The sequence below is a fragment of the Silanimonas sp. genome (assembly GCF_027530345.1).
Classification (GTDB): Bacteria; Pseudomonadota; Gammaproteobacteria; order Xanthomonadales; family Xanthomonadaceae; genus Silanimonas.
Genome location: NZ_JAPZQK010000013.1, coordinates 57,672 through 115,342 on the forward strand (window position 1 = coordinate 57,672; position 57,671 = coordinate 115,342).

The 57,671-nt window shown below is 69.2% G+C and carries 47 protein-coding genes (2 of these 47 cut by a window edge); 16 read left to right on the forward strand and 31 right to left on the reverse strand.

Going from position 1 to position 57,671, the window contains the following annotated elements; all coding sequences use genetic code 11:
- The 12 genes from O9255_RS07730 to O9255_RS07785 all read right to left on the reverse strand — a co-directional run.
- Positions 1–6, reverse strand: partial view of a nucleoside-diphosphate sugar epimerase/dehydratase gene (locus tag O9255_RS07730; RefSeq protein ID WP_297866278.1) — the 5' end (the start) only. 1,899 nt of this gene lie to the left of the window's left edge; 6 of the gene's 1,905 nt are visible here — the first part of the coding sequence; its start codon is at positions 4–6; its stop codon lies off the left edge, out of view.
- Complete coding sequence (locus O9255_RS07735) at positions 3–1,028, reverse strand: lipopolysaccharide biosynthesis protein (protein WP_297866279.1); 1,026 nt, start codon at positions 1,026–1,028, stop codon at positions 3–5. The genes O9255_RS07730 and O9255_RS07735 overlap by 4 nt, the downstream gene beginning before the upstream one ends.
- 7 nt (positions 1,029–1,035) lie before the next feature.
- Positions 1,036–2,208, reverse strand: a complete 1,173-nt coding sequence (gene lapB, locus O9255_RS07740; protein WP_297866280.1) for a lipopolysaccharide assembly protein LapB — start codon at positions 2,206–2,208, stop codon at positions 1,036–1,038.
- Positions 2,205–2,450: a lipopolysaccharide assembly protein LapA domain-containing protein gene (locus O9255_RS07745; RefSeq protein ID WP_297866281.1), complete on the reverse strand. Its 246-nt coding sequence runs from the start codon at positions 2,448–2,450 to the stop codon at positions 2,205–2,207. Before O9255_RS07745 ends, lapB begins: the two co-directional genes overlap by 4 nt.
- Positions 2,451–2,491: 41 nt before the next feature.
- Positions 2,492–2,788 carry an integration host factor subunit beta gene (locus O9255_RS07750; protein ID WP_297866282.1) on the reverse strand — a complete coding sequence of 99 codons (297 nt, stop codon included), beginning with the start codon at positions 2,786–2,788 and terminating at the stop codon, positions 2,492–2,494.
- A 68-nt stretch (positions 2,789–2,856) separates the two neighbouring features.
- The gene (rpsA, locus tag O9255_RS07755; protein WP_297866283.1) at positions 2,857–4,542 is read right to left on the reverse strand and encodes a 30S ribosomal protein S1; all 1,686 of its coding nucleotides are present in this window, start codon (positions 4,540–4,542) and stop codon (positions 2,857–2,859) included.
- Between the two features lie 163 nt (positions 4,543–4,705).
- Positions 4,706–5,434: a (d)CMP kinase gene (gene cmk / locus O9255_RS07760; RefSeq protein ID WP_297866284.1), complete on the reverse strand. Its 729-nt coding sequence runs from the start codon at positions 5,432–5,434 to the stop codon at positions 4,706–4,708.
- 13 nt (positions 5,435–5,447) lie between these two features.
- Positions 5,448–6,806, reverse strand: coding sequence for a 3-phosphoshikimate 1-carboxyvinyltransferase (gene aroA, locus O9255_RS07765; RefSeq protein ID WP_297866285.1), 1,359 nt, complete (start codon positions 6,804–6,806; stop codon positions 5,448–5,450).
- Entirely contained in the window at positions 6,803–8,005 is a 1,203-nt protein-coding gene (gene hisC / locus O9255_RS07770) for a histidinol-phosphate transaminase (protein WP_297866286.1), read from the reverse strand. The genes aroA and hisC overlap by 4 nt, the downstream gene beginning before the upstream one ends.
- Entirely contained in the window at positions 8,005–9,123 is a 1,119-nt protein-coding gene (gene pheA / locus O9255_RS07775; RefSeq protein ID WP_297866287.1) for a prephenate dehydratase, read from the reverse strand. The genes hisC and pheA overlap by 1 nt, the downstream gene beginning before the upstream one ends.
- A 3-nt stretch (positions 9,124–9,126) precedes the next feature.
- Entirely contained in the window at positions 9,127–10,212 is a 1,086-nt protein-coding gene (serC, locus tag O9255_RS07780; protein ID WP_297866288.1) for a 3-phosphoserine/phosphohydroxythreonine transaminase, read from the reverse strand.
- Between the two features lie 120 nt (positions 10,213–10,332).
- Positions 10,333–11,187, reverse strand: a complete 855-nt coding sequence (locus O9255_RS07785) for an FHA domain-containing protein (protein ID WP_297866289.1) — start codon at positions 11,185–11,187, stop codon at positions 10,333–10,335.
- Between the two features lie 91 nt (positions 11,188–11,278).
- On the opposite strand from O9255_RS07785, the gene O9255_RS07790 reads away from it, so the two are divergent.
- Positions 11,279–11,554, forward strand: coding sequence for a polyhydroxyalkanoic acid system family protein (locus O9255_RS07790; RefSeq protein WP_297866290.1), 276 nt, complete (start codon positions 11,279–11,281; stop codon positions 11,552–11,554).
- Between the two features lie 22 nt (positions 11,555–11,576).
- Here O9255_RS07790 and O9255_RS07795 read toward each other — a convergent pair whose 3' ends face one another.
- Positions 11,577–12,296 carry a hypothetical protein gene (locus O9255_RS07795; RefSeq protein ID WP_297866291.1) on the reverse strand — a complete coding sequence of 240 codons (720 nt, stop codon included), beginning with the start codon at positions 12,294–12,296 and terminating at the stop codon, positions 11,577–11,579.
- Positions 12,297–12,409: 113 nt separating this feature from the next.
- On the opposite strand from O9255_RS07795, the gene O9255_RS07800 reads away from it, so the two are divergent.
- The 3 genes from O9255_RS07800 (at position 12,410) to O9255_RS07810 (ending at position 15,528) form a co-directional block, all read left to right on the forward strand.
- Positions 12,410–13,687, forward strand: a complete 1,278-nt coding sequence (locus tag O9255_RS07800) for a patatin-like phospholipase family protein (RefSeq protein WP_297866292.1) — start codon at positions 12,410–12,412, stop codon at positions 13,685–13,687.
- An 81-nt stretch (positions 13,688–13,768) separates the two neighbouring features.
- Positions 13,769–14,380, forward strand: a complete 612-nt coding sequence (locus tag O9255_RS07805; RefSeq protein WP_297866293.1) for a phasin family protein — start codon at positions 13,769–13,771, stop codon at positions 14,378–14,380.
- A gap of 155 nt (positions 14,381–14,535) precedes the next feature.
- Complete coding sequence (locus O9255_RS07810) at positions 14,536–15,528, forward strand: hypothetical protein (RefSeq protein ID WP_297866294.1); 993 nt, start codon at positions 14,536–14,538, stop codon at positions 15,526–15,528.
- A gap of 76 nt (positions 15,529–15,604) precedes the next feature.
- Here O9255_RS07810 and O9255_RS07815 read toward each other — a convergent pair whose 3' ends face one another.
- Positions 15,605–17,593, reverse strand: a complete 1,989-nt coding sequence (locus tag O9255_RS07815) for an SDR family oxidoreductase (protein WP_297866295.1) — start codon at positions 17,591–17,593, stop codon at positions 15,605–15,607.
- 162 nt (positions 17,594–17,755) lie between these two features.
- Here O9255_RS07815 and O9255_RS07820 point away from each other — a divergent pair, with 162 nt between their 5' ends.
- Positions 17,756–18,013, forward strand: a complete 258-nt coding sequence (locus O9255_RS07820) for an acyl-CoA-binding protein (RefSeq protein ID WP_297866296.1) — start codon at positions 17,756–17,758, stop codon at positions 18,011–18,013.
- A 22-nt stretch (positions 18,014–18,035) separates the two neighbouring features.
- Complete coding sequence (locus O9255_RS07825) at positions 18,036–18,662, forward strand: TetR/AcrR family transcriptional regulator (RefSeq protein WP_297866297.1); 627 nt, start codon at positions 18,036–18,038, stop codon at positions 18,660–18,662.
- A 4-nt stretch (positions 18,663–18,666) separates the two neighbouring features.
- Here O9255_RS07825 and O9255_RS07830 read toward each other — a convergent pair whose 3' ends face one another.
- Positions 18,667–19,128: a hypothetical protein gene (locus O9255_RS07830; RefSeq protein WP_297866298.1), complete on the reverse strand. Its 462-nt coding sequence runs from the start codon at positions 19,126–19,128 to the stop codon at positions 18,667–18,669.
- Between the two features lie 127 nt (positions 19,129–19,255).
- Here O9255_RS07830 and O9255_RS07835 point away from each other — a divergent pair, with 127 nt between their 5' ends.
- Positions 19,256–20,116 (forward strand): hypothetical protein, encoded by an 861-nt coding sequence (locus tag O9255_RS07835; RefSeq protein ID WP_297866299.1) that lies wholly within the window; start codon positions 19,256–19,258, stop codon positions 20,114–20,116.
- A 3-nt stretch (positions 20,117–20,119) separates the two neighbouring features.
- Here the strand turns inward: O9255_RS07835 and O9255_RS07840 are convergent, their stop codons facing one another.
- The 14 genes from O9255_RS07840 to O9255_RS07905 all read right to left on the reverse strand — a co-directional run bounded on the left by O9255_RS07840 (position 20,120) and on the right by O9255_RS07905 (position 37,737).
- The gene (locus tag O9255_RS07840; protein WP_297866300.1) at positions 20,120–21,436 is read right to left on the reverse strand and encodes a hypothetical protein; all 1,317 of its coding nucleotides are present in this window, start codon (positions 21,434–21,436) and stop codon (positions 20,120–20,122) included.
- A gap of 31 nt (positions 21,437–21,467) precedes the next feature.
- On the reverse strand, positions 21,468–23,027 hold the full coding sequence (locus tag O9255_RS07845; RefSeq protein ID WP_297866301.1) for a lipid II flippase MurJ: 1,560 nt from the start codon (positions 23,025–23,027) through the stop codon (positions 21,468–21,470).
- The gene (locus O9255_RS07850; RefSeq protein ID WP_297866302.1) at positions 23,024–24,292 is read right to left on the reverse strand and encodes an O-antigen ligase family protein; all 1,269 of its coding nucleotides are present in this window, start codon (positions 24,290–24,292) and stop codon (positions 23,024–23,026) included. Before O9255_RS07850 ends, O9255_RS07845 begins: the two co-directional genes overlap by 4 nt.
- Position 24,293: 1 nt before the next feature.
- The gene (gene asnB, locus O9255_RS07855) at positions 24,294–26,147 is read right to left on the reverse strand and encodes an asparagine synthase (glutamine-hydrolyzing) (protein ID WP_297866303.1); all 1,854 of its coding nucleotides are present in this window, start codon (positions 26,145–26,147) and stop codon (positions 24,294–24,296) included.
- Positions 26,147–27,271: a glycosyltransferase gene (locus tag O9255_RS07860; protein ID WP_297866304.1), complete on the reverse strand. Its 1,125-nt coding sequence runs from the start codon at positions 27,269–27,271 to the stop codon at positions 26,147–26,149. Before O9255_RS07860 ends, asnB begins: the two co-directional genes overlap by 1 nt.
- Positions 27,268–29,118 carry an asparagine synthase-related protein gene (locus O9255_RS07865; protein ID WP_297866305.1) on the reverse strand — a complete coding sequence of 617 codons (1,851 nt, stop codon included), beginning with the start codon at positions 29,116–29,118 and terminating at the stop codon, positions 27,268–27,270. Before O9255_RS07865 ends, O9255_RS07860 begins: the two co-directional genes overlap by 4 nt.
- Positions 29,115–30,239 carry a glycosyltransferase gene (locus O9255_RS07870; RefSeq protein ID WP_297866306.1) on the reverse strand — a complete coding sequence of 375 codons (1,125 nt, stop codon included), beginning with the start codon at positions 30,237–30,239 and terminating at the stop codon, positions 29,115–29,117. The genes O9255_RS07865 and O9255_RS07870 overlap by 4 nt, the downstream gene beginning before the upstream one ends.
- On the reverse strand, positions 30,229–31,491 hold the full coding sequence (locus O9255_RS07875; protein WP_297866307.1) for a glycosyltransferase: 1,263 nt from the start codon (positions 31,489–31,491) through the stop codon (positions 30,229–30,231). Before O9255_RS07875 ends, O9255_RS07870 begins: the two co-directional genes overlap by 11 nt.
- Positions 31,488–32,651 carry a glycosyltransferase gene (locus O9255_RS07880; RefSeq protein ID WP_297866308.1) on the reverse strand — a complete coding sequence of 388 codons (1,164 nt, stop codon included), beginning with the start codon at positions 32,649–32,651 and terminating at the stop codon, positions 31,488–31,490. Before O9255_RS07880 ends, O9255_RS07875 begins: the two co-directional genes overlap by 4 nt.
- Positions 32,648–33,403, reverse strand: a complete 756-nt coding sequence (locus O9255_RS07885; protein ID WP_297866309.1) for a polysaccharide deacetylase family protein — start codon at positions 33,401–33,403, stop codon at positions 32,648–32,650. The genes O9255_RS07880 and O9255_RS07885 overlap by 4 nt, the downstream gene beginning before the upstream one ends.
- Positions 33,404–33,493: 90 nt before the next feature.
- Entirely contained in the window at positions 33,494–34,816 is a 1,323-nt protein-coding gene (locus O9255_RS07890) for a hypothetical protein (protein ID WP_297866310.1), read from the reverse strand.
- A 1-nt stretch (position 34,817) separates the two neighbouring features.
- Positions 34,818–35,537, reverse strand: coding sequence for a CpsD/CapB family tyrosine-protein kinase (locus tag O9255_RS07895; protein ID WP_297866311.1), 720 nt, complete (start codon positions 35,535–35,537; stop codon positions 34,818–34,820).
- A complete protein-coding gene (locus O9255_RS07900; protein WP_297866312.1) occupies positions 35,537–37,078 on the reverse strand; it encodes an XrtA system polysaccharide chain length determinant in 1,542 nt (513 codons plus the stop codon). Before O9255_RS07900 ends, O9255_RS07895 begins: the two co-directional genes overlap by 1 nt.
- A gap of 8 nt (positions 37,079–37,086) precedes the next feature.
- Positions 37,087–37,737, reverse strand: a complete 651-nt coding sequence (locus O9255_RS07905; RefSeq protein WP_297866313.1) for an XrtA/PEP-CTERM system exopolysaccharide export protein — start codon at positions 37,735–37,737, stop codon at positions 37,087–37,089.
- 137 nt (positions 37,738–37,874) lie between these two features.
- On the opposite strand from O9255_RS07905, the gene O9255_RS07910 reads away from it, so the two are divergent.
- Positions 37,875–38,504, forward strand: a complete 630-nt coding sequence (locus O9255_RS07910) for a J domain-containing protein (protein WP_297866314.1) — start codon at positions 37,875–37,877, stop codon at positions 38,502–38,504.
- A gap of 12 nt (positions 38,505–38,516) precedes the next feature.
- On the opposite strand, the gene O9255_RS07915 is transcribed toward O9255_RS07910, so the two are convergent.
- Complete coding sequence (locus tag O9255_RS07915) at positions 38,517–39,926, reverse strand: TIGR03013 family XrtA/PEP-CTERM system glycosyltransferase (protein ID WP_297866315.1); 1,410 nt, start codon at positions 39,924–39,926, stop codon at positions 38,517–38,519.
- 198 nt (positions 39,927–40,124) lie between these two features.
- Between O9255_RS07915 and O9255_RS07920 the strand changes: the two genes are divergently transcribed.
- The 8 genes from O9255_RS07920 (at position 40,125) to O9255_RS07955 (ending at position 56,704) form a co-directional block, all read left to right on the forward strand.
- On the forward strand, positions 40,125–41,405 hold the full coding sequence (locus tag O9255_RS07920; protein ID WP_297866316.1) for a nucleotide sugar dehydrogenase: 1,281 nt from the start codon (positions 40,125–40,127) through the stop codon (positions 41,403–41,405).
- 140 nt (positions 41,406–41,545) lie between these two features.
- On the forward strand, positions 41,546–42,553 hold the full coding sequence (locus tag O9255_RS07925) for an NAD-dependent epimerase (RefSeq protein ID WP_297866317.1): 1,008 nt from the start codon (positions 41,546–41,548) through the stop codon (positions 42,551–42,553).
- Positions 42,554–42,557: 4 nt separating this feature from the next.
- The gene (locus O9255_RS07930) at positions 42,558–52,232 is read left to right on the forward strand and encodes a non-ribosomal peptide synthetase/type I polyketide synthase (RefSeq protein ID WP_297866318.1); all 9,675 of its coding nucleotides are present in this window, start codon (positions 42,558–42,560) and stop codon (positions 52,230–52,232) included.
- A gap of 11 nt (positions 52,233–52,243) precedes the next feature.
- Positions 52,244–52,987 (forward strand): alpha/beta fold hydrolase, encoded by a 744-nt coding sequence (locus O9255_RS07935; protein ID WP_297866319.1) that lies wholly within the window; start codon positions 52,244–52,246, stop codon positions 52,985–52,987.
- On the forward strand, positions 52,984–53,787 hold the full coding sequence (locus O9255_RS07940) for an alpha/beta fold hydrolase (RefSeq protein WP_297866320.1): 804 nt from the start codon (positions 52,984–52,986) through the stop codon (positions 53,785–53,787). The genes O9255_RS07935 and O9255_RS07940 overlap by 4 nt, the downstream gene beginning before the upstream one ends.
- Positions 53,784–54,656 (forward strand): cupin-like domain-containing protein, encoded by an 873-nt coding sequence (locus O9255_RS07945; protein ID WP_297866321.1) that lies wholly within the window; start codon positions 53,784–53,786, stop codon positions 54,654–54,656. Before O9255_RS07940 ends, O9255_RS07945 begins: the two co-directional genes overlap by 4 nt.
- Positions 54,657–54,716: 60 nt before the next feature.
- Positions 54,717–56,321: a hypothetical protein gene (locus tag O9255_RS07950; RefSeq protein ID WP_297866322.1), complete on the forward strand. Its 1,605-nt coding sequence runs from the start codon at positions 54,717–54,719 to the stop codon at positions 56,319–56,321.
- On the forward strand, positions 56,318–56,704 hold the full coding sequence (locus O9255_RS07955) for a VanZ family protein (RefSeq protein WP_297866323.1): 387 nt from the start codon (positions 56,318–56,320) through the stop codon (positions 56,702–56,704). Before O9255_RS07950 ends, O9255_RS07955 begins: the two co-directional genes overlap by 4 nt.
- Positions 56,705–56,779: 75 nt before the next feature.
- Here O9255_RS07955 and O9255_RS07960 read toward each other — a convergent pair whose 3' ends face one another.
- Positions 56,780–57,671 carry the 3' end of a choice-of-anchor X domain-containing protein gene (locus tag O9255_RS07960; protein WP_297866324.1) on the reverse strand. The gene runs 1,460 nt beyond the window's last position, so 892 of the gene's 2,352 nt are visible here — the last part of the coding sequence; its start codon lies off the right edge, out of view; its stop codon occupies positions 56,780–56,782.

Below are 57,671 nucleotides of genomic sequence, written 5' to 3' on the forward strand. Positions count from 1 at the left end.
ACTCACCACTGGCCACGCTCCTTGAGATGCGATGTGAAGTGTCGTTGCAGCCACCACCACGCGGAAACCGTGGCGAAGAAAACCAGCGCTGCGGCGATGGCTTCGAGTCCTGCCTGCTGTGCCATGACCATCCCTACCCCGCTCGCCAGCATCCATGCCGCGTACGCCACCGTCACGCGGGCGTGACTGTAACCGCTGCGCGTGACGAGCTGATAGAGGTGCCGGCGGTGGGCGGACGCCAATCGTTCACCATCGCGGGCGCGCAGCACGAGGGTACCTAGCACATCCACGAGGAAGGCCGCACTCGCCACCAGCGCCACCCCAGCGATTTCCAAGCGGGGCGAGGCCAGCACCAGCACCGCCAGACCGAAGCCGAGAGCATGGCTGCCACAGTCCCCCATGAAGGCCCGAGCCTTCGGGAAATTCAGCGGCAGGAAGCCGAGGCAGGCGGCGAGCAGGCCCATCGCGACGGTGGCGACGAGCGCCGCACCGGTGCCAGTCGCGACCGCGAGGACGCTGGTGCAAACCGCCACGGCGGCCCATGCGGCAATGCCGTCGATGCCGTCCATGAAGTTCCAGGCGTTGACGAACAGCAGCACGACGGCCACGCCCGCGGCCGTCGCGACGACGGACGGCAGGATGACGGGCAGCCCGTCCGGAGCCAGTGGCAGCGCCATCGCGACGGGAAGCGCCGCGAGGGTCTGGCCGGCGAACTTCCACGACGCTCGCAGCGGGCGAAGGTCGTCGACCAGCCCCACCGCCGCCGCCATCAAGCCGCCGAGCAACACCGCATCGCGCGCCGCCCCGAGGGGCGCCCAGAGCACCACGGCCAAGGCGAAGGCGGTCGCGATACCGATGCCCGCGCCCCGCGGCGTGGCGACGGCATGGCTGCTGCGATGCCCGGGAACATCGAGCACGCCCCGCCGAAGGGCCAGCCGACGCCAAGCCTCGGCCACCACGAAGGCGACGGCGGCCACCAGCAACAGCCGCGGCCATGCCGTCAGCAAGGCCTCGAACGGCGGACTCACTGCCCCCTCACTCGATGGCCACGTGCGGCAGCGGCTTGATCGACGCCCACTGCTTGCAGCTCGGGCATTGCCAATGGTGTGCGCGCGCGCCAAAGCCGCAGCTCTGGCAGCGATAGCCCGGCGAGCGGACGATCAGTTGCTCGTTGATCTGTTGCAGGGCCACCAGCAACCCGCGCGCGTCGTCGCTCTCGCTGCGCAGCGCGAGCTCGATCAGCGCCGCCTCGCCGCGGATCGACGGCCGTTGCCGCAGGTGCTTGCGCAGGAACTCGAGGGCCACGCCAGCCCCTTCCTCGGTTTCGAGCCGGCGCGCCAAGGCCAGTGCCGGCGAGACGCCGCGGTAGCGTTCGACCATCTCCAGCAGGAAGCTCCGCGCCCGCGCCGGATCGTCGCCCCGGTCGTAAGCCGCCAACAGCGGCGGCAACACTTCGGGGAGGAATTCGATGTCCTGTCGCGCGGCACGCTCATAGGCACGGATCGCCGCACCGTCGTTGCCTTCGGCCAATTCGATCTGTCCTTCCAGCAGGGCGGCGCGCACGCTGTTGGCGTCGGCGGCATGCGCCCGCTCGAGGTGCTGCCGGGCCAGCGCCCCATCGCCCTTCAGCCGCGCTTTCTCGGCGAGCTCGCATTCGAACTGGGCGATCAGCTTGCCCATCGGCTCGTGCGTGGCCTGCTCGTAGCGGCGCGCATGGTCGATGGCCTGCTGCCAGTCGCGCTCGGCCTGGTAGATCGACATCAGGTGGCGCAGGGCCTGCGGTGCGGCCGAGCCCAGCTTCACCAGGTCGGCGAACAGGGTTTCCGCGCGGTCCAGCAAGCCAGCGCGCATGTAGTCCTCGCCCAGCGCGAGGATCGCGCGTGTCTTCTGCTCGTCCGAGAGGCCCGGCCGCGAGATCACGCTCTGGTGCAGGCGGATGGCCCGGTCCACCTCGCCGCGACGGCGGAACAGCGTGCCGAGCGTGAACTGGGTTTCCAGCGTTTCCTTGTCGCGCTCGGCGATCTGCAGGAAGACCTCGATGGCCTTGTCCTGCTGCTCGTTGAGCAGGTAGTTCAGGCCGCGGAAATAGGTGGCCGAGAGCTTGGAGATGCGGGCGCCACCGCGACGCTCGCTGCCACGCTGCCCGAGGTACCACCCGGCCATGCCGATCGCGGGCACCAGCAGCAGGACCCACCAGACGCTGATCATCCGGCCGACGCCTCGTCGTCTTCGGCCGGAGCGGCCGGGGTGGACGCCTCGCCACGCGACAGCAAGGCGGCCATGCCGCCCAGCAGGGCGCCGAGCAGCAGGATGGAAAGCAGCAGCAGGCCCAGGGGCAGGGAGAACTCGATCCACAGCAGGTCGAGGTGCACGGCCTCGGCGTTCAGCGCGACGACACCGATGCCGAACGCGATGCAGAGGAAGGCCAGCAGGATGCGGATCAGACGCATGCGACCACGCCGTTGCGGAGGATCGCGGGATTATCGACGGATCAGGGCGATTCGGGAACCACGGGGTTCACGCGCTCGCGAAGTTCCTTGCCCGGCTTGAAGTGCGGGACGTACTTGCCCGGCAGCTCGACGCTCTCGCCGGTCTTCGGGTTGCGGCCCAGCCGCGGCGGGCGGAAATGCAGGGAGAAACTGCCGAACCCGCGCACTTCGATGCGCTGCCCGGTCGTGAGCGAGTCGCTCATCATCTCGAGCAGGGACTTGACCGCCAGCTCGACGTCTTCGGGCTTCAGATGGGGCTGGCGGAGCGCCAACGCCTCGATCAGTTCGGACTTGGTCATCGATCCCTTCGACGGCCGCATTCAGGGGCAGCGGCCCGGGCGAACCCGGGCCGCCGTTGTCGCTTCGATTACTCGCGGTTGCCCAGCTGCTCGCGCAGCAGCGCGCCCAGCTTGGTGGTGCCGCTGGAGGCTTCCGCCGCCGACTTGTTGTACTCGGCGAGCGTCTCCTGCACCTCGGCCTCGTCCTTGGCGCGGATCGAGAGCTGCAGCACGCGGCTCTTGCGGTCCGTACCGACGATCTTGGCTTCGATGCTGTCGCCGACCTTCAGGTGCTGGCTGGCGTCTTCCACGCGCTCCTTGGCGATGTCCGAGGCGCGGATGTAGCCCTCGACGCCATCACCCAGATCGACCGTGGCGCCACGGGCGTCCACTTCCTTGACGGTGCCGTTCACGATCGCACCCTTCTGGCGCTGGGCCACGAAGGAACCGAACGGGTCCTGCTCCATCTGCTTGATGCCCAGCGAGATGCGCTCGCGCTCCGGGTCCACGGCGAGGACGACGGCCTCGACGGTGTCGCCCTTCTTGAAGTTGCGGACGATGTCTTCGCCGGTGGTGTTCCAGCTGATGTCCGACAGGTGGACGAGGCCGTCGATGCCGCCTTCCAGGCCGATGAAGATGCCGAAGTCGGTGATCGACTTGACCTGGCCCGAGACCTTGTCGTTCTTCTTGTTCATCGCCGCGAACGCTTCCCACGGGTTCGGCGTGCACTGCTTCATGCCGAGCGAGATGCGGCGACGCTCCGCGTCGACGTCCAGGATCATGACCTGGGTCTCGTCGCCCAGCTGGACGACCTTCGACGGGTTGACGTTCTTGTTGGTCCAGTCCATCTCCGACACGTGGACGAGGCCTTCGACGCCCGGCTCGATCTCGACGAACGCGCCGTAATCAGTGACGTTCGAGACCTTGCCGAACACGCGGGCGCCGTTCGGGTAGCGGCGGGCGATGTTGTCCCACGGATCTTCGCCGAGCTGCTTGAGGCCGAGCGAGACGCGGTTGCGCTCGCGGTCGAACTTCAGCACGCGGACCTGGAGCTCGTCGCCGACGTTGACGACTTCCGACGGGTGGCGGACGCGCTTCCACGCCATGTCCGTGATGTGCAGCAGGCCGTCGATGCCGCCGAGGTCCACGAACGCGCCGTAGTCGGTGAGGTTCTTGACGACGCCGGTGACGATCGCGCCTTCCTGCAGGCGCTCGAGCAGCTGCTCGCGCTCTTCCGAGTGCTCCGACTCGACGACGGCGCGGCGCGACACGACCACGTTGTTGCGCTTGCGGTCGAGCTTGATGATCTTGAACTCGAGTTCCTTGCCCTCGAGGTAGACCGGGTCGCGGACCGGACGGACGTCGACCAGCGAGCCCGGCAGGAACGCGCGGACGTCGCGGATGTCGACGGTGAAGCCGCCCTTGACCTTGCCGCTGATGCGGCCGGTGACGGTCTCGGCTTTTTCCATCGCCTCTTCGAGCTCGTCCCACACCATGGCGCGCTTGGCCTTCTCGCGCGACAGCACGGTTTCGCCGAAGCCGTTCTCGAGCGAGTCCAGCGCCACCTTGACGGTGTCGCCGACGCTGACTTCCAGCTCGCCGGCTTCGTTACGGAACTGTTCGATCGGGACGATGCCCTCGGACTTCAGGCCGGCGTTCACGACGACGACGTCGTTGCGGATCTCGACGACGACGCCCGACACGATGGCGCCCGGCTTCAGCTTGTTGAGCGCGGTCTGGCTCTGTTCGAACAGTTCGGCAAATGATTCAGTCATTGGAGTTTCTCTGGTTGGACATCAGGCTTTCGTCCGCATTCCTGCGCGACGCGCCCACCTGCAATGCATCTTGCGATGCGTGGGAAAACCGGCGTGCGGGATGCGCGCCGGAGCGGTTCTTCGGTACGTGGTCCCGGCGGACGATGCGCGCCGTCGTGGGCCCTCAGGGCCGTCGCATCGATTCGGGAACGAGCGCCAGGACGTGCTGGACCACCTCGCCGATCGACCGACCGGTGGAATCCAGGAAAAGCGCATCGGATGCGGGTTTCAGGGGCGCCACCGCACGGCTGGCATCGCGTTCGTCGCGAGCCGAGATTTCGTGCAGAAGACTGTCGAAATTAACAGAAACTCCCTTTTCCTTCAACTGCTTATGCCGCCGATGGGCGCGCTCTTCGGCGCTGGCGGTCAGGAAGACCTTGAAGGGGGCGTCCGGGAAGATGACCGTCCCCATGTCGCGACCATCGGCCACAAGACCCGGATCGGCGCGGAAACTGCACTGAAGATCGGTCAACGTGCTGCGAACAGGCGGGTGAGCAGCGATCGCGGAGGCCGCGGCACCGGCGGTTTCCATGCGCAGCTGGTGGGTTGCGTCCTTGCCGTTCACCCAGACCTTGGGCTCGCCCTCACCGTCGCCATCGAAGCGGATAACGGTCCGCGATGCGCAAGCGGCCACGGCTTCGGCGTCCGAGAGGTCGATCTGCTCCCAGGCGGCGGCCAGGCCAACCGCGCGATAGAGCGCGCCGGAATCGAGGTAATGCCAGCCGAGCGCATGGGCAACCATGCGGCTGACGGTGCCCTTGCCCGAACCCGACGGCCCGTCGATGGTGAGGACGGGCGCGGGAGCGCCGGCGGCGGTGGCCGGATCGCGGCCGCGGGAGGTCGAAGGACTCATGCGGGGCGGCAGTCTACGCGAGTCGCAGCCCGAACCCGACCCCGCGCGCCAGCGCATCGAAGCCCGGGAAGGAGGTCGCGACGTTCGCGACATCATCGATGACGACGTCGCCCTCGGTGCACTGGGCCGCAATAGCCAGGCTCATCGCGATGCGGTGGTCGCCTCGGCTGTCGGCCCGACCGCCGCGGAGTCGCCCGGATCGCGACTCGCTGGGCGTGGCAGCGGCATTCGCAGTGAAGCCGCTGCCGGTGATCACGGAACCGTCAGGCGTCTCGTCAATGACCGCGCCGAGGGCACGAAGGCCTGCGGCCATCACTGCGATGCGATCGGACTCCTTCACCCGAAGCTCGGCCGCGCCGCTGACGACGGTCGTGCCTTCGGCGAGCGCAGCGGCCGTGAACAGGGCCGGGAACTCGTCGATCATGTCGGGAACCAGCGCTTCCGGGATGGCCGCACCACGAAGGCGGGCGGCCCGGACCTCGATGTCGGCGACCGGCTCGCCACCCTGCTCGCCCGCTGCACGAACCACCAGATCCGCCCCCATCAGGCGCAGCGCCTCGAGGAGCCCCGTGCGTCGCGGATTCACCCCCACCCGCTCAAGTACCAGGTGCGAGCCGGGAATGACACTGGCGGCCACCAGGAAGAACGCGGCGGAACTGAAGTCAGCCGGGACATCGACCGACGTGGCCCTCAAGGTCCGACCAGGGCGCAAGGTGGCGATGCCCGGTGCGAAATCGATGTCGGCCCCGAAGGCGGAGAGCATCCGCTCGGTGTAGTCGCGGGTCGGGTGCGGCTCGCGGACCGTGGTCGGGCCCTCGGCGTAAAGGCCGGAGAGAAGGATCGCGGACTTCACCTGCGCGCTGGCGACAGGGCATTCATAATCAATGCCTTGCAACACATTCTTCGCGCGAATTCGCAGCGGCGGCAGGCCGCCTTCGCTGTCGATCCGCGCGCCCATCCGCGCCAAAGGTTCGATGACCCGGCGCATCGGCCGCTTGCTCAGGGAGGCGTCGCCGACCAGCGTGCTCTCGAAGGCCTGCCCGGCCAGCAGGCCGGCCAGCAGGCGCATGCCGGTACCCGCGTTGCCGCAGTCCAGGGGCCCCTCGGCGGCCCGGAGGCCGTGCAGCCCGACGCCATGGACGATGCGCTCCCCCTTGGCCAGCACCTCGATCCGCACGCCGAGGCGCTGCAGGATCGCGGCCGTTGCGATCGTGTCCTCGCCTTCGAGGAAGCCGGTGACGCGGGTGGTGCCCTCTGCCAGCGCGCCAAGCATCACCGAGCGGTGCGAGACCGACTTGTCCCCGGGGACGCGGAGCCGCCCGGTCAGCGGACGGCCCGCGGCAGCGATCCACGTCGCGCTGCCGCCGCTCATGCGGAAGCCCCGACGCCAGGCGCCGACAGTCCGGCTTCGGCCATCACGGCATCAAGCGCCTTCAAGAGCCGGGCGTTCTGCTCGACCTTGCCCACCGTAATACGAAGGCACTGCGGCAGGCCGTAGCCCCGCATGGGCCGGACCACGATGTCGCGTGCGAGCAGGCCTCGGTCGATGGCGACGGCGGTCTCCGGCGTGCCGAAGTCGACCAGCAGGAAGTTGGTCTGCGACGGGTGGACGAACCAACCACGCGCCTTCAACTCGATGGCCAAGGCCTCGCGGTTGCCGGCCGTCTCGTGCAGCACGGTGGCGATGTGCGCCTCGTCCTTCAACGCCGCGGCCGCGGCCGCAAGGCCGGGGCTGTTGACGTTGAAGCTCTCCCGGACGCGCTCCATGACGGCCACGACGCCGGGGTCGGCCACCAGCACACCAACGCGCAGCGCGGCGAGACCGTGCAGCTTCGAGAAGGTGCGCGTCACCAATAGATTCGGATACTTAAGAAGTAAACTTAAAGCGGATTCGCATCCAGGCTGGTCAAGGAACTCCCCGTAAGCCTCGTCGAGCACCACCAGCGTGTCCGGGCCGGCCGCCTGCAGCAGGCGTTCGATCTGGGCCGACGTGAGCCATGTGCCGGTCGGGTTGTTCGGGTTGGCCAGCATCACCAGGCCGTGGGCTGGCGTCAGGGCGGCGATCATCGCGTCGATGTCGTGGCCGCGCGGCTGGGTCGAGTGGTCCTTGGGCAGGGCCTCGACCACATCGAGACGGGCGTTGGCGGCTTGCGCGGCCAGCGGGTAGACGGCGAAGCAGTAGCGCGAGACCAGTACCGGGCGCTCCGGTCCGGCGAAGACCTGCGCCACCTGCATCAGCAGCTCATGGGTGCCGTTGCCGAGCAGCAGCTGCTCGCGCGGAACCCCGAAGGCCTCCGCCAGCGCGTGCTTGAGCACGCCGCCGCGCGGGTCCGGGTAGAGCTCGAGCGTATCGAGCTCGGAGCGCAGTGCGGCCATGGCCAGCAGACTGGCGCCCCAGGCGCTCTCGTTGCCGCCGAGTTCGAGCAACCCGTGCTCACCGGCCTTGTTCCGCAGGGCCACGATGTCATGGCCGGGGTCATAGCTGGCGAGGCCTCGGATGCCCGGGCTGGCCAGCGCGCTGAAGTCGCGGGCCGGCGCAGGGGCGCCGGCGTCCGTCGGGACGCCCGCCATCAGAGCACCGCCACCGGGTAGCTGCCCAGGATCTTCACGGTCGAAGCGAACGCCCCGAGCTGCTGCAGTGCTGCCTGCATCTCCGGCTGGTCCACGTGGCCCGAGACGTCGATGAAGAAGGCGTACTCCCAGCGCCGGGTGTGCGCCGGGCGGGACTCGATGCGGTTCAGCGACAGGCCGACGTCGGCGAAGGGCTTGAGGATGCCGAACAGCGCGCCCGGCTGGTCGTTGACGAAAACCAGCAGCGAGGTGCGGTCATGGCCACAAGTCGGGAGCAGTTCGCGGCCGAGCACGAGGAAGCGCGTGGTGTTGTCGGCGCGGTCGTTGGCCGGGCCAGCGATCGTCTTCAGGCCATACACGTGGCCCGCCGACTCGCCCGCCAGCGCAGCCGCATCATCGGCATTGCGGGCGCGGCGGGCCGCGTCGGCATTGCTCGGCGTCGGTACCAGTTCGGCCTTCGGGAGATTCGCGCGCAGCCACGCCTTGCACTGGGCCAGCGATTGCGGGTGCGCGTAAACGCGCTCGATGTCCTCGATGCGGCCGGTGCGCCCCAGAAGGTACTGGTGGATGCCCAGCTCGACCTCGCCGCAGATCTTCAGCGAGGAGGTCAGGAACATGTCCAGCGTCGACTGGATCGTGCCCTGCCCCGAGTTCTCGACCGGCACCACGCCGAAATCGGCATTGCCGGCGTCGACCTCCTGGAACACTTCCTCGATGCTGGCGAGCGGCAGGCCCTTGGCCGAATGGCCGAAGTGCTTGTGCACGGCCTGCTGCGAAAAAGTGCCTTCCGGGCCGAGGTAGCCGACTTTCAGCGGCTCCTGCTGGGCCAGGCAGGCCGACATGATTTCGCGGAAGAGGCGCACCAGCACCTCGTCCGCCAGCGGCCCCTCGTTGCGGTCGACGACGCGGCGCAACACCTGCGCCTCGCGCTCGGGGCGGTAGTAGTCGACGGCGGCCTTCAGCGGGCCCTTGGCCCGACCGACCTGCTGCGCCCAGCGGGCGCGCTCGGCGATCAGCTGCTGGATGGTCTCGTCGATCCCGTCGATGCGGGCCCGGACCTGGCCGAGGTCGAGCGGCACACCGCCCTCCCCGGCCGTCGTTTGCGGTTCGTCAGCCATGGCTCACCCGTGCCGCTTGGCGAAGTCGCCCATGAAGTCGACCAGGGCGGCCACGGCCTCGTACGGCAGCGCGTTGTAGATCGAGGCGCGCATGCCACCGAGGTCGCGATGGCCCTTCAGCGCCAGCAGGCCGGCAGCCTCCGATTCCTTCAGGAAGGCAGCGTCGAGCGCGGCGTCCTTCAGCATGAAGGGCACATTCATCAGCGAGCGCGCGTCCAGCGCCACCGGGTTGCGGTAGAAGCCGCCGCTGCCGTCGATGGCGGTGTACAGGGCTTCGGCCTTGCGGCGGTTGTTGGCTTCGAAGGTGGCGAGGCCTCCCTGCTCCAGCATCCACTCGAAGACGAGGCCGGCGAGGTACCAGCTGAACGTCGGCGGCGTGTTGAGCATCGAGCCCTGCGCCGCGTGCTCCTTGTAGCTGAGGATCTTCGCGCGCGGCTGGCCGGCCCGCTCCAGCAGGTCCTTGCGGACCACCATCACCACGAGGCCCGAGGGCCCGATGTTTTTCTGAGCGCCGGCGTAGATGACGCCGTACTTCGAAACATCGATCGGGCGCGACAGGATCGACGAGCTGAAATCGGCCACCAGCGGCACGCCGCCGGTGTCGATGGCATCGGCGAACTCGACGCCATGGATCGTCTCGTTGGCCACGAGATGCACGTAGGCGGCCGACGGATCGATCGCATAGCTGCCCGGCGCCGGCAACGTGGTGTACGTCGACGCAGCGGTATCGGCGATGACGCTCACGGCTGCATGGGGCTTGGCCTCGCTGGCGGCCTTCTTGCTCCAGGCGCCGGTGACGAGGTAATCGGCACGCTGGCCGGCGGCGGCCAGGTTCATCGGCAGCAGGGCGAAGTGCGTGGTCGCGCCGCCCTGCAGGAACAGCACGGCGTAGTCGTCGGGGACGCCCATAAGCGCGCGGAGGTCAGCCTCGGCCTTCTCGGCGAGGGCGATGAACGCCTTGCCGCGGTGCGACACTTCCATCACCGAGGCGCGCTCACCACCCCACTCGAGCAGTTCGGCCTGCGCCCGGCGCAGCACCGGCTCCGGAAGGACGGCCGGACCGGCACTGAAATTGAATCCCCGCGACATCACCACACCTCCCATGGACGAAAGAACGACGCTAGCACGCGTCGACATTCCGTCGACAGTAGGCAAGGGAATTAGAGTCGAATCTCGAAATGCCCGTTTGGGCATCAAGCGGCTGCGGGATCAACCCTTCGGCGCGTAGACGAAGAAGGCCGTCAGGGCGGCGGCCAGCGCGGCCGCGGCGGCGACCAAGAGGTACAGGCCGCTGAGGTCGCGTTTCGCCACCGGCGTCGCCGGGGCCGGATGCGGCACGTTGATCGATGGCAAGGAGGTCGGCGTCGAGGTGTCGCGGCGCGCCGGCACCGGTGTATCGCCCGCCTCGCCGCCCTTGCCGAGACCAGGAGCCTCGAGGATGAATCGTTGGTCGCCGAGTTCCAACTGGTCGCCCTGCGCCAGCACCGCGGCCCGGACCGCATGCCCGTTCACCCGCACCACCGCGGTCGGTGACAGCGTGCGGAGCACCGCCACGCCATCCTCGATGTCGATTTGCGCGTGCCGGTCCTGCAGGCCGGCCCCGTCGAGGCGGACATCGCTCCCCGCACCACGCCCCAGCACGCGTGGCGACGCCAGCGGCAGCGAGCGGCCGAACCACGCACCGCTGAGGCCCCGCAATGACGCCCTCGCGACACCGGACGCGAGGCCATCGTCGGGTGCCCGGTGGCGGCTCGGCATCTCGGGGCTTGCGGGTGCCGGCGGCGGCTGGTCCGATTCCACCCGAACCTGCACGCCAGCGAGGCACACGAGGTCGCCGGCGCGGAGGAAGGCGATGCGCTTCACGGGCCGGGCGTTGACGATCACCGTGGCTTCCTGCGGCACGGTCAGCCAGCTGCCGCGCCGGCCGGTCGCGAACACGGCGTGCAAGGGCGAAAGACCCGCGATGGCGACGGTCGTCCCGCCCCCCGCGGCGCTTCCCACGCCGACCTGTCCGTGTTCGAGATTGACCGCGGCATGCTCGCCGTTCGGAAACGTCAGTCGCATTGGGCCTCCTGCGCGGCGAAAGGTAACACAGGCTTCACGGGCTGGCCGGCGCGCCACGGCATGGCACAGAATCGCGGGCCAGGAGGGTCCCATGACCGACATCGACATCCGCCGCAGCCATGCGGTTCCGTTGAAGGAAGCGAAAGCGAAGGTGGAGCGCATCGCCGAACGCATCGCCGAGCGCTTCGACGTGGACTACGGCTGGAAGGGCAACACCCTGCTGTTCACCCGCAGCGGCGTGGAAGGGCAGATCGCGGTGAGCGCGAAAGAGGTGCACGTCATGGTGCGGCTCGGCTTCCTGCTGTTCGCGCTGAAGGGCTCGATCGAGCGCGAGATCGACCGCGTGATCGAAGAGCAGTTCCGCTGAAGCCGGACTTCGCCGCCACCGCCTAGGGGCGGAAGGGATCCGGGTCACCGGCGAACAGGCGGCGGCTGACCTCGCCTTCGCCGCGCGCCACGCGGTCGAGGAAGCGGTCGGCGCCGTCGAGCTTCGCGAAGGCGTCGAAGCCCCGCTCGAGGAAGCCCTGCAATTCCGAGAGCCCGGCGGCCCGCGCCGGCAGCCGCGAGGCGCGAAGCAGGCGATGGACGCCGTGGCGCTGCACGGCCGCGTCGAGACTCCGCCCCACCGACACCACCAGCGCGATCTGCCGACGGCGCAGACGCGGCTGGCCGGCTTCGCGGTAGACCTCGGCGTAACGCACCGCATCCAGCTTCGACAGTCGACGGCGGTCCATGGCCCGCACCATGCGCAGGTCGAGCGCGTGGCTCAGCACATGCAGCTCGATGGCGTCGCGCGCGGCGCGCAGCATGGTTTCCGGCAGCAGGTGGACCATGATCGGCATGATCCGGTCGACGTCGCGGTCGCGGCCACTGAAGTCGCGGTCGGCGTAGAGGTCGCTCAGGAAGAACCGCCCAGCCGCGTGCATCTGCGGGTCCGCCAGAACGTCTGCGAAGCTGCGCTCCAGCCGCTGCGTCTGCCAGGCGCGCAGCACCGCGAGCCGCGGCGAGGTGTTCTCCTTTCGCACGGGCTGGAACGCTTCCGCACGCCAGTGTAGGCGGCGCGCGATGGCGGATTTCAGTCGGGCGCGATGGTGGGCGTCGTCGGTCATGGTGGCGGGCAGCCGTCGGGACACCGATCATGCGGCGGCCGTGACGCAGGCGCCAGAACGGCACCCCGGGTTCGTGGGTAGAATCGGGGAGTTTCTTCACCGTCTGCGAATCGATGCTCGTCGTCCAGCCTGCCCAACCCCGAACGCCCAGCCAGGGCCGCATCGGCCTCGCCATCGCCGGTGGCGGCCCGACCGGGGGGATGTACGAGCTCGGCGCCCTTCGTGCGCTCGACCGTGCCATCGAGGGCCTGGACCTCACGCGACTCGACTGCTACGTCGGCGTGAGTTCCGGCGCCTTCATCGCCGCCGGCCTCGCGAACCGCCTCAGCACCGAGGAGATGTGCCGGATCTTCCTCACCGGCGACGCCGACGTCCACTTCAGGCCGGAGATGTTCCTGAAACCGGCCATCGGCGAGTACCTGCGCCGGGCGGCCAGCGCACCGAGCCTGCTGTTGAACTGGGCCCGTGAGTCGCTCGCCGACCCCGCCAACGCCTCGCTGGGCGAACTGCTGACGCGGATGGGCGGCGTTATCCCGAATGGCCTCTTCGACAACACCGATGTCGAGACCTTCCTGCGCCGCCTGTTCACGACCCAAGGGCGCAGCAACGACTTCCGCGAACTCGACCGCCCGCTCTACGTGGTCGCCGTCGACCTCGACAGCGGCAAAGCCGTGCGCTTCGGTTCGCGCGACTGGGACGACGTTCCGATCTCGCGCGCCGTGCAGGCCAGCGCCGCCCTGCCCGGCCTGTACCCGCCGGTCTGCATCCGCGACCACCACTTCGTGGACGGTGCCCTGCGGCGCACGATGCACGCCTCGGTGGCGCTCGACAAAGGCATCGACCTGCTGCTGGGCGTGAACCCCTTCGTTCCGTTCAACGCCAGCCGCGGCGGCAAGCGTCCCGCCGGCCTCGACCGCCTCGCCGAAGGCGGCCTGCCGGTCGTGCTGTCGCAGACCTTCCGCACCTTGCTGCAGTCGCGCGTGCAGGTCGGGCTCGAGAAGTACGCCCGCCAGTACCCGGACACCGACCAGGTCGTCATGGAGCCGGACGAGGACGATGGCGAGATGTTCTTCACCAGCGTCTTCAGCTACGACAACCGCGTGAAGGTTTGTGAGTACGCCTTCCGCGCCACGCTGAAAGACCTGCGCGAGCGCCGTGAGCAGTTGGGGCCGATGTTCGCCCGCCACGGCTTGCGGTTGCGCGACGAGATCCTCGATGCGCGCCACCTGTCGATCCTGGATGGCGTCGGGCGCCGTCGCCCGCAAACCGAAACCACGGCCCGGCTGCGTCGCTCGCTCGACGACGTCGAGGCCATGCTGCAGCGCGAGGCGGCCCCGGCGAAGCGGGCCACCACGCGGCGGCGCGCCAGTTCGCGCAAGGCGCGTCCCTGAGCGCAGCTCTGGTGTGAATGCTCTAGGCACGCTCCCGAGACTGCGAGCACATCACGCTCACCCAAGGTGCAGGAAAGGCTCATGGCCAAGCTGAAAAAGACGACCCGCAAGTCCCCCTCGGCCGCGGCGTCCAACGCCGACCTCCAAGCCAAGGCCGAGCAGCTCTCCCGCGGCCTTGCCGATTCGGCCCAGCAGATCTGGCTGGCCGGCGTCGGTGCGTTCCAGCGCGCCCAGCACGAAGGCTCGAAGCTGTTCGATGCCCTCGTCAAGGAAGGCTCCACGATCGAAACGGCGACCCGCAAGCTGGCCACCGGCCGCGTCGATGCGGTCCGTGACGCCGTCGAAGAGCGCGTGGGCACCGTCCGCGAGCGCGCCGTCGACACTTGGGACCGCCTCGAGAAGGTGTTCGAAGAGCGCGTGCAGCGCGCCCTGACCCGCCTCGGCGTGCCGAGCCGCGAGGACCTCGTCGAGCTCACCGAGCGCGTCGACCAGCTCACCCGCGCCCTGAAGCAGCGTGGCGCCGCTCCGGCCGCCAAGGCCCCGGCCAAGGCCGCGAAGAAGGCCGCCGCGAAGCCCGCCAAGAAGGCGGCCAAGCCGGTGAAGAAGGCGAGCACCAAGGCCGCCGCCAAGCCGGCCAAGGCCCGCAAGGCCGCGCTCGCGCCGATCGCTGCTCCCGACGCGCCGCAGGGCTGAACCCGGTTTCGCCCGCCGTCCTGGGGACGTAGGCTCCCTCCCCGCACACGGCCCCCGGATCGCGGGCACCCAAATGACACGACGCCCCCGGGCGTCGTGTTTTTTTGTGCCCATCGGCGGGCTACCCTCTGCGCCTGTTCCAACTGCGGGTCCCCATGTCCATCGTCGTTTCGATCCTCATCGCCGTCGCGGTCGCCATCGCGCTCGTGCTCGGCAGCCGGCTCTGGTTCGACCGCGTGCAGAAGCGGGCCCACGCGCAACGCATCGGCATCGAGGCCCTCGACGCCCGCCGCTGGCGGGAAGCCCTCGACCTGCTGGTCCAGGCGCTGGAAAAAGACGGGTACACGCAGGCCGCTGAGGTCACCGGACCGAGCGGGATGCCGCTCGCCGAGCGCCATCTTTCCCGCGGCAACAGCCGGATACTGCTGATCTACAAGCACGGCACCAGCTGCCTCATCGGCCCAGCCGCCTTGCTGGACGCCGAGCGCCGCCGCCAGGAGGCGGAGATGGACGAGGTGATCGTGGCGACCCTCGGCAGCCTCGATGGCGACGCGCTCGCGCAGGCGGCACGGATGAAGGTGGCCTGCCTTGACGGCCCGAGCGTGTGGTCGAAAGTCCGGGACGTCCTCGACACTGCAACGCAGGAGGCCGTGGCCGCGGAGGCCGAGGCCTTGGTCGAGCGTCCGCGTCGCCTGGCCACCATCGGCGCCTCGGTGCTCGGCTTCGGCATCGTCGTGTGGGGCGGCAATCTGGATCCGTCGTCGATCGCCTCGCTCGCCGCACCGGAGTCATCGCCGCCGATCGCGACTCCCGCACCGGCAGCCGCCGCTACCGCGGAGCCGAGCGCCACGCCCCCGGCGGCCACCCCGGCCGCCGACACACCAACTGCCCCGCAAGCCATGGCCGCCGGCAGCGACGAGGAACGGCGTGGCGCGCTGGCCAAGGCCATCACCGCGCTGCCGGAGGTCCAGCGGGCCAGCTGGTCCAGCGGCAGCACCATGATCGTCGCCCTGCGGCCCCGCATCAGCATCGACCGCGGCATGGAAGCGACCTGTTCGCTCACCGCCGCCTATCCGTTCTTGCGGGACGTCCGCCTGCAGATGGAGACTAGTGGCGGGACCGAGGTGCGCTGGCGCCGCTGCGCCTGAGGCGCCAACGCCATCGTTGCCCGGAAAGCTGAAGGCCCGCTTGCGCGGGCCTTCAGCTTTCCGTCTTTCGGAGCGTTTACCAGTGCACGCCGCGCATCAGCGCCGCGAAGGCGATCTGCTCGTTCGAGGGCTTGTCACCCTCGCGCATGCCCTTGATGCCCTTGGCCGCCGCCGAATCCGGGAACAGCTCGTAGGCGGTGTTCATCACGATCTCGTAGGCCTTCGGGGCCACCGAGTTCAGCACCGACGCGAAGATGCCCAAGCGCGTCGCGATGCGGCTGTTGCGGGTGATCACCGCATCGACGATGAGGTCAGCGGCCTCTTCCGGCGTCAGGGTCGGCACCGAATCGTACATCTTGGTCGGCGCGATCATCGGCGTCTTCACCAGCGGCATGTTGATGGTTGTGAAGGCGATGTTCTTGCCCGACAGCTCACCCTGTGCGCAGCGGCTGAACGCGTCCAACGCCGCCTTCGAAGCAACGTAGGCCGAGAAACGCGGCGAATTCGCCAGAACACCGATCGACGAGATGTTGATGATGTGGCCGCCGCGGCGCTCGATCATCGCCGGCAACACGCCCATGATCAGGCGGAGGCTGCCGAAGTAGTTCAGCTGCATCGTCCGCTCGAAATCATGGAAGCGGTCGAAGCTGAGCTCGATCGAACGGCGGATGGAGCGGCCGGCGTTGTTGATCAGGATGTCGACCGGGCCGATCTCGGCATGCACCTTCTGGATCAGTTCGTCGCAGCTGGCGAGGTCGGTGAGGTCGGCGGTGTAGGCGAAGCACTTGCCGCCCTTGGCCTTGATCTCGTCACGGGCCTTGAAGAGCTCCTCCTCGCCGCGGGCCACGATGACGACCTTGCCGCCCGCGTCGGCGATCTTGTGGGCGGCGGCGAGACCGATACCCGAGGAACCGCCGGTGATGAGCACCACTTTGTTCTCGACCTTGCCGCGCAGGGAGCGATCGATGAACAAGTCCGGGTCGAGGTGGCGCTCCCAGAAGTCCCAGAGGCGCCACGCGTAGGTGTCCAGCTTCGGCACGGTGATGCCGCTGCCCTTGAGCGCACGCTCCACTTCGCGGGTGTCGAAGCGCGTCGGGTACGTGATGTAGCCCAGTGCCTCGCGCGGGATCTTCAGGTCCTTCAGGACGGCCTTCGAGAAGCGCTGCACCGGCGGCAGGTTCTTGATGGCGCTGCGGATGTAGCCCGGCACCACGGCGAACATGCGCGCATCGATGCGCATGCTCATTTCCGGCGCGTGGGCGGCGCGGGCAAAGGTGTTCATCACCTCGCCGATGCGCTCCGGATCCGGATCCACCAGGTGGAAGCACTTGCCGTCGAGGCCACGCTTGTGGGCGATGTGGTCCATCGCGTCCACCACGAAATCGACCGGCACGAGGTTGATCTTGCCGCCCTCGATGCCGATGGCCGGCATCCACTGCGGCATCGTCTGCCGCATCTTCTTGATCAGCGAGAACAGGTAGTACGGGCCGTCGATCTTGTCGATCTCGCCCGTCTTGCTGTGGCCGATGACGACGCCTGGACGGTAGATGCGGTACGGCACTGGGCAGGACGTGCGCACCAGCCCTTCCGAATCGTGCTTGGTGCGGAAATACGGGTCGTTCAGGCCTTCGGCCTCGTCGAACATGTCCTCGCGGAACACGCCCGGGTACAGGCCCGCCGCGGCGATCGAACTGGTGTGGTGGAAGCACACGGCCTTGACCGCGCCGGCGAACTCCATCGCGTGCGTGGTGCCCTCGACGTTCGCAATACGCTGCGATTCGGCGTCGGCGGTGAGATCGTAGATCGCCGCCAGGTGGAAGACGTGCTTCACCTTGCCCGTCAGCGCCTTCAGCTGCGCAGCCGTGAGGCCAAGTTTCGCCTTGGCGAGATCACCGACGACGGGGAGCACCCGCTTACGGTCCCAGCCCATCTTCGCGGCGGTCTCGTCGAACTTCTTCTGCGAGCCCTTACGGACGAGAACGTGGATCTGCCCCTTGCGCGCCAGCAGTTTGCTGACCAGGAACCGACCGATGAAGCCGGTGCCGCCGGTCACGAAATACGTCATGTCACCCTCTCCCAGGAACGACCATGGACCAAGTCCCGCAGGCGTGCGGGATGCCCGGTTACGTTGCCAGAGGCGCGCGGAAACGACAAACGGCACGGGTGCGTTGACCGGCCCGGGGGGGCGTGCTATCTCAGCGTTCGCTGTCAGCCCCGGATCGCCGCAATGCCCGACCTCAAGACCCAGTTCGAACAGGCCAAGGACGCCGTGATGGCCCTGGCCGAGCGTCCCGACAACGACACGTTGCTGCGCCTCTACGCCCTCTACAAGCAGGGCTCCGAGGGCGACGTCAACGGCGCGCGGCCCGGCTTCTTCGATTTCGTTGGCAACGCCAAGTACGAGGCCTGGGAGAAGCTCAAGGGCACGAAGCAGGACGACGCGATGAAGAAGTATGTCGACCTCGTGAAGAAGCTGACGGCCTGACGGCCGGCCCGCGACCATCCCGATGGCTCCCCAGACCCGGCAACGGATCCTCGACTGCGCCTTGGCGATGTTCAACGCCCAGGGCGAGCCGAACGTGACCACGAACCACATCGCCGACGAGCTGGAGATCAGCCCGGGCAACCTGTATTACCACTTCCGCAACAAGGACGACATCATCGAGCAGCTGTTCGGGCGCTTCGAGGAGCGCATCGGCGAAGCGATGACCGTCCCGGAAGGCCGCCTGCCGGGCCTGGAGGACATCTGGTTGCAGATGCACCTCGTCTTCGAGTGCATCTGGGACAACCGTTTCCTGTACCGCGACCTTGTCGACATCCTGAGCCGCAACCGCCGGCTGCGGATGCGTTTCGCGCGCATCCTCAAGCGCGCCACGGAAAACGCCAGTTCGGTGATCCGTGGCCTGTCCCAGGCGGGGATCCTGCGCGCCTCGGCGGCGGAGATGGACGCGCTGGCGACCAACATCCTGCTGGTCGCCACCTTCTGGCTGAACTACGGCGCCGCGCGCGGCGACCAGGACGAGGCGAAATCCATCCGCCAGGGCATCGTGCAGATGATGATGCTGATCTCGCCCTTCCTGCGCGATGCCGAGCGTGTCCACCTGAACACGCTCAGCCAGGCTTACCAGGACTGACGCTTCAGGCCCGGCGACGGGCCTTCACCGCCTTCTTAGCGACCGGGCGCTTCACCGCGGCCTTGGCGGCGCGCTTGGCCGGGGCCTTGGCGACGATCTTCGGCAGGCCGACGCGGGTGAGCAGCGGGTTCAGGCGCTTGGCGGCTTCGGCCACGCCCTGGACGCGGGCCGCGTCGATCTGGGCGCCGAGCTTGTCGGCCTCGCGCTTCAGCGGGGCAATGCGCGAACGGGCGGACTTGGCGAGCTTCTTCACTTCGCTGCGCGCGGTGTCGACCGCGGCATCGGCGCCGGCGCGAAGGCGCTGCGGCACTTCCGCGACATCGGACGCGAGGCGCTCGGCCTGGCGACCGGCCAGCACGGCGACGCCGAGGCTGGCGAGGAAGACCGTACGCGGATTGACCGGCGCGGCGACGGCGCGGGGACGCGCGGTGCGACGGGTGCGGGTGCGGGAGGACGAACGTGCCATGGGACCACCGTTGGATTCGCGCCGGAATGGCGTCGGCGCGAGTTTTGGTTCGCGGCGCAGAGCTTTCACACTAGACGCGAGCGAAATATCGCCGCAGTCTGCGCGCTGGATCGAGGAGACCCCAACGATGGCGACGAAGAAGAAGTCCGGCTGGGCCACCCTGCCCGCCAAGGCCCCGAAATTCGACTTCTCGGGCGATGCGCTCAAGAAAGCCTGGAAAGACCTGCATGCCGGCGACGCCGAGCCCTATCCGGACGCGAAGCGCGCCGCGGCACTGCTGAAGGCAGCGGGCAAGGCGGCGCCAAAGGATCTGGACGCCGATGGCGTCGCCACGCAGCTGCAGGACGGCTGGCGGGCGTTCCACGAAGGCCGTTTCGAGGCTGCCCACGAGGCGGGCCGCGCGCTCGGCGTGCTCGGCGCCTCGTTGGCGACGAAGGCGCTGGGCATCCACGCGGCCTACCTCGTCAATGACGATGCCGAACGCCTGCAGCGCTTCGAGTTCGTCACGGCCATCGCCGAGCAGGCCATCGATGCCCTGCCCGGTGAGGCGAACAGCCACTACCGGCGCGCCTTCGGGCTGGGCCGCTACAGTCAGGGCATCAGCATCGTGAAGGCGCTGAAGCAGGGGCTGGCCGGCAAGGTGCGCGAAAGCCTCGACAAGACCTTGGCCATTGAACCGGACCATGCCGAGGCGCGCCTCGCGATGGCCGTGTATCACGCCGAGGTCGTTTCGAAGGTGGGCGGGCTGATCGGCGGCATGACCTACGGCGCGAAGGCGTCGGAAGCCGAAAAACACCTCGCTGCCGCGCTCAAGCTGATGCCGAAGTCGCCGGTGGCGCACCTCGAGCAAGGCAATGTCGCCCTGCTGCTGAATGGTGCCAAGGGCGAGGATGCCGCCGCCGCCGCGTACGAAAAAGCCGCAGGATTGAAGCCGCGCGACGCGATGGAGTGGCTCGACGCGCGGCACGCGGCGAGCCAGATCGAGTAAGCCTCAGGGTGCGGGGCAGCTCAGCGTCTTCGCACGCTGGAACAGGTCCGGCGGCAGCTGGACCATATAGGCGTCAACGTCCTGGTCGCTGGTGCTGCCCCAGTTCGAAGTGAACAGCACGCGGGTGAAATCACGGTTGACGCTTGCATGCGGCTCGGTCCAGTAGCCATTGGCGCGGCTCTGGTGGTGCGCGAGCTGGATGATCGTCGGGCTGGCCCGGAGCTCCACGGCCATGATGCGTTCGTGCAGCCACCGCTCGGGACCGCTGTAGGCATAGGTCGACAGCAGCATCCAGCCCGGCACATTGAAGTTCTTCGCCGACACGTGATACGCCGTTCCACTGCCGTCGAGGTAGGTCCGGAACAGCGCCGTGCGCACCCCCGTATCGAGGTTGACCATGACGAGATCGCCGGCATTGCTCTGGTAGTCGACGAAAACGAAGATGTCCTCGCCGGTCGGGCTCAACCCAAGGTCGGAATGCTCGGACGTTGCGTGCAACTGCCGTGAGCTGGTGAAGGTTCGATTCCAGGCCACCGTGCCGCCCATGCCATTGAGACTGCTCACGACGCAGTGCCGGCCGCTGGCGGACATGCTGATGTGGTCGGGGCGCGCGGTCATCGCACGCGTGCCGACGACCGTCTGCGTCTGCAGGTCGTAGGTGAACACGCCGAGGATGCCGAAATTCGCGTTCTCCGCATGGAAACACCAGTAGCGAGCGTCTGCAGAGGGGCTACCTTCCGATCTCGTCCAGACGCGCGCCACGCCAGCCCAAGGCAGCTTGCCGGTGAAATCGGCCGCCAACGTCGTGACATTGGTATTGACGTCCAGCACGGACATCCGCATGCCGCCATTGGTCGGCAGGTAGTAGAGCCGATTGGGATCGGTGGGATGCCACTGCGGCTCGGCGTCGCCTGCCGGCCCGTTCAGAACGCGAACGTGGGCCAGGCTGTTGGCGTCGTAGAGGTGCCACGCGCCGTCGAAGGCGTAGACGATGAATCGCGAGTTGTCGGCGTTGAAGGCTTGGCGGCGCGAGTAGTCGTTCCGCGCGAAACCGGAGGGCGGCTCCGCGGCATGGTCGGTGGCACGCACCACGCAGGTGCCGAAGAACGGATCACGTTGTGCCACGCCTTTGGCTGGGCGTGGACTGGCCTTGAACGGCGCCATGACTTCGCCAACGACGGGCGAGTAGCTGGCGGAATAGAAATTCAGGCACGGACCGGTCGTCGGCCCCGGGGCCGACTGCGCACCCACCGAGCACGCGCCGAGCAGCGTGGCGAAAGCGAAGAAGGGGCGAAGGAACGAGCGGGCGGAATCGAACATCAGCAACGTGCTCCGATACGGGGGGATGGACTCATGGTGCAGTGCCGCGGCGGAGTCTGCCCCAGATGCCGGCAGCGATCCATTGCAGGTCGGGCTGGCGCAACCGCCACGCGCAGGCAAGACCAGCCACACCAGCGACGAAGGCGATGGCCATCGCTTCGACGGCATGGAAAAGGCGCGTCTCGGGAAGCGTCGGCCACACCAACGGCAGGAGCAGGAGGCCCACGGCCGCCATCGCCGCGGCAACGGCAGCGAGCTTCCCGAGCTCCGGCCACAGCCCTTTGGGCCAGCGCCAGCGCAGCACCCAGAGCGCGGCGAGCAGCGAGAGCAGCGCAGACTGCAGCATGGACACAGACGCCGCCCACGCGACGCCCACGGCGCCACCACTGTCGCCCCAGAGATGGCACAGCCCGAGGTGGGTGGCCACGCCAAGCAGGCCGATGCCGACCTGCAACCACGGGCGCACGGCGGCGTGCAGCACGCGATAGTTGAAGAACGCGGCGGAGCGGAAAATCAGGCCGAGCGCCAGCACCTCGGTGATGTCGGCCGTGAGCGCGGTCTGCGCCGGGGTAAACGCACCGCGCTCGAGCAGCAGGGCCACCAGCGGCTCGGAGAACAGCATCAGCAGGATGGCCGCCGGCAACGTGAGGAAGAGCAGGAAGCGCAAGCCATCGGCGAAGGCCTGCGCGGCTTCGTCGACCTCGCCGCGGGCGAAGTGCCGGCCGAAGGTCGGATAGAACGTGGTGATCACGGCCTGCGCGAACACCTCGACCGGCAGGAACGCGAACATCGCCGCGTACGCCATCGCCGAAATCGCGCCGGCCTCGCCGTGCGAGAGGAAGTACTGGTTGATGAGGCCGGTGAATACCGAACCCACCGATCCGACGAAGAGCGGCAACAGGTGCGCCGCCGGGGCGCGGAAATCCGGATGCCGTAGATCGAGCTTCGGACGGATGCTGCGGCGGAGATCAACCCGGTTGCCCCAGAGGAGAACGCCAGCCTGCAGGACGAACCCGGCGAGCACGCCCAAGGTCAGGGCCATCACCCCGAGATGGGTCGCCAGCATCAGGGCCGACGCAATGATGGTCACGTTGGTCAACACGCCTTCCAGGGCAGGCAGCACGAAGCGCTCGCGCGCATTGCTCAGGGCCGACAGCACGGAGGACAGCGTCAGCAGCGGCACGCAGGGCAGCAGCAGGCGGCTGAGCGACACCGCCTCGGTGCGGGCCTCCGCCGCAAGCCCGGGCGCCAACGCGCCCACCAGCGCATCGGCGAAGACGAACATCACCGCCGACGCGATCACGCTAACGCCCACCACGACGGTGAAGAAGGTGTTCGCCCCCGCCCAGGCCTCGGGGCCCTCGCGACCCTCGAGGTTCGCCATGAACCGCGGCACGAAGGCCACCGTGACTACCGTCGTGAGCAGGGACGGCAGCAGCAGCGGAAGCGAATACGCAACCCAGAACGCATCGAGCGATGCGCTGGCACCGAACAGCGCGGCGACCATCATGGTCTTGCCGATCGCCAGCAACTTGCTGGCGCCATTCAAGGCCGAGAGACCGAGTGCCTTGTGATGGCCGGAGCGACTCACGCACGCACCATCGGATGCGCACGACGCGGCGCGGGGTTCGCAACCGGGGCCGGTGCGCCCGCGGCTCGCAACTGCGACTGCCGCTCCACCAGTGCGGCCAACGCCCAGAAGATGCCCATGACCGTGCCTTCGCTGAACGGGCTGCCGTAGATGTTGCCCAGCGCCATCGCCAGCACGGCGATACGGAATCCATGCGCCAGCGTCAGCGCCTCGTGGTCGCGGGCCTCGCGCACCAGTCGGCTGCCGAGCCGCCATAGCGCGAACACCAGAACAAGCAAGGCGATCAAGCCCTGGAGGCCGGCCTCCGCCAGCGTCAGCACGTAGTAGTTGTGCGCGTCCTTGCCGGGGTAGTTCGAATAGTCGCCGATCAATCCCTTGAAGCGGTTGGCGCCGACGCCGATCGGACTTTCCGACCACATGACCACGGCGCCGCTCCAGATGTCCCAGCGGCTGGCCGTGCTGTCGTCGACCGCTTCCTGCCCGAATTCGTCGACCTGCTGCGTTTCCTGCACGCGTTCGAACGCGCCGGAGGGCAGCATGGGCAAGGCGATGGCGAAGACGATGGCGCAGAACGCGGCCACCACGACGCTGCGGCGAATCGCCATCAGCGCCAGGGCCAACAGCGCAATGAAATAGCTTTGCCGCGAGTAGGTGAACAGGATGGCCGCGGCCAGCACCAGCAGGCCGCCCAAAGCGACCATGCGCCAGAACGGCTGCCCCTTCAGGAAGAACACCGGGGCCGCGAACAAGGGGATGAACATGGCGTAAAACACGCCGGCGCGGTTCGCCGAGCGGTAGTCCGGGCCGAACGGGCCCGCGGCACGCTGGGTTTCCGAATAGCCGCCGATGCCGTAATCGAGCCCTTCGCGCACGGCCTCGAGGCCGGCGACGGCCGCCACGACGAACACCAGCAGGATCAGGCGGCGCGCGGTCTTCAGATCGCGCACCGCGTAGTAGAAAAGGAAGTAGTAGAGCGGATAGAACAGCAGCGTCTTCAGGTAGGTGAGGTCCTCCATCGGCGACTGCGGGCGGGCGAACATCGCCACGAGCGTGGCGATGGCGGCCGCCACGAAATAGATCCGCAGCGGGCCACCAAGGGAGGGCTTGGCCAGCGGGGCTCCTCGGCCTTGGAGCACGAGGGCGGCCAGCGCGGCGCCGAACACCAGGTTGATGACGTTGACCCCCGGGATGCCGAGGTCGATATCGAAGTGGAACTGGTTGACCGTGTAGACGAGCAGCACGGCCAGTAGCAAGCGCAGGATCATGTCAGGGCATGTCCATGAAGCGACGCGCCCACAGTTCCAGCACCAGCACCTGCCACAGCGGCTCGGCGTGGTCGGCGCGGCCACTGCGATGCTCGGCGAGCAGTCCGTCCACGATCGCCGGCTGCACCCAGCCCCGTTCGCGGAACGCGCGGCTGGCGAAGACATCGCCGGCCATCGCGCCCAGCTTCGCGCGGAACCACTCCGGCAGAGGGATGGCGAATCCCTGCTTCGGCTTGTCCAGCACGTCGGACGGCAGCCAGCGCCGGGCGACTTCGCGTAACACGTGCTTGCCGCGGCCGCCGCGCACGCGCAAGTGGGCCGGCAGCCGCACCGCGAACTCGACGACTCGATGGTCGAGAAGCGGCGCCCTGCCCTCGATCGAGGCCGCCATCGTCATGCGATCGAGCTTCACGAGGATGTCGTCCAGCAGGTAGCTGCGGATGTCGGCGTCGACGATGCGATCGATCATCGGCCGGGTATCGCCGGGCGGGAACAGCGGATGCAGCGAGGCGTAGCCTTCCGCGCCCGCCGGGCCGAGCAGCGCACGCATCTGCTCGGGCCGCGAGAGCGCCACGCCGCTCAGGTAACTGTCGGGGAACCGCTCGCCGAGGCGCTGACCGACCCGACGCAGGCGTTGGCCGAACAGGCCGGGCACCACGGCGCCAGCAGCGCAGAGCCCGAGCGCCGCAGCACCGCGCAGCGGACCGAGGCGTTCAAGAGCAAGGAACTTCAGGTAGCGCTCGTAACCGGCGAAGGCTTCGTCGCCGCCGTCGCCCGAGAGCACCATCTTCACGTGCGGACGCGCGAGTTCGGAGACGAGGAAGGTCGGCAGCGCCGAGGAATCGGCGAACGGTTCGTCGAGGTGCCAGACCAGCGTCTCGATCAGCTCGGTGGCCTCGGGCTCGACCACCAGTTCATGGTGATCGGTGCCGAGGAGGTCGGCCACGCGCTTCGCACCACTCAACTCGCTGTAGCGGGCTTCCTTGAAGCCGATCGAGAAGGTCTTGACCGGTTGCGTCATCCGCTGCGCCATCAAGGCGACGACGACGCTGGAATCCAATCCGCCACTGAGGAAGGCGCCGAAGGGCACGTCGGCGACAAGGCGATCGTCGACCGCTGCCTGCAAGCGCTCATGCAACTGCTCGACGGCCTCGGCTTCGGTGCGCCGAAACGTCGGGGAGAAATCGAGGGCCCAGTAACGCTCCTCGCGCAGCCGGCCGTCGCGCCAGACGGCGTAGTGCCCGGCGGGAAGCTTGCGGACATCGCGGAAGATGGAGCGCGGGCTCGGCACATAGCCGAAGGCGAAATAGCCTGGCAGCACGCCGGCATCCACCTCGCGGCGGAAGCCCGGAAGTGCCAGCAGCGACTTCAGTTCGCTGGCGAAGCCGATACCGTCGGGCCCATCCCACAGAAACAGCGGCTTCTTGCCCAGCCGGTCGCGAGCCAGCAGCAGCTGGCCGCGGGCGCGGTCCCACAGGGCGAAGGCGAACATGCCCTCCAGCCGCACGACCGCCGCTTCGCCCCAGGCCTCGTAGGCGACGAGGATGACTTCCGAATCCGAATCGGTGCGGAACCGGTGGCCCAAGCCCTGAAGCTCGGCGCGCAGCCGGCGGAAGTTGTAGATCTCGCCGTTGAACACCAGCACCCGTTGGCCGTCGGCGCTGGTCATCGGCTGGTGGCCACCGCCGAGATCGATGATGGCGAGCCGACGCATGCCCAGCAGCACGGCGTCCTCGCGATGCACGCCGCCGTCGTCCGGACCGCGATGCACGATGGCGGCGTTCATCGCTTCGCCGACCCGGGACTCCGGCGCCACGCGGCCCGGCGCCGCGGCAAAACCGACGATGCCGCACATCAGACGGTCTCCCCGGCGTAGAGCGGCATCAGTTGCGCGATGACGGCCGGCACGGAGGCCTTGGCGAGGACGTCGGCACGTGCGGCATCGCCCATGGCACGACGGGCTTGGGGCGTCAGGTCCATCGCCTCGGCGAGCGCGGCGGCGAGGCCCGCGACGTCGTCGACATCGCACAGCCAGCCGTTGCGCCGCGGGATCACCAGGTCCTCGCTGCCGCTGATGCGCGTGGCGATCACGGGAAGGCCCGCGGCCATGTATTCGAGCAGGGTGTTCGAGAGCCCCTCGAAACGCGAAGGCAGGATGCCGACGTCGGCGCTGGCCAGTTCGCGCTCCACCGCATCGCTCGGGCCGGGAAGATCGACGCTGTCGGCGACTCCCAGCGTCGCAGTCAATGCTCGCAACGCCGCATCCTCGCCGCCGCCGCCGACCAGCCGAAGCCGCCAGCCCGGACGGCGGGACGTCGCCCACGCCCTCAATAGGCTGTCGAGCCCTTTCTCCGGGACAAGCCGGCCCACGAAAACGACGGTCGGCGGCGTGTTGCCCGCCTCGGGCCGGGTGATGCCTTCGAACCGCGCGGTCTTGACGCCGTTCGGCAGCCAGTGGATCCGCGAGGGGTCGAAGCCGACGGCTTGCAGGTCGCGCGAGATGCGCGTGCTGATGGCCTGCACGGCCGTGGCCTGCCGCAGCATTCGCCGCGCCAAGGACGCGCCAGGGCCGCCCCGCGGGCGGAGGCAGCCTTTCTCCTGCTCCCACCAGCCGGAGAACTTCACCACCACCGGTTTGCCAAGCAGACGCCCCATCACACTGGCCACGGCGCCCATGTTGTGGGCGATGTGCACGTGGATGGCGTCGTAGCGGTGGCGCCACGCGAAAAGCAGCCACGCCAGGCGAACCATCAACAGCAGGGAACCAATCCAGCGGAGGGGCGGATAACCCACGCGCCACACGTCGAGACCCTCGTGGCGCGAGGCGCCGGACTTCTGCGAACCGTCGAGCCGGGGGACGACGACGGTGACGGAATGGCCGAGGCCGACGAGCGCCTGCGACAGCGTTTCCACCTGGCGCTCGGCACCACCCATGGCCGGGAACTGCCCTTCCAGCAGCATGAGGATCGACAGGCTCACGGCAAGTCGCCTTCGAGGTTGTTGCGCACCCAAAGCTCCAGCACGGCGAGGGACCAGAGGTGGGCCGAGTAGTCCCAGCCCCCGGCCTGATGGCGATTGAACAGGTCGGCGACGTACGCCGGTTCGAACCAGCCACGCTGACGGGTGCGCTCGGACAGCAGCAGGTCGCGCAGCCATTCACGGAACGGCGCACGATCGCGCATCCACACGCTGATCGGCAAGCCAAAGCCCTGTTTCGGCTTCTTGAGGATGGCATCGGGGAGGATGCCCACCGTCGCCTGCTTGAACAGCCGGCGCTTCTCGGTGCCGCTGACCTTCCAGTGCGCCTTCAGGCGACCGGTGTAGGCGACAAGGTCGGCATCGAGGTAGGGGAAGCGGACGGTGACGCCGGCATGCCGGGCCGCGCCGTCCACCTTGACGAGGTCGTTCTGCGCGATGGCCAGCTCAAGGTCGAGCGCCATCAAGCGATGCAATTCGCTGCGCGCGTCGCAACCCGCGTACATCCCACGCAGCAGCTGCAGCGAGAGATCGGCCGTCACCGACGAGCGGAACGAGGCGGTCAGGAGCTCGTCGAAGCACTCCGACGCGAAGGCATCGTCAGTGTAGAACCGGTCCGGGTTCGGCAGGCTGCTGCGACGCGTGAAGTTGTCGATGCGGTTGAGGAAGCGGTTCGAGCCGCCCCCGACAGTGCGGCCGATCGCGCGACCCAGCGTTTTCACCGCGTTCGGCAGCTCGAACCACCGCTGCATGATCATGTCTTTCGAGTAGCGCTCGTTGCCACCGAAGATCTCGTCGCCGCCGTCGCCGGCCACGAGGATCGATCGACCGTCCGCGGCGGCCATAGCCGCGCAGGCCAGCGTCGGAACCGCCGACGCGTTGCCGAAGGGCTGGTCGAACAGCTCCGGAAGGTGCGGCAGGACCGCCAGCGTCTCGGCTTCGTCGATGCTGCCGAAATGCCCTTGCGCCCCGCAGGCCGAGGCGGCGATGCGGGCGAACTCGAGTTCGTCGAAACCGGCTTCGGCGAAGCCGATCGAGAAGCTGTGCACAGCCTCGCCGGGGACCTGTCGCGCGAGCACCGTGGTGATGCTCGAGCTGTCGGTGCCGCCACTGAGGAAGGTGCCCCAGCGCGCCCCGGACACGGGCCTGCAGCGCTGTACGGCGGCCACCAGCCGCTCGCGCAGTCCGTCCGCGAGTGTCGCGGCGTCGCCATCGAGGTCTTCGGCGTACGTCGGGCGCCACCAACGTTCCACGCGCCCCTGCCCGGCCCGCCAGCGCAGCAGGCTGGCAGGCGGAAGCCGCTGAACGTCGGCGACGATGGTGAGCGGCGCCGGAATGCAGGCGAAATTGAGGAAATGGAACACCGCCGCCGGATCGGCGCGGCGCGCCACCCAAGGCGCGCGCAGCAGCGGCTTCAGGTGCGAGGCCACCAGCAGCTGCTCGCCCTTGGCGGTGTGGAACAGCGGCACGGTGCCGAAGTGATCGACCACCGCGCACCACTCACCGGACGCGCGATCGTGGCGGACGAAGGCGAAGCGCCCGCGCCAGTCCATCCACGGCCGGAGATCAACGCCCTGCAGGGCGTCGTCGGCCCGGCCAACCAGCAGGTCGAACACCCCGACGACCGTGATGTCCCCGTCCTGCAATACCCGCACGCAGCCTTCGCCAAAACCGTGGATGGCCCCGGCGCCTTCGAGCGATGCCAAGCCGAAAGCCACGGCCTCCACGCCGGCGCCCTGCCCCACCAGCCAACGGGCGACCGTCGGACCGGGCGCGACGCGAACGTCGAGAACGCCGTTGAGCGCCTGGGTCGGGGCGTCGGCCGTCGCCGCCAGCGCGGTCGCGCTCATGCCGCCACCTTCCCGCCGACAATGCAGCGGTCGTAGATGCGCGCGGTGTGCTCCACCATGGCGCCCAAGGTGAAGCGCGCCTCCGCCTGCGCGCGCGCCGCCGAGGCGAGGCGACGCCGCTCCTCGGCGTCGTCGGCCAGCGCCGCGATCGTGGCCGCCAGCGCCGCAGCGTCGTCGCTGGGCAGCAGGCGCCCGGTGACGCGATCGTCGATCAGTTCCGGGCTACCACCCACGGCCGTGGCGATCACCGGCAGGCCACTGGCCATGGCTTCGAGCAGCACGTTGGAAAGGCCCTCTTCGCGGGACGGCAGCACCAGCAGGTCGGCGGCGTGCATCAGGCGACGGATGTCGCTACGTTCGCCGAGAAGGCGCACGACCTCGCCGAGCCCGTGCCGCGTGATCTCCGCCTCGACACGGCCGCGCTCCGGGCCCTCGCCCGCCAGCCACACCCGAGGGCGTCGCGACGGTGCCATCCGGGCGACGGCGTCGATCAGCAGCGGAAGGTTTTTCTCCGGCACCAGACGACCGACGAAGAGCAGCAGCGTGTCGTCATGGGGCAGGCCGAGGTCGCGCCTGGCCGTGGCGCGGTCCGTCGCGTCCGGCAGCGGCGGGAGTTCGAGCCCGTTCGGCACGATGTCGATGCCATGGACGGGAACCGCGCAGCGTCGAGCCACCAGCTCAGCACCCGCCCGTGTGTTGGAGATCACCGCCGACGAGCCTTGAACGATCCAGCGCTTGGCGCGCCAGTGCCAGTCCGGGCCCGTGAGTCCGAGGCCGCGCACCGAGCTCACCAAACGCAGGCCCGGCACGAAAGGCAGGACTAGGCGCACCCAGAGTTCGGCCGTGATCGAAAACGCGTGCACGACGTCGAAACGGCCCGCGCGAAGGAAGCGCTGCAGGCGCACCACGAAGGCCGGATCGATGGCGCCGCGCTTGTCGATGCGATGCACCGGCACGCCATCGCTCTCGAGGGCGTCGACGAGGTGGGAGCGCTCGCGGAAATACAGCAGTTCGGCATGGCGGCCGCGGGCATGCAAACCGCGCAGCAGGTGCACGATCTGACGCTGGCTACCGCCCACTTCCATTTCGTCGGTGACGACCAGCACCCGCTCAGCGCGCATGGACGAGCCCCTCCGGCGCGGCGCAGCGGACGCCGATCTGCGCCAACAGCCGGTCGGCCTCGTGGCGGGCGTCGAACTCGGCGGCAACGAGCGCACGCGCGGCAAGGCCGAGGCGATGGCGCAAGGCTTCGTCGCCGAGCAGTCGCTGCAGGGCGTCCGCCAGCGCGCGGGCGTCGCCCGGCGGCACGACGAGGCCGTTGCGCTCGTGGTGCACCAGCTCCGGGATGCCCGAGACCTGGGTGCTGACGACCGCACCGGCGGTCGCCATGGCTTCCATCAGCGCCACCGGGATGCCGTCCTGGTTGCCCTCCGGCGTCGTCACGCTGGGCATCACGAAGACGGTGGCGTCGTTCAGCGCTGCGCGCACGGCTTCCTGTGGCTTGGCGCCGACCAACGCCACGCGGTCGGCGACGTTTTCCGCGGCGATCTGCGCCTCCAGCTCGCGACGCTGCGGGCCCTCACCGATGACGGTGCAGCGGAAGGGGACGCCGCGTCGCTTCAGCAGGCCCAGCGCGGGAATCAATGTGTCGAAGCCCTTGATCGGGTCGAGTCGGCCGACCGTGACGAGATGGTCGTCGGCGCGGGCATCGAGGTTCTCCGGAAGCTCGGCGAAATCGACGCCGCAATGCACGACCTGCAGGCGCTCGCCAAGCTGCTCCGCGCCCCAGCGGGCGAGGTAGCGCACGTTGTAGCGGGAAATCGTCACGGCCAACGCCGCATCGGCAAGCTTCGGTGCGACCAGCTGGTCCTCGACGAAGATGTCGTGCGCGTGCGCGGTGAAGGAGAACGGCACGCCGGTGAGTTTCGAAAGCGCCCAAGCGACGGTCGACGGGTACGTGGCCCAGTGCGCATGCAGCCACTGCGGGTCGAAGCGGCGGATGGCCGGCAGCGCGGCAAGGCCGCGCCACACCGCGATGGCGCTCTTGCCGAGGGCGGCAGGCTGCTTCCACAGGCCCAGCAGCAGTTGCGCGGCGACGACGAGCACGGCGATGGGGTGGCGAAGCACCTCGAGGAACACGGTCGGCAGCTCGGCCAGCGGATGGCGCGGGCCGATGACCCGGTCCATCAGGGCTTCGGCGCGCTTCTGCACCAGACTCTCGGACGGGGGCTTCAAGGAAAGGATGCGGACATCGACGCCGCGCTCCACGAAGCGCTCGATCTCGCGGACGATGAAGGTCTCGGACCAGCAGGGAAACAGCGACACGAGATAGAGGACGCGGTCGGGCGTCGGCGTGGAGCGACTCACGGTCATGGGGGGCTCGGGGGGATGACGGACGGCGCCGCGGCCCAGAGATGGGCGTCGCGGCTGCGAAGAAAATCGATGAAGCCCAGCACGGCGTAGGCGTTCATTTCGAGGAAGGCGGAGGCGAGCTTCACCGGCAGCAGCGCCCGCAGCGCCGGCCACTGGAAGCCGGCTAGGGCGAGGGCGTAAGCGGCGCACTGCGCGGCGAACAGCGCGATCGCTAGGGTGCCCTGCCCCAGCAGCGCCGCGTTCGCGACGAAGGCACCGAGCAGGAACAGCGGAGCGACGAGGCGCAGCAGCTTGTGGTGGATGAAGCGCCACGCCAGCGGATGCCGGCCCGGGATCGCGATGGCGGACCAGCGGGCAAGCAGCTGCCAGTTGCCGGAGAGCGTGCGGCGCTTGCGCGCGGATTCCACCGCGGCGCTGGCGGAAGCGCGGTCGAACGCGACCGCGGCGGGCTGGAGACCGATCCGCCCACCGTTTGCGGCAATGCGCATCGGCACCCAGACATCGTCGAGCACCAATCCCGGCGGCGGCACCGGCATGTCCTGCCGGCGAACGGCATACAGCGCACCACTCACGCCGACCACCGAGCCGGAGGCGGCTTCCGCTCGGCGGATCGCGGTTTCGTACTTCCAATAGGCATCGACCGCCTGCGCATAGCCGCCGGCATCCTCGAGCCTTAGCTGCCCGCTGACCGCAGCGAGTTCGCCACTGGCCAAGGCATCGCAGAGCGCCTGCACGCTGCCCGGCGCCAACCGCTGGCGCACGTCGGTGAACAGCAGGACGTCGCCGCGGGCGCGGGCGATTGCATCGGCGAGGCAGGCGGTCTTGCCGCGACGCACCGCGGCATCGACGGCCACCAAGCGATCCCCGGCCCGTTCGCGCAGGCGGGCACCGGTGCCGTCGGTGGAGCCATCGGACACCACGACGAGGTCCAGCCGATCCGCCGGATAGTCATGGGCCAGCAGGCCGTCGATCTTGGCGTCGAGGTGGGCCATGCCGTTGTGCACGGCCATGCAGACCGTGACGTGCGGTTGCCAGTGGCGCGGTGTCACCGACCGCGGCTTCAGGCGCGCCAGCGCCAGCAACCACACGGGGTAGCCGACATACGTCCACCCGAGCACGAGCAAACAGCCCACGAGCACGGCCCAAGCCGCGACGATCACGCCGTCGCTCCCAGCGCCCGGCCGCGCCAACGCTCGTAACGCTGATCGCCCAGCACCGCCTTCGCGGTGGCGAGAACCCGATGCCGCATCCGCAGGCGACGCAGCGCGGCCGGGCCGCCCGTGGCCCAGGTCGAGACGGTGTCCACGGCATGCCCGGCGGTCACCGCAACGCGCGGCAGCGGCCGGGAGAGATCGCGCTCTTCGACCAGCCCCGGCGTCGAATCCAGCACCGCGCGATAACCGAGCGAACGAGCGAGCGGTACGAGGCCGCGTGGCACACGTCCGCCGGGCGGTGCCAGCAAGGTCACAGGTTGGCCGAGGCCCTGTTCCAACTGGTCCTTGGAGACGCGCAGTTCCTCGCGCAGGGCTGCCGCGTCGAGGTGCGTGAAGTAGGCGTGCGTGTGGCCATGCGACTGCAGGCTCATGCCCGCGACCGCCATCTGGCGCAGCTCAGCCCACCCCATGAATCCCGGTCGCCCGACCCGCGCCGGCGTGATGAAGAAATCGGCCTTCAGGCTGCGCTCGGCGAGCAACGGCAGGGCTTCGAGCGCATTGCTGGCGTCGCCATCGTCGAAGGTCAACCAGACCGGTTGAGGCGAAGTGGTGTCATCGAGCAGGTCGCGCGCTGCGCCCAGCGTGCAGCCCGCGGCGCGCAGGGCATCCAGCATCGCGGCGAAGCGCGTGGCATCGACCGTGTAATGCGCGTCCGCGGCATAGCCGAGGGGGCGCCCACGCCGGGCCGCCGAGCCCACGGCACACCGGGCGGGGGGCCGGGGCCGCCCCGGGGCCCCCCGCCCGGGGCCCCTCGACGCCATGGAACATCAGGGCGAGCGCCGGAGGCATCAACGCACCAGGTTGAAGGTGACCAGCGCGCGGTTGTCGTCGAACACCTGCTGCGCCTCGGTGCTGCTGCGTTCGCCATGGCTGAGCTCGAAGCTCAGGCCGGTGCGCCGCGAGGTCCGCCAGTTCGCGACGAGGGCAATGCGCGAATCGCGGTCGCGGCGCTCGATCGCGCCGAAACGCCGCCACTCCACGCCCGCTTGCGCGCCGAGCGAGAACGTCGCCCGTACCTGGCGATTGGCCGAGACCACGAAGCCACGAATGGTCTGGTCGAGGCCCGTGGCGCGCAGGTACTCCTGGCGACGCCAGCGGCCATCGACGCGGAAATAGGTGGCCTCGGAGCGATGCGAGACGCCAAGGCGCGCCCCGGTCTCCTCGAAGAGATCCGGCGAGAGCGTGGAATCGCTCAGCACCGCACGCCCGATCGGCAGCGTGTAGTCGGCCGCGCGAGGAGCGCCGTCGAGGAGATCCTGCACGCTGTCGCCGAAGCCGCGCTGCAGATCCGCCTCCAGGCGGGTGATTTCGGTCAGGGCGTACGCCAAGCGAACACGGGCCAACGGAGATGATTGCTTCCGCGCCAATCCGGCCACCACGTCATCGAAGCGCACCTGGCTGTAGCCGACGTCGGCATTCCACTCGCCGCGGGCGCCCATGCGCGCATAGCGGACGAAGGCGTTGTCGCGGCGATAGTCCGGTGCGACTCCCGCGCGATCGAACTGGGCGTCGACACTCTCGAACTCCGCCGAGAGGGCCGTGAGCGGGCTGCGCTGGTAAAGCAGCCGTGCGGCGGCGGCGGCACGTTGCCCGTCGAACTCCGGCGTGCGTTCCGCGCCGGTGTCCATGAAGCGCAGTTCGCCGAGCAGCCGCACGTTGGTCGAGGGCCGGACGGCCAGCGTCGGGCCGGTCACCAGCACTTGGGTGCGCTGGCGGTTGTCCGGGGCATCGACGCCGAAGGGATTCACCGGCTGGTCGGTGATGACCGACTGCAAGGCCCACGAAAGGCGCTCCGGTGCGAGCACCCAGCGACCGGTCAGGCCGATCTGCTGGAGCGTCTCGTTGTCGAAGCGACCCTGCTGGTAGCGACGGTAGGACGCGCTGCCCGCGGCTTCGAGTTCGCCGCGTGCGCCTTCCTTCAGGTAAGCGAACGCCAAGCTTGGCTCGACCACCGTCTCGGACACGGCGACCGGCCGGCGGGCCATGTTGTCGCTGTGCTCGACCGAAAGGCCGAGGCGCCAGTTGAGGCCGTCGGGTGCCGCCTGGGCCTGGGCGCCCGCCGCCGCGACGAGACCCACCACGCCAAGCGTGTTGCGAAGGAGCGTGGTCATGTCAGGGCACCTTGTTGAAGACGACGCCGGCGAGGCGGCTGGGATCGAAAACGGCGCTGGCATCGCTGACGGCAGCCGCGGTGTCGCGGCCATAGCCCGCGACCAGTACGGCGAGATCGGCGAAATCCGATGCGATGCGCGCATCGGGCGCACTGCTGACGGCCGCCGCATCGAGCACGACGGTGACGCGCTCACCGGAATTGCGCAGGTCCTCGATGGCCTGGCGCATGCGCGCCGACGCGAGCAGTTCGCCGGATGCCTCGCGACGCTCACCGGCGGGCACCAGCAGCAGGCGCGGCAGGGCCGTCGGGTAGACCACGTCGCGCAGATCGTCGACGCGTCCTTCCAGCAGGTCGACGAGGCCGCCGCGCTCGGGCGTCACGCCGAGGCGCTCATGCAGTATTGGCGCGCGCAGGTTGCCGTCGACCAGGATGGCGACCCGGCTCTCGTCGAGGGCGATCGCCGCCGCGAGGTTGGTGGCGACGAAACTGCCACCACTGCCGCGCCGGACCGGAGCCACGAGGATCACGAGGCCATCGGTCCGGGACCGCGACAGCAGCTGGGTGCGCAGGTCGCGGAAGGCATCCGCAGGCCGCGGGTCGCCCATGTCGTGGCCCACCAACCGGCGGGCCTGCCGTTGCGCGAGATTGAAGGGAGCCGGCACGGCCATGTCGGCCATGAGCGCCTGCAGCATGCCGCGTCCGGTGGTCAGCGCGTTCATCAGGCGAAACTCCCTTTCTGGATGGCGACCGCGAGATAGATGGCGAGGCAAGCGACGACCACGCCACCGCCCATCGCCCAACGCAGCGTGTCGCGCCGACGATCGGCCGCGGTGCTGAACTCGGGGATGCTCACCAGCACAGGCAACGGTTGCTGGTTGGCCAGCGCGGTGGCGCTGCGCGGACGCGGGTCGTAGAACAGGTACAGGCCCAGGAGGCCCAGCGGCGCCAGCAGACCCAGCACGAGGCCGGCGAGGGCGAAATGCATCAGGCGGAGGCCGCTGGGCTGCAGCGGCAACGCGGCCGGCTCCTGCACGCGGAAGGTGAGGCCGCGCTTCTCGGCGTCGAGGTTCATCGAGACGCGGGCGTTCTCGCGGCGACGCAGCAAGTCCTGGTAGATGTCGCGGTTGACCTCGTAATCGCGGGTCAGTTCGGCGAGATCGGCTTCGGAATCCGCCACCCGACGCCCGCGCTCCAGCTCCTGCCTCAACAGGGCCTCGTTCTCGGTGATGCGCGCGGCGAGGCCTGCGGCATCGCTGCGTGCGCGGGCGAGGTCGGAGCGCAGCTCCTGGTACAGCGGGTTGCGCATGGCCGCGGCCTCGTCGCGCTCGCCATTGCGCTCGCTCGCGCGGGCCTCGACGATCGCGTCCTGCAGGTCGTCGATCTGGTGGCGGAGACGGACCACATCGGGGTACTCGTCGGTGTACTCGAGCCGCAGGCGGTCGAGCTGCCCCTGCAATTCGGCGAGACGGATCTGCATCTCGCCGGAGCGGGTGCGGGCGCCGCTCACTTCCGCTTCGCCACTGAGCTGGCCCAGCACCGAGGATTCACGCATGCGCAGCTCGGACAGGGCCGTGCGCGCCTGCTCGATGCTGGTACGCAGCCCGGCGATGCGCGTGCGCACATCCGTGTCGCTGCCTGGGCCGGCATCCTGGTTGCCTGCGCGAAACTCCTTCAGCCGGTCTTCGGCATCGGTGAGCTTCGCGTGGTACTCGCGGACCTGGGAGTCGATGAATTCGTAGGCTTCGCGGCTTTCGCGCTCCTTCGCGGCCAGGCTCTCCTCCATGAAGAGTTCGGCGAAGCGCTGCGCGACCTTGAAGGCGCGCTCGGGCTCCTTGTCGGTGTAGGTGATCTCGATCAGGTTCGCCCCGGGGCTGGACACCCGCGTGCGCTGCTTGATCTGCTCGGCCGCCCGCTCCCGGGCGATCGGGTCCTCGAGCTCCTCGGTCCAGCCGCCAGCGGCGAGGATCTCGCCCATCACCTTGCGGCTGAAGATCACCTCGCGGGCGATCCGGGCGCGATCGGCGACGCCGGTGGGCACCGCGCGGCCTTCCATGAGGGGCGTGATGATGTTGGCCTCACCGGCCAGGATCGTCGTGCCGGAGACGTACTTCTTCGGCACCAGCAGCCCCACCATCAGGGCGAGCAGCGCCACCGCGGCGAAGCCGAGGCACAGGCCGAACACGCGCCGGCGCAGCTCCGCCAGCAGCACCGGCAGGAGGTGCAGCCATTCCGGCTGACGGGTGGGTCCTTCCAGGAGCATCGGTTGGTTCACAGCGCGCGCTCCGGCACGGTGATGACGTCGCCAGGGCGGACGTCGAGGTTGGATTCCAGCTTGCCGCCGTCGAGGATGTCGCCGAGGCGGATGTCGCGCGTTTCCACGGCACCATCGGCGTCGCGACGGTGCAGGCGCGAACGGTTGGCGGCGGCGAAGTCGGTGACGCCGCCGGCCTGCAGCACCGCGTCGAGCACGGTCATGCCCTGCCGGTAGGGCACGGACACAGGCTGGCGCACCGCACCGGTCACACGGACCCGCGAAATGAACTCATGGCTGCGGAGGTCGACGAGGATCACCGCCACCTTGGGATCGCGCACGTAGGTGGCCAGCTGCTTCTCGATGTCCGCGGCCACTTCCTGCGGAGCCCGTCCACCGGCCATCACGTCGCCGACCAGGGGGACGGAGATGCGTCCATCCGGGCGCACGGGCACGGTGACGCTCAGCTCGGGGTTACGCCATACCGAGACCTGCAGGCGGTCATCGACGCCGATCCGATACAGATCGGAAAACTCTCCGGAAGCGGCTTCGGCTGGCGGAGTTGGGGAGGCCGGGGCGGCGTCCTCTCGTTCGGTCTGCGCCCATGCCATCGACGCCATCAGGAAGACGGCGAGAACGAATAGGGTTCTGGCGGCTTGGATCAACATGGGATGCCCTGCTCCTTGGGCGTCCGGGGGGCAACAGGACTGCTTCCGGGCGCACTGTCGTGTGTGGGGGTGGAGTGATGATACGCTGCTTCCGCATGATTCTGAGAATCAGGTCACACTTTTTAACCTGACGCGCCGTGCCCGATCCCTCCAGCCCGCTCGATGACCTGACCCGCCTGGGCCTGCCCGCCGGTGCGCCGATTGACGCCCTCAAGCCCGCTTGGCGCCGGGCGGTATCGGCCCTGCATCCAGACCGCAACGGGCCGCAGGCGGACCGGGAGCTGGCCGAAGTGAACGCGGCCTTCCAGCGCCTGCAGGCCTTCGAGCGGCGGCATGGCCGCCTGCCCGGGCACCGGGATGCCCCGCCGCGCCCCTCACCATCGTCGCGGCGTGGCTCGCCGCGCTGGATGGTCGGCAGCCTGGCGATCGCCGCCGCCGCCCTCATCCTCTGGCCGCAGTCCCATCCTGGCGACGGCCCGAATCGTCCCGGCGACGAGGGCGCCATGGATGAATCAGCCCCCCCTCCCGCCGTCGCTTCGTACCCGGCCAGCATCGGCCTCCCGCCGGATCGCCTGGAGGTTGGCCTTGCCCCGGAAGCGGTGGAGCGCGTCGCCGGCCCTCCCCTGTTCCGGTCGGCCGAGCGCTGGGAGTACGGCCCGTCCGAGGTCCGCTTCACCGACGGGAAAGTGTCCGGCTGGTACAGCTCGGCACTTCGCCCGCTACCGGTCGGCGACACCCCGAGTTTCCCGGCACCCAACCACCACTGAGCGGCATCGCGCTCAGCGCGCCCCCTTGCCGAACAGGACCACCTCGACCGTCTGCAGCAGCACCAGCAGATCGAACATCAGGCTCTGGTTCTTGACGTAGTACAGGTCGTACTTGAGCTTCTCCTCCGCATCCTTGACCGAGGCCCCGTAGGCGTAGCGCAGCTGCGCCCAGCCCGTGATCCCGGGCTTCACCGCGTGGCGCAGCCCGTAGTAGGGAATCTCGCGCTCGAGCTGCTCGACGAAGGTCGGGCGCTCCGGCCGCGGCCCGACGAAACTCATCTCGCCGCGCAGCACGTTCAGGACCTGCGGCAGTTCGTCGATGCGCAGCTTGCGGATGACCCGGCCGACGCGCGTCACGCGGTCGTCGTTCGAGGTCGCCCAGCGCGCCACGCCGTCGCGCTCGGCATCGGTGCGCATGCTGCGGAACTTGATGACGCGGAAGGTCTCGCCGCCCTCGCCGACCCGCTCCTGCAGGTAGAAGATCGGGCCGCCCAAGCCGCTCTCGAACTTGATCAGCACGGCGGTCAGCAGCATCAGCGGCATCGCGAGGAGCAGCAGCAGCGAGGAGGAGGCGATGTCGAACACGCGCTTGCTGGCGGAACGCGCGACGCTGCGGTCGAAGCCGGCATCGAACACGATCCAGGACGGGCTGAGCGCGTTGATGTGGGCGCGGCCGGTCTGGTTCTCGAGGAAGGTGTGCAGGTCGTTGACGTGGACGCCGCGCAGGCGGCAGGCCATCAGTTCGTCGAGCGGCAGGCTGCCACGGCGGCAGTCCGGCGCCACGACGATCTCGTCCACGCCCAGCAGGTCGACCATCGCCGGCAGCCCCTCGCTGGGGCTCAGACGCAACTCGGCAGGCACCCGCTCGGCATCGCCCTGCACCGGCACGTACCCCACGATGCCGAAGGTGCGGCGATCGCTGTCGCGCCGCAGGCGCGAATGGATCAGGTCGGCCTTTTCGCCCACGCCGAGCACCAGCACCTGGCGGCGGAGGAGCTCGCCCTGGCCCACGCGCAGGGCAAAGGCCCGTGCCACCATCACGCCCGCGAAACCGAACCCGAGGGCCAGCACCATGACACCGCGCCCGATATCATCGACCGGCGTGAGGTACTGCAGCGCCATCAAAGTCAGGCCGCCGGCAAAGAAGGCCACCAGCGCGCGGACGACGTGGCCGCTCCAACCGTCGCGACTGTGGGTGGCGTAGAGGCCCATCGAGGTCATCGCCAGCATGAGCACGCCGGCGAACACCAGGCCACGCAGCACCGTGCTGCCGCCGAAGGCCTGGTCGATCAGGTCGAAGTCGCCGAAGAAGCGGACCAGGACGGCCGCCTCGAAGGCCAGGAACAGGGCGACGAATTCGGCGGAGGCGAGGAAAAGAATCCAGCGGCGAGCGGGATGAAGGGCGTCCGAGATGGAGCGCATGTGAATTCCTGCAAATGCATTGGGGGGCTTCCGGAGGTGTCGGGGGCCATCGAAAGCCCGCCACTGCTGGCGGCGTGCCCTTCGTGAGGTCCGGAATCGTCGCTTTGGGATCACGATGGCGTGTAGCCAAGGTGAAGTCCATCACAGGTACTATGAGAACCCGGTCACATTGCAGACACAAGTCCATTCCCCCCAGCTATGACAAACCCTGACAGTCTTCACATCGGAATCATCGGCCTGGGCTACGTCGGCCTGCCGCTCGCGGTGGAATTCGGCAAGCAGTTGCCCACCACCGGCTTCGACATCAACGCCGCGCGCGTCGCCGAACTCAAGGGTGGCCACGACCACACTCTTGAAGTGGACGCCGATGAACTCGCTTCAGCGAAGTTCCTGAAGTATTCGACGGCGTTGGCGGATCTTGAGTCCGTCAACGTCTACATCGTCACCGTGCCCACGCCGATCGACCAGGCCCGCCGGCCGGATTTCGGCCCGCTGCTCTCGGCCAGTCGCACGGTGGGCAAGACCCTGCGCAAGGGCGACATCGTGGTGTTCGAATCGACCGTGTATCCGGGCGCGACCGAGGAGGTCTGCGTGCCGGTGATCGAGCGCGAATCGGACCTGACCTACAACGTCGACTTCTTCTGCGGCTACAGCCCCGAGCGCATCAACCCCGGCGACAAGCAGCACCGCCTGCCGGACATCGTGAAGGTGACCTCGGGCTCCACCCCGGAGATCGCCGACCGGGTCGACGCCCTCTACCGCCGCGTCATCCGTGCCGGCACCCACAAGGCCTCGAGCATCCGCGTGGCGGAAGCGGCCAAGGTGATCGAGAACACCCAGCGCGACCTCAACATCGCACTGATGAACGAGTTGGCGAAGATCTTCTCGCGCCTGGGTATCGACACCTTGGAGGTGCTCGAAGCCGCCGGGACGAAGTGGAACTTCCTCCCCTTCCGCCCCGGCCTCGTGGGCGGCCACTGCATCGGCGTGGACCCGTACTACCTCACCCACAAGGCGCAGGAGATCGGCTACCACCCGGAGGTGATCCTTGCCGGCCGCCGCACCAACGACGGCATGGGCCCGCACGTGGCCCATCGCGTGGTGAAACTGATGAGCCAGAAGGGCCTGCACGTGGTCGGCGCCAAGGTGCTGGTGCTCGGCCTGACGTTCAAGGAGAACTGCCCGGACCTGCGCAACACGCGGGTCACCGACGTGATCGCTGAACTGGCCGGCTTCAACATGGCCGTCGACGTCTACGACCCCTGGGTGAGCGTGGACGAGGCCAAGCACGAGTACGACTTGGACCTGCTCCGTGAAGCGCCGAAGGCGGGTGACTACGACGCCGTCGTACTGGCCGTCTCGCACCGGCAGTTCCAGGCCATGGGCCCGGCGGCGATCCGCGGCCTGTGCAAGCCCGACGGCGTGTTGTTCGACGTGAAGAGTGCCCTGCCCTACGGCACGGCGGACGGCCGGCTCTGAGGCAGCCCGGGCGCTCCTCGGCCCAGAGTCTGTCAAAAAGTGTGATGGAGTAGTCAAAAATCCAGCCGGGCGCGGTATCGTGTCAAGACTGGATGAATCCCCCCTTCCGGGCCGCATGACGCGGCCTCTTGGAGTTTCCGATGCGTGTCCTCATCACCGGCGCTGCCGGCTTCATCGGCTCGACGCTGGCCCATCGCCTGCTGGACCGCGGCGACGAGGTCCTCGGCTACGACAACCTCAACGACTACTACGACGTCCGCCTGAAGCAGGCCCGGCTCGACCGGCTGACGCCGCGTGCCGGCTTCTCGTTCGTGAAGGCCTCGCTGGAGGACCGCGAGGCCCTCGATGCCGCGTTCGATGCGTTCAAGCCGCAGCGGGTCGTCAACCTCGCCGCCCAGGCTGGCGTCCGCTACTCGCTGGAAAACCCGCGCGCCTACATCGACGCCAACATCGTGGGCTTCCTGAACGTGCTGGAAGCCTGCCGCCACAAGGGCGTCGAGCACCTCGTCTACGCGTCGTCGAGTTCCGTCTACGGCAGCAACCGCAAGCTCCCGTTCGCCGTCGAAGACAGCGTCGACCACCCGGTCAGCCTCTACGCCGCCAGCAAGAAGGCCAATGAGCTGATGGCGCACACCTACAGCCATCTGTTCCGGCTGCCGACGACCGGCCTGCGCTTCTTCACGGTGTATGGCCCGTGGGGCCGCCCGGACATGGCGCTGTTCCTGTTCACGAAGAAGATCCTCGCCGGCGAGCCGATCGACGTCTTCAACTTCGGCAAGCACACGCGCGACTTCACCTACATCGACGACATCGTCGAGGGCGTCATCCGCACGCTGGACCGCGTTCCGGGGCCGGATGCCGGCTTCGATCCGCTCGCCCCCACCCCGGCCACCAGCGCGGCGCCCTACCGCGTCTACAACATCGGCAACCACACGCCGGTGCAGCTCTCGCGCTACATCGAGCTGATCGAGGAAGCGACGGGCAAGAAAGCCATCAAGAACCTGCTGCCGCTCCAACCCGGCGACGTGCCCGACACGGAAGCCGAAGTCTCGGCGCTGATGCGGGACACCGGCTACGCCCCGGAAACGCCGGTCGAAGTCGGGGTGAAGCGCTTCGTCGAGTGGTACCGCGGGCACTACGGGGTCTGATCCCATGCCCCCCCTGAGCCCGAGTGCGCTTCAGGACTTGATTGCACGGACGTGGGCGGACCTTCTGGGCGAAGCCGCCCCCGAGGCGCGTGCCAACCTGTTCGATGCCGGCGCGCATTCGCTGCTCGTGCCGAGGTTCATCGCCGCGATGCGCGAGGCCGGCGTCGAGACGCTGGGTGTGGCCGATGTCTACGACCGCCCGACCATCGCGGGGCTGGCCGAGCGCGCGCTCCGCGGCAGCGGCGATGGCGCGACCGCATCGAGGGCTGCGATCCCCGGAGCGCAGGCCGCCGGGACGACAGGGCGCGACCGCGCGGCCGGTGGTTTCGCCATCGTCGGCATGGCCCTGCGTGGGCCGGGTGCGGCGGACCTCGAGGCCTTCTGGAACCAGCTGCTGGCCGGGCAGGAAGGCATCCGCCGATTCCGTCCGGACGAGCTCGATCCCGACGTGTCGGAATCCTTGCGCTCGCATCCCAACTTCGTCGCCGCGCGCGGCGTGGTCGATGACCTCGATCGCTTCGATGCCGGCTTCTTCGGCGTCTCCGCCCGCGAGGCCACCCTCGTGGACCCGCAGCAGCGCATGCTGCTGGAACTGTCCTGGCAGGCCTTCGAGCACGCCGGCATCGCGCCGGAACGTGCGTCCCGGGTGGGCGTCTACGCCGGCACCGCGAACAACCAGTACACGCCGCTGCTGCGCCAGCATGCGCCGCAGCTCGTCGCGCAGAGCGGCGAGTTCACGACCATGCTCGGCGCCGAGAAGGACTTCGTCGCGACGCGCATCGCGCATCGCCTCGACCTCAAGGGCCCGGCGATGACGGTGCTGACGGCCTGCTCCACAGGGCTTGTGGTCGTCGCCCAGGCCTGCGAGGCGCTGGCGGCCGGCCATTGCGATGTCGGCCTCGCTGCGGCCTCCACCGTGCTGCTGCCGCAGGTCGGTGGCTACCTGCACGTGGAAGGTGGGATGGAATCGGCCGATGGGCGCTGCCGCCCCTTCGACGCCGAGGCCACCGGCACCGTGTTCTCGAACGGCGGCGCCGTGGTGCTGCTCAAGCGCCTCGAGGACGCACTGGCCGACGGCGACACCGTGTACGCGGTGATCCAGGGCGTCGGCCTCAACAACGACGGCGGCGGGAAGGCGAGCTTCACCGCGCCGAGCGTGAGCGGCCAGAGCGACGCAATCCGCATGGCGCTCGATGCCGCCGGCGTGTCGGCGCGCGACATCGGCTACGTGGAAGCGCACGGCACCGCCACGACGCTGGGCGACCCGATCGAAGTGAGCGGCCTGGTCAATGCCTATCGCCGCGACACCGCGGACACCGGCTACTGCTGGCTGGGCTCGGCAAAAGGCAACGTGGGCCACACCTGGGCGGCCGCCGGCCTGTTCGGCCTGATCAAGGCGGCGCTGGTGCTGCATCACGGGGTCATTCCACGGTCCCTGCACTTCCGCAAAGCGAACCCTCAGATCGACTTCGCGCGCACACCGTTCCGGGTCTGCACGGACAACGTGGCCTGGCCGCGTGGCGCGGCGCCGCGGCATGCTGCGGTGAGCTCGTTCGGCGTCGGTGGCACCAATGCCCACGTGGTACTGGGCGAAGCCCCGGCAACGACCGCACGGAATGCGACGGCGAGCACCGACGACACCAGCTGGCAGGTGTTGCCGCTCTCGGCGCGCAGCGAGGCGGCGGTTTCCGCCCGCGCGCAGGCGCTGGCGAAGCGTCTCGCGGCCGATGACGCCCCGGACCTCGCCGCCGTTGCCTACACCCTGATCCGCGGCCGCAGCCTCCTGCCCTGCCGCGCTGCGGTGGCCGCCCGCAACCGCAGCGACGCCATCGCCAAGCTCCGCCGCATCGCCCGCGGCGAGACCGCGCTGGACGCACCGCGGCTGGTCTTCCTGTTCCCCGGGCAAGGCGCGCAGTCGCCGGGCATGGCGCGCGAACTGCACGCCGCGCTGCCGGAGTTCGCCCGCGCCTTCGACGCCGCCTGCGCGGCCGTTGCGCCCCACCTCGATCTCGACCTGCGTGCCCTGCTGCTCGCGGAACCGGGCCCGGCCCACGCGGCGACGCTGGACGAAACCCGCTACGCCCAACCCGCGCTGTTCTGCGTTTCCGTCGCGCTCGCCCGCTGGTTGCAGCATTTCGGCCTCGAACCGCAGGCGCTGATCGGCCACAGCATCGGTGAGCTGGCCGCCGCGCACATCGCCGGCGTGTTTGGCCTCGATGCCGCCGCCGCCCTGGTGTGCGCCCGCGCCGCCGCGATGTGGCAGCAGCCCCGTGGCGCGATGCTCGCGGTGCGCGCCAGCGCCGAGGTCGTGCGTGGCGCCCTGCCGCACGGGGTCGAGATCGCCGGCTTGAATGCCCCCGAACTCACGGTCGTGTCCGGCCCCAAGGCGGCCATCGACGCTTTCGCAGCGCAGCTGCAGTCCCGAGGCATCGAAACGACCGCGCTGCGTGTCTCGCACGGCTTCCACAGCGCCTCGATGGAGGGCGCACTGGCGGCGATCGACGCCGCGGCCGCCGCAGCGATCCACCTCGCCCCGAGCATCCCGCTCTACTCCTGCGTTACCGGTGCGCCGCACAAGGCCGATTCGATCGGACCGACCTACTGGTCACGTCAGGTCCGCGAACCGGTGCGATTCAGTGATGCCGTCATGGCCGAACTGGCCCGACCCGACACCGTCTTCGTCGAGGTGGGGCCCGGCCAGGCGCTAACCGCCCTGCTGCGCCAACACCGCGACGCAGCGAACAGCGCGCCGCGCGTCGTCGCCATGCAACCTCCGGCCAGCAAGCCTGCGGATGCGGGCACCGCCGTGCACGGCCTCGGCCAGCTATGGTCGTTGGGCGCACCGGTGGCTTGGCCACAGCCGCACGGCCGCGCGCGCATCACGCTGCCCGGCTATCCCTTCGCCGATACGCGGTTCTGGTTTCCGCGTTCGTCCGCATCGCCCGCCGCACCGACCATGGTGCCTTCCACGATGGAGCCCGCCGTGGCTGATCGACTTCCCGCCCTCCGGGCCGAACTCACCCGCCTCGTGGCCGAGGTCTGCGGCCAGAACACCGCCGACATTCCGGCCGACGCGCCACTGATCGACCTCGGGCTCGACTCGCTGTCGGCGACGCAAGCCAGCCTGGAGATCGATCGCGTCTTCGGCCAGAAGCTGCGCTTCCGCCGACTGATGGAAGACCTCGACACGGTGGAGAAGCTGGCGCGTCATCTCGACGCGACGCTGCCCGGCGACCGCTTTGCCCCGGCCGCACCCGTTGCGCCGACCGTGTCGCCCACGACGAAGGCCGTGGCCCTGCCGGCCGCTGGACCGATGGCGACGATGGGCAACGAGGCGGTGAATGCGCTGATCCAGCAGCAGCTCGCGCTGATGCAGCAGCAACTGGCGGTGATGTCGGGTCTCGGCCTCGCCCCGGCGTCGCTTCCCCAGGCGGCGGTCCCGACGCCATCGAGCCCTGTGCTCGCGCCTCCCGCTTCCCCCGCAGTTTCGGCCTCCTGCTCGCCTTCGCCCGCGGAAGCCGCGCCGGACCTGATCGCCAAACCCTTCGGGGCCTCGGCACGCATCACCCTGGCGCCGCAACTGGACATGACGCCGGCGCAGCGCACGTGGCTGGCTGACTTCACGGCGCGCTACCTCGCCCGCTATGGCAAGTCGCGCGAGTTCTCGCAGGCGAATCGCGCGCAAATGGCCGACCCGCGCGTCGTCACCGGCTTCAACCCGCTGTGGAAGGACCTCGTCTTCCCGATCGTCGCAGACCGCTCCGAGGGCGCGCGCGTGTGGGACATCGAGGGCAATGCCTTCATCGACCTGCTCTCGTGCTTCGGCGCGAACCTGCTGGGCTACAAGCCCAAGGCCATCACCCAGGCCATGCACGAACAGCTGGACCGCGGCATCGAAGTGGGCCCACAGCACCCGCTTGCGGCCGACGTCTCGGCCCTGCTGCGCGAGTTCTCTGGCCATGAGCGCATCGGCCTGTGCAACACCGGCTCGGAGGCCGTGATGGGCGCGATGCGCGTCGCGCGCACGGTGACCGGTCGCAAGACGATCGCGATCTTCTCCAACAGCTACCACGGCATCTTCGACGAGGTGCTGGTCCGCGGCACGAAACAGCTGCGTTCGCTCGCCGCCGCGCCGGGAATCCTTGCCGAAGCGGTCGAGAACATCCTCGTGCTTGACTACGGCAGCGAGGAGTCGCTGCGCATCCTGCGCGAGCGTGCGCACGAACTGGCAGCGATCATGATCGAGCCGGTGCAGAACAAGTACCCCACGCTGCGCCCGCGCGAGTTCGTGCATGAACTCCGGCGGATCTGCGACGCGGGCGGCTGCGCGCTGATCCTCGATGAAGTGGTCACCGGTTTCCGCCTCGCGCCCGGCGGCGCCCAGGAATTCTATGGCGTGCGTGCCGACCTCTGCGCCTACGGAAAGATCATCGGCGGCGGATTGCCGATGGCGGCCATCGCGGGTTCCGCGCACTGGATGGACGCGTTGGACGGCGGCAGATGGCAGTTCGGCGACGACAGCTATCCCGAGGCCGGCGTCACCTATTTCGCCGGCACCTATGTGCGCCATCCGCTCGCGCTCGCCGCGGCCAAGGCGACGCTGCAGTACGTCAAGGACCGCGGCCCCGCGCTGTACGAAGAACTGAACGGCCGCACGCAGGGCATGGTCGACCGCTTGAACGCTGGTTTCGCCGCCCGTGGCGCGCCGGTGAAGGCGGTGCACTGCGCCTCGCTGTGGCGCCTGCAGTGGGACGAGGACCAGCGCTACGTCAGCCTGTTCTACTACCTCGCCCGCCTGCACGGCTTGCATCTCTACGAGCAGTTCGGTCATTTCGTCACCGAACCGATGGGTGCGGCGGAAATCGACCGCATCGTCGAGGTGTTCTTGGGTGCCGTCGACGAACTGATGGCCCTGGGCTTCCTCACCGGGCGCGCCGGCGCGATGGCGAACGGAAACGCCCCAGCGGCGGCGGCATCGGCGGCATCGACCACCGAACTCGCCCCGCTGTCGCCCGGGCAAGCCGAGCGTTGGCTGGCCGCGAGCTTCGACCGCCACGCTCTGAAAGCCCTGAACGAGACGCTCTGCCTGCGGCTCGATGGCGTGCTGGAGATCGACGCCTTCAAGGCCGCGATCGACGCGCTCGTCGCGCGCCATCCGGTGTTCCGCCTGCGCTTCGAAGCCGAGGCGCCGAAGCAGCGCGAGGCCCCCGGCAGTGAGCCGACGCTCGCCGTGCGCGACCTCTCGGCGCAGCCGGATCCGGAAGCCGCCCTCGCGGCCTTCGCGCGCGAGGCCGGTCAGCATGCATTCGCCCTCGGCGACGGTCCGATGATCGCCATGACCCTGCTGCGCCTCGGTCCGGCGCGCCATGCGCTGAACCTCGTGTACAGCCATCTCGCCGTCGACGGCTGGGCCATCAGCGTGTTCCTCGAGGAACTCGCGTTGCTCTACGCGGCCAAGCGCACGGGCGTCGCTGCCAACCTGCCTCCGGCGGGCCGGCCCGGCGAATTCGCCGTCGCCGAGCGGGCGCGGATGGCCTCCGCCGAAGGTGGCGAATCGGCCGAGTTCTGGAAGGCCCAACTGGCTTCGCCGCCGGCACCGCTGGAGCTTGGCGACCGTCAGCCCTCCGGGGCGCGACAGTTCGCCGCCGACACCGCCTACCTGCGCATCGATGGCCCGCGTTTCGCGGCCCTTCGTTCGCTCGCGAAGGCCCGTCGCGTGACGCTGTTCCAGCTTCTCTTGGGCGTGGTCGGCACCCTGCTCGGCCGCCGCGCCGGCAGCGATGATTTCGTGCTCAGCATCCCGTATGCGAGCCAGGGGCTCGGCCGCCATCCGGCGCTGATGTCGGACGGCGTGCTCGACCTGCCGCTGCGCCTGCGCCTGTCGCGACTCGACGACACGCTGGCCAACCTGGCGCCGGTGCGCGGCGCACTGATGGATGCGCTCGAGCACCCGCTGATGACGCAAGGCCTGGCCGCGCGCCTCCTCGGCCTGCCCAGTCGCGGCGAACGCCCGCCGCTCACCGGCGTGTACTTCAACCTCAACCCCAAGGTCGTCCTCGACGGCTTCCAGCCGTTGGTCGCCCGCATGCAGGAGGGCCGCAAACCCGGCCTGCTCGGCGAGCTGATGTTCAACTTCTACGAAGAGGACGACGCGCTCGCCCTCGACCTGCACCACAGCACGGAGTTCTTCAGCCCGATGCGCATCGCCGAAATCCTCGGCGGCCTCGAGGCCGAGATCGACGCGCTGGCCGGAGCCAGCGCCCCGGAGCGCATCGAACGCGGCTTCGCCGAACAGGCGCGCCGCACGCCCTCGGCGATCGCAATCTCCAGTGCGGCAGGGCACATCACCTTCGCCGAGCTCGACGCCCGCGCGAACCGCATTGCCAACACACTGGCCACCCGCGGCGTACGCACCGGTGACTGGGTGGGCCTGTGCCTGCCGCGCGGCATCGACCTCGTCGCGGCCCTGCTCGGCGTGCTGAAGGTCGGCGCGGCCTACGTGCCGCTCGACCCGGCGTTCCCGCTGCAGCGCCTCCGCGACATGGCGGAGGATGCCGGCCTCGCCCTGCTGCTCAGCGATTCGGAGAACGCATCGCGCCTCGACATCGCCGGCCTCCGTACGCTGCTTCTCGATGCCGATGCCTGCGCGGTGGCGGCCGCCTCCGCCGAGGCGCCCGTCGTCGCGCTGCCCGCGGACGCCCCGGCCTACGTGATCTACACCTCGGGCTCGACCGGCAAGCCCAAGGGCGTGGTGGTGCTGCAGCGCGGCGTGGTGAACTTCCTCCGCAGCATGGCGCACACGCCGGGCCTCAAGGCCGGCGAACCCCTTCTGGCGGTCACCACGCTCAGCTTCGACATCGCCGTCCTGGAGCTGCTGCTGCCGCTGACCGTGGGTGCCGAGATCGTTCTCGCGCAGCGCACCGACGCGATCGACGGCCACGCCCTGAAGCAGCTCATCGCCCAGCACGGCGTGCGGGTCATGCAGGCCACGCCGAGCACCTGGCACCTGCTGCTTGAAGCCGGTTTCACAGCGCCATCGGGCTTCCGCGCCCTGTGCGGCGGTGAAGCGCTCAGCCCCGCCCTCGCGAAGCGGATGCTCGACGCCGGCGCGGCCGAACTGTGGAACATGTACGGGCCGACCGAGACCACGGTGTGGTCGACGCTGGCGCGCATCACCGATCCCGAACACATCACGGTCGGCCGTCCCATCGATGCCACCGTGATCCGGCTGATCGATGAGCAGGGTCGCGAGTGCGGCGTGGGCGAACCGGGCGAAATCTGCATCGGCGGTGCCGGCGTGGCGCAGGGTTACCACGCCCGGCCGGAACTGACGGCGGACCGGTTCATCGCCGATCCTTTCGACGCGACGCCCGGCGCACGCCTTTATCGCACCGGCGACCTCGGCGCATGGAATGCGGACGGAACGATCCGCCACATGGGCCGGCTCGACCACCAGGTGAAGCTGCGCGGCTACCGCATCGAGCTGGGCGAGATCGAAGCCGCCATCGAGCAACTGCCGGGCGTGGCCCGCGCGGCGATGACCGTCGAAAGCTTCGGCCCGATGGACGATCGTCTCGTCGCCTACGTCGCTGCGGCGGCCGGGGCCAGCGTGCCGGCCCTGACGCCGATGCGTCGGGCCCTCGGCCAGCGCCTGCCCGACTACATGCTGCCGCAGGTGCTGCGCGTGCTGGACGCACTGCCCCTGTTGCCGAACGGCAAGATCGACCGCAAGGCCCTGCGGCCGGACGCGGTCGCCACCGCCGAAGCGCCCCCCACCGCGCCAGCAGTGGCCACCACGCCGGCGACGCCCTCCCTCGATGCGCTCGAGGCCGGCATCGGCGAGACGATGGGGCGACTGCTGCAGCGTGCACCGCTGGCGGCCGACGAGCACTTCTTCGAGCAGGGCGGGCACTCGCTGCTCGCCGCAGAGCTCGCCGGGGAATTGCAGCGCCTGACCGGATCCCGCCCCTCGCTGCGCGAGATCTTCGAAGCACCGACGCCACGCCAGCTCGCCGCGCAGCTGTCGCTGTCCGCCGCCGGCAGCAACGACGCCGCGACCACCGCGATCCCGCCACTGACGCGCCGCCTTGGCCAAGGCGCCGCCGCCCTGTCCGTGCAGCAGCTGCGCGCCTGGTTCCTCGAGCGCAGCAGCGACGACGGCAGCATCAACCTGCTGCCCTCGGCGCACCGGTTGAAGGGGCCGTTCGATGTCGCCGCCTTCCAGCGCGCCCTGGCCGCCCTTGTGGCGCGTCAGTCGGTGCTGCGCACCGTGTTCCGCCCTTCGCCCGACGGCGCAGAGCAGGTCGTGCTGGACCGCATCGACGTAGATTGCCCGCTGATCGACTGGTCGGACCGGCCGAGGGACGGCGTGGATGCCGCAATCCACCAGACCGTGGCCGACATGCAGGCCGAAGCCATCGATCTCGCGGCCGGCCCACCCTTCCGTGCCGCACTGTTCCGCGTGGGCCCCGAGGAGCATGTGTTCGCCTTCGTCGTGCACCACCTCGTCTGGGACGGTTGGTCGTTCGACCTGCTCTACCGTGACATGGCCGCGCTCTACGCGGCCGAATTGTCCGCCGAAGCCGCGCCGCCAGTGCCGCTGGCGCTCGACTACAGTGACTACGCGGAATGGCAGAAGTCGGTGCTTGCCTCGGGTGCGCTGCAGCCGCAGGTCGACTTCTGGAAGCGCACCCTGCTGCCGGCCGCGGCCTCGCTCGCCCTGCCCACCGACCAGCCGCGCCCGGCGCAGATGAGCGGCCGCGGCGGTTCGGTTCGCCTCGTGTTGCCGGCCGATGTGGTCGAGCGCCTGCATGCCAAGGCACGCGAGCGCGGCACCACGCTGTTCGTGCTGCTGCTCGCCGCCTACACCGCGATGCTGCAACGGCTCGGCGGCCAGAAGGACATGGTGGTCGGCACACCGGTGCGTGGGCGCGAGCAAGCCGAACTGCTGCCGGTGATGGGCTTCTTCGTGAACGCCCTGCCCCTGCGCTTCCGCGGCGATGCCTCGTCGTTCGAGGACTGGATCGGCCAGGTGCGGGCCGTCGCGACCGAGGCGCTCGGCCATCCCGACGTGCCCATCGAGGCGCTGGTCCGCGAACTCCATCTGCCGCGCGATCAGAGCCGCCCCGTGCTGTTCCAGGCGATGTTCTCGTTCCAGGACGTGCGTGAGCGCCCCAGCCACTGGGGTCCGCTCGAGCATTCGCGCTTCGGCGTGCCGGTGACCGGTGCCAGCCACGAGCTGAGCCTGTGGTGCGTCGAGACCCGTGTGGGCCTCGAGACGATCTTCACCTACGACGCCGATCTGTTCTTCCGCGAGCGCATCACCGCCTGGGCCGAGGATTACCTCGCGACGCTGCGCACGTTCGCTGGCACGACGAACCCCAACGTGGCGCTCCTGCAGGGCATCTGGAACGAGCTGCTCGGCACGAGCGACGTCGGCGTGGACGACAACTTCTTCGAGCGTGGCGGCCACTCGCTGCTGGCCTTGAGCATGGTGAGCCGCGTGGAACTGGCCTGCGGCAAACGCCTGCCCCTGCTGCGCGTCGGCGACAGCAGCCTCGGCGCCCTCGCCGCGATGCTCGACGAGGAACTGGTGGAGGCACCGGCCGCCACCACCGCCTCCCCGCAAGGCAAGCTCGGTGGCTGGCTGCGCAAGCTCGTGGGGCAAACCGGCGCATGACGGCGACGGGGATGCGGCGGGTGCAACGTGCCGTGGGCCGCGGCTGGGTCCAGGGCATGCTGTGCGAGGCGCCCGCCCCCCGCGCCGCCCTGCTGGTGCTGCCGCCGTTCTTCCACGAATGGCAGCGCAGCTACCGGCTTTTCGCGCTGATGGCCGATGCCTTGGCGGCGCGCGGCATCAGCGTGCTCCGCTTCGACTACCGCGGCACCGGGGAATCCTCGGGCGACGATGCCGACTTCCTGCCGAGCCGAGCGCTTGATGACGCGGAAGCGATGCTCGCTTCGTTGCGTGAATGCAGCCCCGCGCCCGTCACCCTGGTCGGTGTGCGGGCCGGCACCCTCCTCGCCGAACGTCTGGCCGAACGGCATGGCCTGCCTTGGTGTGCATGGCAGGGCGTCGAACGTGGCGACGAGCACTGGTCCGAACTGCGCGAGCGCGATGCGCACGAACGCAACAACCGCAACCGCTTTCCTTTCCTCGACCGCCATCGCGCCCTCGATCCCGCCACGCTGATGGGTCATCGCCTGCACCCGGAGTTCGCACTCGAACTCGGCATCTTCCAGCGCGCCGCGGAACCCGCCTGGCGCATCGACCGTGCCGAGCGATGCGGCCCGGCGGACGTTGCGCTGCCCGAGACCCTCCCGGGATGGGTGGGCCAGATCGACCTCCAGGGCGCCCTGCCGCTCGCCGCCATCGCGGCGCTGGCCGAGGCGATCGCGGCGCGAATGCCGTCCCGTCCGGAGCAGGCGGCATGATCGAGCGTCCGTTCCGAGTACCGGGCACCGAGGCCGATATCGGCGTTCTCGCCAAACCCACCCGCAGCGGCGACACGGCGGTAGTGCTGTTGAACGCCGGCGCCATGCGCCGTGCCGGCCCGTTCCGCCTGCATGTGCACGCCGCGCGTCGTTTCGCAGCGCTCGGCTTTGCGACACTGCGCATCGACCAACCCGGGATCGCCGATCACATCGCCAGCGCGCGGCGCCCCCACCTCGACGTGCTCGTCGAGATCCTCGACACCCTGCAGCGCGAGACCGGCTGCAAGCGTTTCGTCGTCGGCGGTGTCTGCAGCGCGGCCGATTTCGCCTGGGTGCTGGCGCAGAAGGAACCCCGTGTCGCCGGCCTGCTGCTGCTCGACCCCATGGCGCGATCGAACGCACCGGGCTTCCGCCTCGGGCAGTTCCAGTTGTTGCTGCAGCGCGGCCCGAGCGGCTGGATCGACATCGTGAAGCGCCGACTCGCGCGCCGCGCCGCGCCACCACGCGCCACCGACGACCAGCTGCGCGATTGGCCCGCGCCCGGCGCGGAAGCCGCCCAGCTCGAGGCGCTCGTCGCCCGCGGCGCCGAACTGTTCGTGATGTACACCGGCGGCGCCGCGAACTACTTCACGCATCCGAAGCAGTTCTTCGAGGGCTACGGCCCGGCCGCGCGCAGCCCACGGGTCCACTTCGAGTATTGGCGCCAGTGCGACCACCTGTTCTTCCAGCCCGACGACCGCGAACGCCTCGTCGAGTGCATCGCCGGTTGGCTCGGCGACCGATTCGGAGCCCCTGCATGATCATCGAACGCGTGGGGGGCCTCAGCACCCGCGACTTCATCGAAAACTACGTCGCGCCGCGCCGGCCGGTGGTACTCACCGACGCCATCCACGACTGGCCAGCGCTGGGCCGCTGGACGCCTTCGTGGTTCCGCAAGACCTGGGGCGATCGCGTGGTGCGCTGCCGCGGCGCGAAGAACAACGCACCGGTGAAGCTGGCCGACTACATCGACGGCCTAGCCACCTCGACGGAAGCCGCGCCGGTCCCCTACCTGCGCAACGTCAACATCCAGACCGACTGGCCGGAGCTCGCGGCGGACATCACGCCGCGCTGCCGCTTCACCGCCGACGACTGGCTCAGCAGCCGGCTCATGCCGAAGGGCTGGCCGCGCGTGGCGCGCCACCTCAACCAGCTTTTCATCAGCGGCACCGGCACGACCATCCCGCTGCATTACGACGAATGGATGATGCACGCCTTCATCTCGAACGTGCACGGCGAGAAGGAGTTCACGCTGTTCCCACCGGACCAGACGCCGTTCCTCTATCCGAAGGACGACTACTACCTCGTCTCGCGCATCCCCAACCCCTACCACGTCGATCGCGATGCCTTCCCGCTGTTCGAGAAAGCAGCGACGGCCAGCATCACCATCGGCACCGGCGAATCGATCTTCCTGCCCTGCGGCTGGTGGCACACCACGCGTACGGTTTCGCCCTGCATCTCCGTAAGCTCGAATTTCGTCGGTGCCTCGAATTGGGATTCGTTCGTCGACGAGCTGTGCACGATGCGCGACCGGCTGGGTGCAAGCCGTTGGAAGACCCCGCTGATCCGCACCTACCTGAAGACCACCGGCGCCCTGCTGCGGCTGCAACCCGACGCAGGACACCACTGAGGACATGGACGCATGTCGTTGACGGCAGGATCCGCCGCCCCTCCCTCCCCGCTCCACGCGATGCAACCCGGCCTTCCGCGGCTGCGGGTGAGCGTGGTCCTGGCCTGTACGCGTCTGCCGGAATGGCTGGACGAAGCGCTGGCCGCGCTGCTGCAGGCGGACTTCCTCGACGTGCAGGTGCTGCGCGACGCCGATGCGCCCGCACGTCGCCACGGCAGCCTCGCCTGGCGCGCTTACCACGCGCTGGACCGCCGACTGCTCGGCGAGCTCCGACCCATCATGGCCCCGCGCGCGCTGGCGCCTCGGCTGGCCGAAGCGCCCGCCCCCGGCACGGCCGATGCCCTGTGCGCTGCGGTGGCCGGCTTCACGCCGGACGTCGTCCTGTCGATCGGCCATTCCCCGGCGCGCATCGACCTGTGGCCGCTCGCGCGCCGCGCCGCTTGGTCGATCCCCGCGGAGGCTTGCAAGCCCTCGTGGGGGCTGATGCACCTCCTGCCGGCGTTCCTGCGTGGTGACACCGAGGCGCCCTCCGGCTTTCCGGTGCACGACGACCGCACGGGGCACGGGCTGCTGCTGGACCCGGCCGTCGTCTCGATCGCGCAGCTCAGCTTCGCTCGCAACACCGCCTACCAGTTGCAGAAAGCGCCTGCGAAACTGCTGCGTGCGCTGCGACGACTGCAGCAGGGCCAGCCTCCCGCGGCCGCCCCCGTCGAACTGGCGCGCGCGCCGGGAACCTTTGCCACGCTGGGCCTTTGCGCCCGACTCCTCGGCCGCAGCCTGTGGCGTCACGTCCCAAGGCTCGGGCGCCGCGAACGCTGGACACTGGCCACCCGTCGCTCGGGCACGGCCCTCGACCCGGCGGCCCCGCGCGCCGAGGACTTCACGCGATGGACGCCGCCGCGCGGCTGGTTCTGGGCGGACCCGTTCCCGGTGCACCACGACGGCGTCGATCACGTGTTCTTCGAGGCCTACGACTACGAACGCGCCATCGGCGAGATCCATGCCGTCACCGTGGATGCCGATGGCCATCCCAGCCCGCACCGCGTGGTGATGGCCGGGCCCCACCACCTGTCGTATCCGTTCCTCTTCCAGCATGCGGGAGAGCCGCACCTGCTCGTCGAGTGCGCGCAATCGCGGCGCATCCAGGCGTTCCGCGCCGAACGCTTCCCCGAAGGCTGGCACCCCGTCGCCACCCTGCTCGATGGCTGGCGGGCGGTGGACGGCACGCTGTGGCAGCAGGACGGCCGTTGGTGGCTGTTCGCCTGCGTGGCGGAAACGCCCTTCGACGACGGCGGTCGCGAGTTCAACGAACTCTTCCTCTTCCATGCCGACACACCGCTGGGCCCGTGGACGCCGCATCGCCAGAACCCCGTCGTCTCCGACGTGCGCAGTGCCCGCCCGGCCGGGCCACTGTTCATGCATGAGGGGCGGCTGGTCCGCCCGAGCCAGGACTGCGCCGCCGAATACGGCCACCGCATCGTCTTCAACGAGGTGCGACGGCTCGATACCGAGGTGTACGAGGAAAGGCCGCTGGCCATCCTCAACCCCGATTGGGCGCCGGCCTTGCGCGGCTGCCACACCTACGCGCAAGCCGGGCGGCTCGAGCTGCTCGACGCGAAGTACCTGGCGCCGACGCGGGACACGCGCCGCGACGCAGCCCCGTGAAGCCCAGCCCCGGGCGGCGACGCCTCGATCGCATCGCCATCGGCCTCTCGCTCGCCGGCTTCGCGATGCTGTTGATACCGATGCGGCAGGATCCCGGGCTGCAGGTGGTGTTCAACCTCGCGCACGTTCCGGGCTTCGCACTGCTGGCCCTGCTCTGGGCGGAAGACCTGTTGGCACGGGACTGGCCGCGTGGACGGCGCCTCGCCGTTGTGGCCTCGTGCGGCCTGCTGATGGCCGCGGCCACGGAAGGCCTGCAGATGCTGGTGCCCGGGCGCTACGCCGACCTCGGCGACATGCTCCGTAACGTCCTCGGCATCGCGCTTGGGATGGGCGTGCACGGTCTCTGGCCCGGCCTGCTGGCCTCCCGCATCGGCCGCGACTGAGCGTCCCGCCGAAAAAGAAAGCGGCGACGTGTTGCCACGCCGCCGCTCCCTCCCCCATCCATGGATGTCGCTGGATTACTGCGCAGCCGGGATGGCGCTCGGCGGCAGGTACATCATGTAGGCGTCGATGTCGGTGCTCGAGGTCGTACCGAAGTTCGAGGCCCAGATCACGCGGGTGAAGTCGCGGCTCACCGTCGCCTGCGGCTCGGTCCAGTAACCGCTCAGGCGGCTCTGGTGGTGGCCGATGTTGAGGATGCGGCCACCGGAGCGCAGTTCCACCGCGAACAGCTTGTTGTGCAGCCACTGGTTGGCACCCGACGAACCGTAGGTCGACACCAGCACCCAGCCCGGCTTGGCGAAGGCCTGGCCCGAGACGTGATAGGCCGTCGCCGTGCCCGAGAGATAGGTCGGGAACAGGTTGGTGCGGGTGTTGGTGTCGATGTTGAACATGAAGAAGTCACCGGCGTTCGCCTGGTAGTCGACGGCGACGTACACGTCCTGGCCGGCGGCGTTCAGCGCGAGGTCCGAGTGCTCCGAGGTGGTGTGCAGCTGGCGCGACGTGGTGAACGTGCGGTCCCAAGCCACCGTGCCGCCGCTGCCGGCCAAGTGCGACACCACGCACCAGCGGCCCGAAGCCGACATGCCGGTGTGGTCGGGGCGAGCGCTCAGCGAACGCGAACCCACCACCGTCTGCGTCTGCAGGTCGTACACGATGACGCCACGGATCGCGAAGCTGCTGGTTTCGGCCATCAAGCACCAGTAGCGGCCGTCCGCCGAGGGCGAACCCTCGGATTTCGTCCACACGCGGGCGGCATCGGCCCAGGGCAACTTGCCGGCGAAGCTCGCGGCGCTCGTCGAGGTGTTGGTGTCGACGTTGAGCTGGCGCAGGGTCATGCCGCCATTGGTGTCGAAGTAGTACAGCGTCTTCGGATTGGTCGGGTGCCACTGGATCTCGGCGTCACCGGCC

Bases quoted from the DNA above. Each gene is read 5' to 3' on its own strand.
- lapB (WP_297866280.1), bottom strand. From the start codon at position 2,208: ATGATCAGCGTCTGGTGGGTCCTGCTGCTGGTGCCCGCGATCGGCATG.
- O9255_RS07745 (WP_297866281.1), bottom strand. From the start codon at position 2,450: ATGCGTCTGATCCGCATCCTGCTGGCCTTCCTCTGCATCGCGTTCGGC.
- O9255_RS07750 (WP_297866282.1), bottom strand. From the start codon at position 2,788: ATGACCAAGTCCGAACTGATCGAGGCGTTGGCGCTCCGCCAGCCCCAT.
- rpsA (WP_297866283.1), bottom strand. From the start codon at position 4,542: ATGACTGAATCATTTGCCGAACTGTTCGAACAGAGCCAGACCGCGCTC.
- cmk (WP_297866284.1), bottom strand. From the start codon at position 5,434: ATGAGTCCTTCGACCTCCCGCGGCCGCGATCCGGCCACCGCCGCCGGC.
- aroA (WP_297866285.1), bottom strand. From the start codon at position 6,806: ATGAGCGGCGGCAGCGCGACGTGGATCGCTGCCGCGGGCCGTCCGCTG.
- hisC (WP_297866286.1), bottom strand. From the start codon at position 8,005: ATGGCGGGCGTCCCGACGGACGCCGGCGCCCCTGCGCCGGCCCGCGAC.
- pheA (WP_297866287.1), bottom strand. From the start codon at position 9,123: ATGGCTGACGAACCGCAAACGACGGCCGGGGAGGGCGGTGTGCCGCTC.
- serC (WP_297866288.1), bottom strand. From the start codon at position 10,212: ATGTCGCGGGGATTCAATTTCAGTGCCGGTCCGGCCGTCCTTCCGGAG.
- O9255_RS07785 (WP_297866289.1), bottom strand. From the start codon at position 11,187: ATGCGACTGACGTTTCCGAACGGCGAGCATGCCGCGGTCAATCTCGAA.
- O9255_RS07790 (WP_297866290.1), top strand. From the start codon at position 11,279: ATGACCGACATCGACATCCGCCGCAGCCATGCGGTTCCGTTGAAGGAA.
- O9255_RS07795 (WP_297866291.1), bottom strand. From the start codon at position 12,296: ATGACCGACGACGCCCACCATCGCGCCCGACTGAAATCCGCCATCGCG.
- O9255_RS07800 (WP_297866292.1), top strand. From the start codon at position 12,410: ATGCTCGTCGTCCAGCCTGCCCAACCCCGAACGCCCAGCCAGGGCCGC.
- O9255_RS07805 (WP_297866293.1), top strand. From the start codon at position 13,769: ATGGCCAAGCTGAAAAAGACGACCCGCAAGTCCCCCTCGGCCGCGGCG.
- O9255_RS07810 (WP_297866294.1), top strand. From the start codon at position 14,536: ATGTCCATCGTCGTTTCGATCCTCATCGCCGTCGCGGTCGCCATCGCG.
- O9255_RS07815 (WP_297866295.1), bottom strand. From the start codon at position 17,593: ATGACGTATTTCGTGACCGGCGGCACCGGCTTCATCGGTCGGTTCCTG.
- O9255_RS07820 (WP_297866296.1), top strand. From the start codon at position 17,756: ATGCCCGACCTCAAGACCCAGTTCGAACAGGCCAAGGACGCCGTGATG.
- O9255_RS07825 (WP_297866297.1), top strand. From the start codon at position 18,036: ATGGCTCCCCAGACCCGGCAACGGATCCTCGACTGCGCCTTGGCGATG.
- O9255_RS07830 (WP_297866298.1), bottom strand. From the start codon at position 19,128: ATGGCACGTTCGTCCTCCCGCACCCGCACCCGTCGCACCGCGCGTCCC.
- O9255_RS07835 (WP_297866299.1), top strand. From the start codon at position 19,256: ATGGCGACGAAGAAGAAGTCCGGCTGGGCCACCCTGCCCGCCAAGGCC.
- O9255_RS07840 (WP_297866300.1), bottom strand. From the start codon at position 21,436: ATGTTCGATTCCGCCCGCTCGTTCCTTCGCCCCTTCTTCGCTTTCGCC.
- O9255_RS07850 (WP_297866302.1), bottom strand. From the start codon at position 24,292: ATGATCCTGCGCTTGCTACTGGCCGTGCTGCTCGTCTACACGGTCAAC.
- asnB (WP_297866303.1), bottom strand. From the start codon at position 26,147: ATGTGCGGCATCGTCGGTTTTGCCGCGGCGCCGGGCCGCGTGGCGCCG.
- O9255_RS07865 (WP_297866305.1), bottom strand. From the start codon at position 29,118: ATGAGCGCGACCGCGCTGGCGGCGACGGCCGACGCCCCGACCCAGGCG.
- O9255_RS07870 (WP_297866306.1), bottom strand. From the start codon at position 30,239: ATGCGCGCTGAGCGGGTGCTGGTCGTCACCGACGAAATGGAAGTGGGC.
- O9255_RS07875 (WP_297866307.1), bottom strand. From the start codon at position 31,491: ATGACCGTGAGTCGCTCCACGCCGACGCCCGACCGCGTCCTCTATCTC.
- O9255_RS07890 (WP_297866310.1), bottom strand. From the start codon at position 34,816: ATGACCACGCTCCTTCGCAACACGCTTGGCGTGGTGGGTCTCGTCGCG.
- O9255_RS07895 (WP_297866311.1), bottom strand. From the start codon at position 35,537: ATGAACGCGCTGACCACCGGACGCGGCATGCTGCAGGCGCTCATGGCC.
- O9255_RS07900 (WP_297866312.1), bottom strand. From the start codon at position 37,078: ATGCTCCTGGAAGGACCCACCCGTCAGCCGGAATGGCTGCACCTCCTG.
- O9255_RS07905 (WP_297866313.1), bottom strand. From the start codon at position 37,737: ATGTTGATCCAAGCCGCCAGAACCCTATTCGTTCTCGCCGTCTTCCTG.
- O9255_RS07915 (WP_297866315.1), bottom strand. From the start codon at position 39,926: ATGCGCTCCATCTCGGACGCCCTTCATCCCGCTCGCCGCTGGATTCTT.
- O9255_RS07920 (WP_297866316.1), top strand. From the start codon at position 40,125: ATGACAAACCCTGACAGTCTTCACATCGGAATCATCGGCCTGGGCTAC.
- O9255_RS07925 (WP_297866317.1), top strand. From the start codon at position 41,546: ATGCGTGTCCTCATCACCGGCGCTGCCGGCTTCATCGGCTCGACGCTG.
- O9255_RS07930 (WP_297866318.1), top strand. From the start codon at position 42,558: ATGCCCCCCCTGAGCCCGAGTGCGCTTCAGGACTTGATTGCACGGACG.
- O9255_RS07935 (WP_297866319.1), top strand. From the start codon at position 52,244: ATGCGGCGGGTGCAACGTGCCGTGGGCCGCGGCTGGGTCCAGGGCATG.
- O9255_RS07940 (WP_297866320.1), top strand. From the start codon at position 52,984: ATGATCGAGCGTCCGTTCCGAGTACCGGGCACCGAGGCCGATATCGGC.
- O9255_RS07945 (WP_297866321.1), top strand. From the start codon at position 53,784: ATGATCATCGAACGCGTGGGGGGCCTCAGCACCCGCGACTTCATCGAA.
- O9255_RS07950 (WP_297866322.1), top strand. From the start codon at position 54,717: ATGCAACCCGGCCTTCCGCGGCTGCGGGTGAGCGTGGTCCTGGCCTGT.